The 57,671-nt window shown below is 63.0% G+C and carries 51 protein-coding genes (2 of these 51 only partly in view); 26 read left to right on the forward strand and 25 right to left on the reverse strand.

What is annotated here, in order from left to right:
* On the forward strand, positions 1-1,273 hold the 3' portion of the coding sequence (locus tag ACNO8S_RS17845; protein ID WP_420182898.1) for a 5'-deoxyadenosine deaminase. Its footprint begins 62 nt before the window's first position; the window shows 1,273 of its 1,335 coding nt (coding positions 63-1,335); its start codon lies off the left edge, out of view; its stop codon occupies positions 1,271-1,273.
* A 19-nt stretch (positions 1,274-1,292) separates the two neighbouring features.
* On the opposite strand, the gene ACNO8S_RS17850 is transcribed toward ACNO8S_RS17845, so the two are convergent.
* Genes ACNO8S_RS17850 through yqeC form a run of 3 tightly spaced genes read right to left on the reverse strand, consistent with a single transcriptional unit; the run spans position 1,293 to position 3,149 of the window.
* Positions 1,293-1,673, reverse strand: coding sequence for a Rid family detoxifying hydrolase (locus tag ACNO8S_RS17850; protein WP_008312058.1), 381 nt, complete (start codon positions 1,671-1,673; stop codon positions 1,293-1,295).
* Positions 1,674-1,705: 32 nt separating this feature from the next.
* A complete protein-coding gene (locus ACNO8S_RS17855) occupies positions 1,706-2,323 on the reverse strand; it encodes a nucleotidyltransferase family protein (protein WP_420182899.1) in 618 nt (205 codons plus the stop codon).
* A gap of 46 nt (positions 2,324-2,369) precedes the next feature.
* Positions 2,370-3,149: a selenium cofactor biosynthesis protein YqeC gene (gene yqeC / locus ACNO8S_RS17860; RefSeq protein WP_420182900.1), complete on the reverse strand. Its 780-nt coding sequence runs from the start codon at positions 3,147-3,149 to the stop codon at positions 2,370-2,372.
* Between the two features lie 94 nt (positions 3,150-3,243).
* Between yqeC and ACNO8S_RS17865 the strand changes: the two genes are divergently transcribed.
* The gene (locus ACNO8S_RS17865) at positions 3,244-3,492 is read left to right on the forward strand and encodes a sulfurtransferase TusA family protein (protein ID WP_008312065.1); all 249 of its coding nucleotides are present in this window, start codon (positions 3,244-3,246) and stop codon (positions 3,490-3,492) included.
* 2 nt (positions 3,493-3,494) lie between these two features.
* Entirely contained in the window at positions 3,495-4,535 is a 1,041-nt protein-coding gene (gene selD / locus ACNO8S_RS17870) for a selenide, water dikinase SelD (protein ID WP_420182901.1), read from the forward strand.
* Between the two features lie 17 nt (positions 4,536-4,552).
* Here the strand turns inward: selD and yqeB are convergent, their stop codons facing one another.
* The 9 genes from yqeB to ACNO8S_RS17915 form a co-directional block, all read right to left on the reverse strand.
* Entirely contained in the window at positions 4,553-6,133 is a 1,581-nt protein-coding gene (yqeB, locus tag ACNO8S_RS17875) for a selenium-dependent molybdenum cofactor biosynthesis protein YqeB (RefSeq protein WP_420182902.1), read from the reverse strand.
* Positions 6,130-6,375, reverse strand: a complete 246-nt coding sequence (locus ACNO8S_RS17880; RefSeq protein ID WP_023843018.1) for a hypothetical protein — start codon at positions 6,373-6,375, stop codon at positions 6,130-6,132. The genes yqeB and ACNO8S_RS17880 overlap by 4 nt, the downstream gene beginning before the upstream one ends.
* A 2-nt stretch (positions 6,376-6,377) precedes the next feature.
* A complete protein-coding gene (locus ACNO8S_RS17885) occupies positions 6,378-6,731 on the reverse strand; it encodes a DsrE family protein (RefSeq protein ID WP_014031294.1) in 354 nt (117 codons plus the stop codon).
* Positions 6,728-7,099 (reverse strand): DsrE/DsrF/TusD sulfur relay family protein, encoded by a 372-nt coding sequence (locus ACNO8S_RS17890; protein ID WP_014031293.1) that lies wholly within the window; start codon positions 7,097-7,099, stop codon positions 6,728-6,730. The genes ACNO8S_RS17885 and ACNO8S_RS17890 overlap by 4 nt, the downstream gene beginning before the upstream one ends.
* Before the next feature lie 100 nt (positions 7,100-7,199).
* Entirely contained in the window at positions 7,200-9,680 is a 2,481-nt protein-coding gene (locus ACNO8S_RS17895; protein ID WP_151104078.1) for a xanthine dehydrogenase family protein molybdopterin-binding subunit, read from the reverse strand.
* Positions 9,677-10,246 (reverse strand): (2Fe-2S)-binding protein, encoded by a 570-nt coding sequence (locus ACNO8S_RS17900; RefSeq protein ID WP_050038404.1) that lies wholly within the window; start codon positions 10,244-10,246, stop codon positions 9,677-9,679. The genes ACNO8S_RS17895 and ACNO8S_RS17900 overlap by 4 nt, the downstream gene beginning before the upstream one ends.
* A 126-nt stretch (positions 10,247-10,372) precedes the next feature.
* Positions 10,373-12,823, reverse strand: coding sequence for a xanthine dehydrogenase family protein molybdopterin-binding subunit (locus ACNO8S_RS17905; RefSeq protein WP_420182903.1), 2,451 nt, complete (start codon positions 12,821-12,823; stop codon positions 10,373-10,375).
* A complete protein-coding gene (locus tag ACNO8S_RS17910; protein ID WP_014031287.1) occupies positions 12,816-13,370 on the reverse strand; it encodes a (2Fe-2S)-binding protein in 555 nt (184 codons plus the stop codon). The genes ACNO8S_RS17905 and ACNO8S_RS17910 overlap by 8 nt, the downstream gene beginning before the upstream one ends.
* Positions 13,371-13,603: 233 nt before the next feature.
* Entirely contained in the window at positions 13,604-14,836 is a 1,233-nt protein-coding gene (locus ACNO8S_RS17915) for a Zn-dependent hydrolase (RefSeq protein ID WP_151104081.1), read from the reverse strand.
* Between the two features lie 149 nt (positions 14,837-14,985).
* Between ACNO8S_RS17915 and ACNO8S_RS17920 the strand changes: the two genes are divergently transcribed.
* Positions 14,986-16,701: an N-acyl-D-amino-acid deacylase family protein gene (locus tag ACNO8S_RS17920; RefSeq protein WP_151104082.1), complete on the forward strand. Its 1,716-nt coding sequence runs from the start codon at positions 14,986-14,988 to the stop codon at positions 16,699-16,701.
* A gap of 74 nt (positions 16,702-16,775) precedes the next feature.
* Here the strand turns inward: ACNO8S_RS17920 and ACNO8S_RS17925 are convergent, their stop codons facing one another.
* Together ACNO8S_RS17925 and ACNO8S_RS17930 are read right to left on the reverse strand one after the other, a co-directional pair.
* The gene (locus tag ACNO8S_RS17925; RefSeq protein ID WP_151104083.1) at positions 16,776-17,903 is read right to left on the reverse strand and encodes a BMP family ABC transporter substrate-binding protein; all 1,128 of its coding nucleotides are present in this window, start codon (positions 17,901-17,903) and stop codon (positions 16,776-16,778) included.
* A gap of 195 nt (positions 17,904-18,098) precedes the next feature.
* Positions 18,099-19,250, reverse strand: coding sequence for a BMP family ABC transporter substrate-binding protein (locus ACNO8S_RS17930; protein ID WP_420182904.1), 1,152 nt, complete (start codon positions 19,248-19,250; stop codon positions 18,099-18,101).
* Between the two features lie 307 nt (positions 19,251-19,557).
* Here ACNO8S_RS17930 and ACNO8S_RS17935 point away from each other — a divergent pair, with 307 nt between their 5' ends.
* The 4 genes from ACNO8S_RS17935 (at position 19,558) to ACNO8S_RS17950 (ending at position 24,449) form a co-directional block, all read left to right on the forward strand.
* Complete coding sequence (locus ACNO8S_RS17935; RefSeq protein ID WP_420182905.1) at positions 19,558-21,222, forward strand: ABC transporter ATP-binding protein; 1,665 nt, start codon at positions 19,558-19,560, stop codon at positions 21,220-21,222.
* Positions 21,222-22,322 (forward strand): ABC transporter permease, encoded by a 1,101-nt coding sequence (locus ACNO8S_RS17940; protein WP_014031281.1) that lies wholly within the window; start codon positions 21,222-21,224, stop codon positions 22,320-22,322. The genes ACNO8S_RS17935 and ACNO8S_RS17940 overlap by 1 nt, the downstream gene beginning before the upstream one ends.
* Entirely contained in the window at positions 22,322-23,314 is a 993-nt protein-coding gene (locus ACNO8S_RS17945; protein ID WP_420182906.1) for an ABC transporter permease, read from the forward strand. The genes ACNO8S_RS17940 and ACNO8S_RS17945 overlap by 1 nt, the downstream gene beginning before the upstream one ends.
* Before the next feature lie 100 nt (positions 23,315-23,414).
* Positions 23,415-24,449 (forward strand): LLM class flavin-dependent oxidoreductase, encoded by a 1,035-nt coding sequence (locus ACNO8S_RS17950; RefSeq protein WP_420182907.1) that lies wholly within the window; start codon positions 23,415-23,417, stop codon positions 24,447-24,449.
* A 48-nt stretch (positions 24,450-24,497) separates the two neighbouring features.
* Here ACNO8S_RS17950 and thrC read toward each other — a convergent pair whose 3' ends face one another.
* The gene (thrC, locus tag ACNO8S_RS17955; protein WP_151104088.1) at positions 24,498-25,757 is read right to left on the reverse strand and encodes a threonine synthase; all 1,260 of its coding nucleotides are present in this window, start codon (positions 25,755-25,757) and stop codon (positions 24,498-24,500) included.
* Positions 25,758-25,917: 160 nt separating this feature from the next.
* Positions 25,918-27,261 carry a dihydroorotase gene (locus tag ACNO8S_RS17960; RefSeq protein WP_420182908.1) on the reverse strand — a complete coding sequence of 448 codons (1,344 nt, stop codon included), beginning with the start codon at positions 27,259-27,261 and terminating at the stop codon, positions 25,918-25,920.
* A gap of 142 nt (positions 27,262-27,403) precedes the next feature.
* Between ACNO8S_RS17960 and ACNO8S_RS17965 the strand changes: the two genes are divergently transcribed.
* From ACNO8S_RS17965 to ACNO8S_RS17975, 3 genes are all read left to right on the forward strand, one after another.
* Complete coding sequence (locus tag ACNO8S_RS17965) at positions 27,404-28,702, forward strand: amidohydrolase family protein (RefSeq protein WP_420182909.1); 1,299 nt, start codon at positions 27,404-27,406, stop codon at positions 28,700-28,702.
* Positions 28,703-28,995: 293 nt separating this feature from the next.
* On the forward strand, positions 28,996-29,922 hold the full coding sequence (locus ACNO8S_RS17970; RefSeq protein WP_014031275.1) for a hypothetical protein: 927 nt from the start codon (positions 28,996-28,998) through the stop codon (positions 29,920-29,922).
* Between the two features lie 87 nt (positions 29,923-30,009).
* On the forward strand, positions 30,010-30,858 hold the full coding sequence (locus ACNO8S_RS17975; RefSeq protein WP_014031274.1) for a hypothetical protein: 849 nt from the start codon (positions 30,010-30,012) through the stop codon (positions 30,856-30,858).
* A gap of 214 nt (positions 30,859-31,072) precedes the next feature.
* Here ACNO8S_RS17975 and ACNO8S_RS17980 read toward each other — a convergent pair whose 3' ends face one another.
* Entirely contained in the window at positions 31,073-31,843 is a 771-nt protein-coding gene (locus ACNO8S_RS17980) for a hypothetical protein (RefSeq protein ID WP_146417873.1), read from the reverse strand.
* A gap of 92 nt (positions 31,844-31,935) precedes the next feature.
* Here ACNO8S_RS17980 and ACNO8S_RS17985 point away from each other — a divergent pair, with 92 nt between their 5' ends.
* Positions 31,936-32,166 carry a hypothetical protein gene (locus ACNO8S_RS17985; RefSeq protein WP_014031272.1) on the forward strand — a complete coding sequence of 77 codons (231 nt, stop codon included), beginning with the start codon at positions 31,936-31,938 and terminating at the stop codon, positions 32,164-32,166.
* A 68-nt stretch (positions 32,167-32,234) separates the two neighbouring features.
* Here the strand turns inward: ACNO8S_RS17985 and ACNO8S_RS17990 are convergent, their stop codons facing one another.
* Complete coding sequence (locus tag ACNO8S_RS17990) at positions 32,235-34,070, reverse strand: bacteriohemerythrin (protein ID WP_420182910.1); 1,836 nt, start codon at positions 34,068-34,070, stop codon at positions 32,235-32,237.
* A 102-nt stretch (positions 34,071-34,172) separates the two neighbouring features.
* Here ACNO8S_RS17990 and ACNO8S_RS17995 point away from each other — a divergent pair, with 102 nt between their 5' ends.
* The 10 genes from ACNO8S_RS17995 (at position 34,173) to ACNO8S_RS18040 (ending at position 43,716) form a co-directional block, all read left to right on the forward strand.
* Complete coding sequence (locus ACNO8S_RS17995) at positions 34,173-34,607, forward strand: pyridoxamine 5'-phosphate oxidase family protein (protein ID WP_050038415.1); 435 nt, start codon at positions 34,173-34,175, stop codon at positions 34,605-34,607.
* 154 nt (positions 34,608-34,761) lie between these two features.
* A complete protein-coding gene (locus ACNO8S_RS18000; RefSeq protein WP_225306822.1) occupies positions 34,762-35,040 on the forward strand; it encodes an SHOCT domain-containing protein in 279 nt (92 codons plus the stop codon).
* Between the two features lie 134 nt (positions 35,041-35,174).
* Complete coding sequence (locus ACNO8S_RS18005; RefSeq protein ID WP_014031268.1) at positions 35,175-35,792, forward strand: class I SAM-dependent methyltransferase; 618 nt, start codon at positions 35,175-35,177, stop codon at positions 35,790-35,792.
* A 125-nt stretch (positions 35,793-35,917) separates the two neighbouring features.
* Positions 35,918-36,187 carry a DUF7571 family protein gene (locus ACNO8S_RS18010; RefSeq protein ID WP_005532887.1) on the forward strand — a complete coding sequence of 90 codons (270 nt, stop codon included), beginning with the start codon at positions 35,918-35,920 and terminating at the stop codon, positions 36,185-36,187.
* 276 nt (positions 36,188-36,463) lie between these two features.
* A complete protein-coding gene (locus ACNO8S_RS18015) occupies positions 36,464-37,453 on the forward strand; it encodes a DMT family transporter (RefSeq protein ID WP_014031267.1) in 990 nt (329 codons plus the stop codon).
* Positions 37,454-37,586: 133 nt separating this feature from the next.
* Positions 37,587-39,047 (forward strand): carotenoid oxygenase family protein, encoded by a 1,461-nt coding sequence (locus ACNO8S_RS18020; RefSeq protein ID WP_420182911.1) that lies wholly within the window; start codon positions 37,587-37,589, stop codon positions 39,045-39,047.
* Between the two features lie 267 nt (positions 39,048-39,314).
* A complete protein-coding gene (locus ACNO8S_RS18025) occupies positions 39,315-40,295 on the forward strand; it encodes an NAD(P)/FAD-dependent oxidoreductase (RefSeq protein WP_151104096.1) in 981 nt (326 codons plus the stop codon).
* Positions 40,295-41,410, forward strand: a complete 1,116-nt coding sequence (locus ACNO8S_RS18030; protein WP_420182912.1) for a FecCD family ABC transporter permease — start codon at positions 40,295-40,297, stop codon at positions 41,408-41,410. The genes ACNO8S_RS18025 and ACNO8S_RS18030 overlap by 1 nt, the downstream gene beginning before the upstream one ends.
* Positions 41,410-42,342, forward strand: coding sequence for an ABC transporter ATP-binding protein (locus tag ACNO8S_RS18035; RefSeq protein WP_420182913.1), 933 nt, complete (start codon positions 41,410-41,412; stop codon positions 42,340-42,342). Before ACNO8S_RS18030 ends, ACNO8S_RS18035 begins: the two co-directional genes overlap by 1 nt.
* Positions 42,343-42,504: 162 nt before the next feature.
* The gene (locus tag ACNO8S_RS18040; RefSeq protein WP_420182914.1) at positions 42,505-43,716 is read left to right on the forward strand and encodes an ABC transporter substrate-binding protein; all 1,212 of its coding nucleotides are present in this window, start codon (positions 42,505-42,507) and stop codon (positions 43,714-43,716) included.
* Positions 43,717-44,194: 478 nt separating this feature from the next.
* On the opposite strand, the gene ACNO8S_RS18045 is transcribed toward ACNO8S_RS18040, so the two are convergent.
* On the reverse strand, positions 44,195-45,235 hold the full coding sequence (locus ACNO8S_RS18045) for a zinc-dependent alcohol dehydrogenase family protein (protein ID WP_151104117.1): 1,041 nt from the start codon (positions 45,233-45,235) through the stop codon (positions 44,195-44,197).
* A gap of 113 nt (positions 45,236-45,348) precedes the next feature.
* On the opposite strand from ACNO8S_RS18045, the gene ACNO8S_RS18050 reads away from it, so the two are divergent.
* Complete coding sequence (locus ACNO8S_RS18050; RefSeq protein ID WP_064289022.1) at positions 45,349-45,927, forward strand: FAD-dependent oxidoreductase; 579 nt, start codon at positions 45,349-45,351, stop codon at positions 45,925-45,927.
* 219 nt (positions 45,928-46,146) lie between these two features.
* Complete coding sequence (locus tag ACNO8S_RS18055; RefSeq protein WP_050006951.1) at positions 46,147-46,716, forward strand: hypothetical protein; 570 nt, start codon at positions 46,147-46,149, stop codon at positions 46,714-46,716.
* A 90-nt stretch (positions 46,717-46,806) separates the two neighbouring features.
* Here ACNO8S_RS18055 and ACNO8S_RS18060 read toward each other — a convergent pair whose 3' ends face one another.
* Positions 46,807-47,547, reverse strand: coding sequence for a ThuA domain-containing protein (locus tag ACNO8S_RS18060; protein WP_151104116.1), 741 nt, complete (start codon positions 47,545-47,547; stop codon positions 46,807-46,809).
* A gap of 677 nt (positions 47,548-48,224) precedes the next feature.
* Between ACNO8S_RS18060 and ACNO8S_RS18065 the strand changes: the two genes are divergently transcribed.
* Entirely contained in the window at positions 48,225-50,003 is a 1,779-nt protein-coding gene (locus ACNO8S_RS18065) for an L-lactate permease (RefSeq protein WP_129756301.1), read from the forward strand.
* A 27-nt stretch (positions 50,004-50,030) separates the two neighbouring features.
* On the forward strand, positions 50,031-53,075 hold the full coding sequence (locus ACNO8S_RS18070; RefSeq protein WP_420182915.1) for an FAD-binding and (Fe-S)-binding domain-containing protein: 3,045 nt from the start codon (positions 50,031-50,033) through the stop codon (positions 53,073-53,075).
* Positions 53,076-53,110: 35 nt separating this feature from the next.
* Here ACNO8S_RS18070 and ACNO8S_RS18075 read toward each other — a convergent pair whose 3' ends face one another.
* The 5 genes from ACNO8S_RS18075 to ACNO8S_RS18095 all read right to left on the reverse strand — a co-directional run.
* Entirely contained in the window at positions 53,111-53,557 is a 447-nt protein-coding gene (locus ACNO8S_RS18075; RefSeq protein ID WP_151147416.1) for a hypothetical protein, read from the reverse strand.
* On the reverse strand, positions 53,545-55,299 hold the full coding sequence (locus tag ACNO8S_RS18080; RefSeq protein ID WP_050038426.1) for an Nramp family divalent metal transporter: 1,755 nt from the start codon (positions 55,297-55,299) through the stop codon (positions 53,545-53,547). The genes ACNO8S_RS18075 and ACNO8S_RS18080 overlap by 13 nt, the downstream gene beginning before the upstream one ends.
* Before the next feature lie 8 nt (positions 55,300-55,307).
* A complete protein-coding gene (locus ACNO8S_RS18085) occupies positions 55,308-55,877 on the reverse strand; it encodes a helix-turn-helix transcriptional regulator (protein ID WP_014031253.1) in 570 nt (189 codons plus the stop codon).
* A 215-nt stretch (positions 55,878-56,092) separates the two neighbouring features.
* On the reverse strand, positions 56,093-57,427 hold the full coding sequence (locus tag ACNO8S_RS18090; protein WP_050038427.1) for a metallophosphoesterase: 1,335 nt from the start codon (positions 57,425-57,427) through the stop codon (positions 56,093-56,095).
* A gap of 124 nt (positions 57,428-57,551) precedes the next feature.
* Positions 57,552-57,671, reverse strand: the 3' portion of a protein-coding gene (locus tag ACNO8S_RS18095; protein WP_191907495.1) for an alcohol dehydrogenase. The gene runs 885 nt beyond the window's last position; 120 of the gene's 1,005 nt are visible here — the last part of the coding sequence; its start codon lies beyond the right edge, outside the window; it ends in the stop codon at positions 57,552-57,554.

The raw sequence follows: 57,671 nt of genomic DNA on the forward strand, positions 1-57,671 counted from the left end.
CGTCTCCGGGGACCGTATCGAGGCTGTGGGTTCATGTGCCGAACTCGAATCGCAGTACGCTGACCACGAACACCAGTCCTACGACGTGTTGTTGCCGGGCCTCGTCGGCGGCCATATCCACTCCGTGCAGAGTCTCGGCCGCGGCATCGCCGACGATACGGAACTACTCGATTGGCTGTTCGACTACATTCTGCCGATGGAAGCCTCCCTGACCGCCGAGGAGATGGAAGTCGCGGCGAAACTGGGCTATCTGGAGATGATCGAAAGCGGGACTACGACCTGTATCGACCACCTCTCGGTCGCCCACGCGGACCGCGCCTTCGAAGCGGCGGGCGAGATCGGTATCCGTGGCGTGCTCGGCAAGGTGCTGATGGACCAGCGCTCGCCGGATGGGCTGCTGGAGGATACGCAGGCCGCACTGGAGGAGTCCGAGCGGCTCATTCAGCAGTATCACGGTGCCTACAACGACCGGATTCGGTACGCTGTCACCCCGCGATTCGCCGTCTCCTGTAGCGAGGCCTGTCTCCGGGGAGTGCGCGAACTCGTGGACAAATACGACGGCGTCCGCATCCACACCCACGCCAGTGAGAACCAGAGCGAAATCGAGACGGTCAAAGAGGATACCGGGATGCGCAACATCCACTGGCTCGACGAGGTGGGTCTCACCGGTGAGGACGTCGTCCTTGCGCACTGCGTCTGGACCGACGAGAGCGAGCGCGAAGTCCTCGCAGAAACGGGGACGCACGTCACCCACTGCCCGTCCTCGAACATGAAACTCGCCAGCGGCATCGCGCCGATCTGGGACTACCGTGACCGCGGTATCAACGTCGCCATCGGCAACGACGGACCGCCCTGTAACAACACGCTCGACGCGTTCACCGAGATGCGACAGGCGAGTCTCCTCCAGAAGGTCGATCAGCTAGACCCGACAGTGACGCCCGCGGCCGAGATCTTCGAGATGGCGACGCGCAACGGCGCGAAAGCCGCCGGCTTCGACGAACTCGGCGCGATTCGGGAGGGGTGGCGCGCCGACATCGTCGGTCTGGATACGGACCTTACGCGGGCGACGCCGCTGCACGACGTGCTCTCCCACCTGGTGTTTGCGGCCCACGGCGACGACGTCCGCTTCACGATGGTCGACGGGAACGTGCTTATGGAACACGGCGAGGTAACCACCATCGACGCCGACGCCGTGCGTGAAGAGGCCTCGACTATGGGGCTTGAGATGGACCTCGAAGACGAACGCAAGTCCGCACAGGAACAGAAGCCCTGAGTGGCCCTTGGCGGTGCCCTTACTCGCTCGTCGCGATTGCTTCGATTTCGACTCCCACGCCCTTTGGCAGGCTTGCGACCTCGACCGCGCTCCGGGCCGGCGGCTCGTCGTCGAAAAAGCCGGCGTACGTGTCGTTCATCGACTCGAAATCGTCGATGTCGTCCAGATAGACGGTCACTTTCAACACGTCGCTCATCTCCAGTCCCTCCGAAGCTAGCACCGCTTCGACGTTCGATAGCGCCTGTTCCGCCTGCGTCGCTATCGGTTCGTCGTCCAGCAGGTCGCCGTCTGGCGTCATCGGAATCTGGCCCGCGGTGAACACGAGCGAGCCGTTTGTCGTCGCCTGGCTGTACGCGCCGACCGCATCGGGTGCATCGGCCGTGCTGATTGTCCGTTTCATCAGTCGAGTCTTCCACCATCAGTGTCTTAAATTTACAGGCTGTCGCGGCGGTCCGCGAACTCGGCGAGGTCAGCATCGGTATCGATATCCCAGTGGATGCCGGGGTCCTCGACCTCGATGAACGCTGTCCGCTCGGTGGTCTCGATGATATCCCGACCGCCGCGGTCGCCGGAGACTGAGGCGAGCGCATCGAAGTGGCAGCCGTCGAATAGCACGGGGTTGCCCCGCGTCCCCTCGTGTTCGGGAACGACGACGGTTGCCGTCCCTGTACGGTACGCTTCGATAAGCACCTCGATAGTTTCGGCCCGGACGAAGGGCATATCGCCCAGTAGGAACAGGGCGGCGTCCCAGCCGGATTTCTGTGCATAGTCGACTCCATGTCGAACCGACGCGCTCTGGCCGGCCGCGTAATCGTCGTTATGACGAAGCGAAACTGAGAGCGCCTCTAGCGCCTCAGCGACAGCCACGCCCTCGTATCCGAGGACGGCGACAACGTCCGACAGCGGTGACTCACATGCGGTTTCGGCTACCTGTCGGACGACTGCCCTTCCGCCGATGGTTGCCAGTAGTTTGTTACCCGGCTCGTACCGTGAACTCCGCCCAGCGGCGAGGACGACGCCACCGACTTCGGTCCGGTGCTGCCCGCTCATCGTGGCCCTCGTTTCACAACGATACTGAGTAGTTCACCGACGTTCGTCACCGCTGGGCCTCCTGCACATCCGTCACAGCGACGACCTCACAGATATCCGACGCGAACGACGTAATCACGCCCCGAGAACACCGGCCTGTCTGCGACAGTGCGTGGCTGAGAACGTCTCTGGCGGTACACTGCTGTGATTCGGTATCCGCTTTGTTGACCAGCGGTATCACAGACGCCTCGGTTGGCGCGTTTCGGAGCCCACCCTCAGGATGTGTGAGCACTGTCCCGACAGCCTCCGCCGTAATGGTGTCGCCCACATCGAGGCCTGTGATGTCCGCTACCCGCTCCGGCCGGTGGACCACGTCCGTCGTCAGCACTTCACCGACGGCGGCGACTGAGGCGACCGGAACGACGTGGCTCGCTGTCCTCGGTACGACCGGCTCCCTAGCACCGGGCGCTTTGAACTCGCGCTTGCGTGCGCCGTCAGCCTTGACGAGCAGCCAGTCGAACAGTCCAGCCTCGGATAGCTGTTCCACCACACTCGCGTCGAATCCGCGAACCTTCCAGTCGACTCGCGCCGGATCGGCTACCCTCTCGCGAGCGAAGGCAACTGGCGGTTCGTGTTCGTCGAGGTCGTCGCACCACTCGTCCGGGCCAGTGAGCGTCAGCGGCAGGTCAGGCGGCGGTGGCATCGCTGTCGTTGTCGTGTAGCCCACGTCGTACCCTTCGTCGGTCCCTTCAATCGTCAGTTGTCCCATCGCGGTTTTCTTCCCACCAGCCCCGACAAAGGCGACAGCAGCGCTGGAACCCAGGTCCAGCGCAGCAGCCAGATGCATACAGTCGCTCCGCGGGACACACAAAAATAGCTTGCCGAGGCAACGAGGTGTGTCGCCGACAGCGTTTTTGTGACTTAGTAACACACGTACCCGTATGCCCCGCGTAGACGTTCGTGGTGAAATCTGTCCCCGGCCGGCGCTTATTGTCCGGCAGGCGCTTTCAGACCTCGACCCTGGGGAGACGCTCGTCGTTCGAGGTGATTACCCACCGGCCGAAGAGAACCTGCGGCGGATGTGTACGACCCACGGCATCGACGTGACGACCGCGGAGACCGCCGGCGAGTCCGACGAGTTCGAACTCGAACTTCAGGTGACCGAGATGGCATCACTATCGGAGGCCTGAGTGTGGGAACCGACGCGGCGACTGACGGTGACGACGAGACGACGCGCCTGACGGAGTACACGGAACTCCACGGCTGTTCCTGCAAAGTCGGCCAGAGCGACCTCGATTCGCTGCTCGCCGATGCCGGCCTCACAGGTGACAGCGACGCGCTGCTGTTCGGTGTCGGCGAGGACGCCGCTGCCCGGAAACTCACCGACGAGCTCGCGCTGGTCTCGACGGTGGATTTCTTCACGCCTATCGTCGACGATCCGTACGACTTCGGCCGTGTCGCGGCCTGTAACGCCGCCAGCGACGCGTTCGCCACGGGGGCCGTCGAGAACGTCGACTGCCTGGTCGTCCTCGGCCTCCCACGAGAACTAACCGACAGCGCGGCCTCAATCCTCGCCGGCATGGCCGACGCACTGGACGCGATGGACGGCGTCATCGCCGGCGGCCACACAATCATGAGTCCGTGGCCTTTCGCCGGTGGCGCCATCTCGGCGACAGCACGGCCAGACGCCCTGCTCACTTCGCAGGGGGCCAGCCCGGGCGACCGGCTCTACCTGACCAAACCGCTCGGGACACAGCCGGCTATGGGGGCGACCCGCGTGACCGACGCGCAGTTCGTTGAGACAGTCACCGACGCCGCTGACCGCCCGCTCGACAGTATTGCTTCGGAGGCCATCGCGTGGATGACGACCCCGAACCGGGACGCAACGCTGGCGTGCCGTGAATACGCGACCGCGGCGACCGATATCACCGGATTCGGCCTCGCCGGCCAGAGCCGCGTGATGGCCGACCGCTCGAACGTCGGTATCGAACTGACACACCTCCCGGTCATCGCAGGAACGCCCGCCCTTTCCACGCTTTTCGGATACGGGCTAACTGACGGGGAGAGCGCGGAGACCAGCGGCGGACTGTTCGTCTCTGTCCCGCCGGCCGCGACCGACGCCGTCGAAGCAGCGTTCGACGACGCCAGCGTGTTCTACCGAGCTGTCGGGCGTGTCACGGGCGGCAGCGGCGTTACGCTGGATGACCTGACCCTCGAAGAAGTCCGTTCCTAACGTCTAGTAGGAGCCTTCTACCGCAACCGAAGCGTCGCCTCCAGCACGCCACCGCCGAGGCACAGCGCCTTGTCGGAGATCTTCGCTGGGTCGACGGACTCGCCGCGGGGGTCGACGTCGCCGAGCTTTGTGCCCTCGCTGACGCCGAGGCCGCCGTGGACCAGACCGCGAACCAGCCCGTCTATCTCGGTCTCGACCGGCCGGTCGTCGACGGTGCCGACCACGTCGCCGGCTGTGACACTGTCGCCGATGGCGACCGTCGGAGTCCAATTACCGTCGGCCGGGGAACGAAGCACCCGCTCGTGAGTGTAGCCGCGCCGTTCGCCGGGCTCGCCGTCGTATTCGCTCGCAGTCCCCTCGTAGAACACGCGGCCGAGTTCGTGCCCGCGGTCCGTTTCGACGACCGCGTCCACGTCCTCACCGGCCTCGAAATCCGGCCCCATCCCGACAACTACGTCGGCGTCCCCTCGACGCGTGCCGGTGTCGAACTTCCCTTTCGCCATGATAGCGTCGACGAGCACCGCGGCATCGAGTTCGTCGGCGACGGTTGCCTCTGGGTCGACGAGTACCGGGACGACATCGCCGGCGAGCAGTTCGAGCGCCTCGTCGACATCAGAAGCTGCCTGGCCGGTGACCCCCTCAACAGTCACCTCGTCCTCGTACAGCGCCGCACCGAAGGCGACCGCCCGCCGGACGACTGTCGGCTGTTCGACTTCGGTGACGATGACCGGGAAGCCGGCCTGCTGGAGCCGGTAGACCACGCCGCTCCCGAGGTCGCCACCGCCGCGGACAACGACGAGGTCGTCGAGGTTCAGGCGCGTCGCCCGCTCACCGGCGGCGTCGTGGCGGTCCATGGTGACCTCGGCGAGAATCGAGAGCGCGACGGCGGCCGGCCCGCTCCCGCCGAGGTCGAGCCCCACCGGCGTTCGGACCCGGCTGAGGTCCCGTCGGGCGTACCCCGACTCGGCGAGCGAGTCGAGGACGTGGTTGGCCTTCGCCTCGCTGGCGACGAGGCCGACGTAGCCAGCTTCGTCGTCCAGCGCCGTAGCGACGGCGTCCTGGTCGAACGTCCCGCTCCGCGTCGCAACGGCCACGGCTGTCTCGGTCCCCATCGACAGGTCGCCGAGCGCCTCGCCGTAGTCGCCGTGAATCACGTCGGTAGCGTCGGGAAACTGCCCCGGGTCGGCGTAGGCCTCGCGGTCGTCGACCACGGTGACGGCGTAGCCAAGTCGCTCCGCCAACGGAGCCAGCTCCGTGCTGATGTGGCCGCCGCCGGCGATGTAGAGCCGTGCCTGCCCGCGAACGCGGTCGATGAACACCTCCATCTCGCCGCCACAGACCATTCCCGTGTTGCCGCCGCGTTCAAGTTCGTACGTCCGGACGCCGGGGTCGTCGGTTCCCGAGAGTACTGACCGAGCGTCTTGGACGGCGAGGTGCTCGACTGTCCCGCCGCCGATGGTCCCGTACTCCTCGTCGTCGGTGACGACCATCTTGTCCCCCACGTCCCGCGGTGCACTGCCGTCCTTGCGGACGATGGTCAGCAAGGCCGCCGGCACCCCTTGTCCGGCCAGTTCGTCGATACGTTCGAACAGGCTCATACGAAGCTCTTCACCTCCTGTTCGACGATGGCAGCGACTACGTCGTCGTAGGGTATGGGGTCGATGTCCGGCGTGAGGTCGACCCCCCGTACGTCCACGTCCCTCGCGACCGCCGAGACTGGCGCGTCGATATCCGGCGAGAGGTAGACGCCGTCCTGAATGAGGACGACGTGCGCCTCTGGGTCCCCGGCGGCGGTTCGCAGTCCGATTTCGGCCATCGGCTTGTCGATGAGATACAACATTATCAGAAATCCAGTGTGTGGTCGGCGTCACGGATGCGGGCGGTGACGCGGTCGTCCGACCAGACTGTTACGTCGTCGGCGATTTCACCCTCGTCGACGCCGCGTTCGGCCATCGCCGCGCGGTCCGCGATCATCTGTCCGCCCTGTTCCGCTAAGTCGGCGACGTGCCCGCTCATGTTGAGCGCCTCGCGGCCGACAGCGTCCCGAGCGCCGTACACGCCGTCCTGGGTGAATATCACCGTCACGTCGTGCATATCGAAGCCAGCTGCGACGCCGCGGGCGGCACGCAGCCCCTCCGGGATGTGGACTCGGCCGCACGGAGCGCGGGTGAGCAACACGACGACATCTCGTTTCATAGCGAGACCACCCGGTCAGCCTCACCGATGATGTCCGCCAGGTCCGGAAGCAGCCCGACTTCGACGCCCTCGGGGTAGTCGGCCGGCGCATCGATTCCCCGCGCGTCGACACAGAGCCCGCAGCAGATGACGTCCGCGCCGTCCGCGATAAGCTCCTGAAACTTCTCTGTCGGCATCTCGTCGTACAGTCCGCTGTCCGAACAGCCGGGCAACGTCTGGTCGGCGACGGGGACAAGCGCGCCGTCGAGGTAGTGGAAGTAGCTCACCTCGTGGCCTTGGTCCAGCGCCGCCCGGCCCAGCTCGTAGGCGGTACGCCATCGCTCGCTGTCGAAGGGACCGCCTGTCAGCAGAAACCCGATGTACGCCATACTGTCGAGATTTCGCCGACCTGATCTTAATAGTTTGCTCGACACAACAAAAAACACTCCGTGTGTGATATTAATCGGAAGAAAGCTGTTCGAAACCAACTCACTCATCGCCAGCAGACTGCTCATCGAGTGCCGCCGTCACGTCTTCCGCAGTGAACGGTAGCTCGGTCAGCCGAACGCCGACAGCGTCGCAGATGGCGTTCGAGAGCGCCGGCGGGACGCCGTTCGTCGGGAGTTCCGCGATAGATTTCGCGCCGAAGGGGCCCGTGGGTTCGTGTGTCTCGACGAGGATGGTCTCCATCTCGGGGTGGTCGGTCGTCCGTGGCATCCCGTACTGGCGGAACCCGAGCACTTCGGGGTTGCCCTCCTCGTCGAAGGTGAGGTCGCCGCTGGTGGCGTATTCGAGACTCATGTGCTCGCCGCCCTCGATCTGCCCCTCGACCAGCGCGGGGTTGATCGCGACGCCGCAGTCGGCTGCAAACACCAGCTTGTTGAGTTCGTACTCGCCGGTCTCCGTATCGACGGTCACGTCGACGAACTGCGCGCCGTAGGGCGGCGGGCTCTCGTCGGTCGAGTGGTTCCCGTCCCCGAGGATGTGTTCACGCTCGTCATCGCCGTAAGTGGCCTCGTAGCCGATCTCCTCCAGCGACACGCGGTTTCCGGTCCGTTCGCTGAACACGCCGCCGTCGCCGGTGTCGAGCACGTCCGGCGGCTCGTCGAGCAGTTTCGACCCCCACTCTAGCAGCCGCTCTTTGGCGTCCTCGGCGGCGTTCTTGACCGCGCGACCGCTGATGTATGTCGTCGAGGAGGCGTACGCGCCGTAGTCGAACGGCGTCAGGTCGGTGTCGGCAGCGATGACGACGACGTCCTCGGGAGTGCAGCCCAGCACCTCGGCGGCGATCTGGGAGAACATCGTGTCCGCGCCCGTGCCGGTGTCGACGCCGCCGACCTGCAGGTGGAAGCTCCCGTCCTCGTTCATCTGCACCTGCGCCGCGCCGAGTTCCTTGCCTGCGACACCGCTCCCTTGTGCGATGAGCGCCATTCCGACGCCGCGCTTGCGGTGGTCTTCGTCGGGCTGTTCGAGGTCGTCGTAGCCGATAGCCGCCTTTCCGCGGTCGACACATTCGCGGATGCCACACGAGCGAATCCGTCGAGTGAACCGGTCACCGTCTTTCAGGATGGCAACGCTCCGGTCGAGGTCGCCCTCCCGGACCGCGTTTTGAAGTCTGAACTCGATGGGGTCGAAGTCGAGGCGGCGGGCCACCTCGTCCATGTGCGCTTCGACGGCGAAGTGGCCCTGTGGCGCGCCGTAGCCCCGCATCGCCGCGCCCATGGGGAGGTTCGTGTGTACCACGTCCCCTGCAAAGCGGACGTTCGGGACCCGGGGATAGAGGGGAAGCGGCTTCGTTCCGACGTTGTTCGCGACAGTCATGCCGTGGGTGCCGTATGCCCCCGAGTTCGACAGCGTGTAGAGGTCCATCGCCTCGATATCGCCGTCGTCCGTCACCGCGGTCCGCATCCGCATCCGCATCGGGTGTCGAAAGCGGAGCGCGGTGAACTCCTCCTGACGACTCATCTCCAGTTTGACCGGTCGGCCCGCCGCCAGGTGGAGCGCGAAGGCGATGGGTTCTATCGCCATCTCCTGTTTCGATCCGAACCCCGCGCCGATGCGCGGCTTCGTCACCCGTACGTCACGGATGGGCACGTCGAACAGGTGCGCTATCTGGCGGCGGGTGTGAAAGGGGACCTGCGTCGCTGTGATGAACGTGTGCCGGTCATCCTCGTCCGTGTAGGCGATGGTCGTGTGCGGTTCCGGGACGCAGTGGGACTGGTACGGCGTTTCCCATTCCGTCTCGATGACGTGCCGGTCGTCGTCGTTGCTGGCCCGCTCAAACGCCGCCTCCACGTCACCGAGTTCCCCCTCGAAGTGTGATTCGAGGTTTCTACTGTAGTCCGCGCCCGACTGCTTGTTCTCCACGTCGTCGGTCTCGAACAGTTGCGGGGCGTCTTCATCCAAGGCCTCCTCTGGGTCGAACACGGCGTCCAGTTCCCGGTATTCGACTTCGATTTTCCGTGCGGCGCGGTCGGCCGCTTCCGGGTCGTCGGCCGCCACGGCCGCGACCGGGTCGCCGACGAAGCGGACGTGCTCGCGCAACACTTTCAGGTCCCACGGGCTCGGCTCGGGATAGGACTGGCCCGAACTGGAGTACAGTTTGTCCGGGACTACGTCGTCGAACGGCGTGATGACGGCGTCGACGCCGTCCATCGCCTCGGCAGCGCTCGTGTCGACCGATTCGACGTAGCCGTGGGCGATGTCGCTGCGAACCACTTTCCCGTGGGCGAGGTCTGGAAACCGGTCGCGGTAGTCCGCCGTGTAACGGGCCTCCCCGGTCACAATCTTCCGCGCGTCGTCTTTCTCCTCGTCCGCCGTGATGGTGTCGCGTTCGGATTTGGGCTTCCGGTCAGGTTCCCGTGCCACGTCCGCCTCTGACTCCTTCTCAGCTCCGGCAGGGGCCGCGTCTTCCACCCCTGTCCTGTCGGGCTGCTCGCTCGTCTCCCGAGCCCGGTCGAAATCGCTCACTGACCGCCCTCCATGCAGTCGCAGTCGTTGACTGTACACTCGGTCGAATTTGCGACCCTCTCGTTGCCTTCGACTGCCTTCCCACCGTCGGCGGCGACGGCTGTCCCGCCGTCCATCCGCTCGGCGGCGTCCAGCACCGCTTCGACGATTTTCTTGTAGCCGGTGCATCGACAGAGATTGTCCGACAGCGCTTCCCGGACCTCCTGCTCTGTCGGGTCCGTGTTCGCCTCTAGCAGCGCCGTCGAGCGCATTATCATCCCCGGAATGCAAAAGCCACATTGCAACGCGGTGTTAACGACGAAGGCCTGCTGGACCGGATGCAGGTCGTCCTGTTCGCCCAGGCCTTCGATTGTCTCGACGGATGTGTCCCGTACTTTCGTCACCGGCTCGACGCAGGATTTCACCGGTTCGCCGTCGACGTGGACCGTACAGAAGCCGCACGCGCCGGTGTCACACCCCCGTTTCGATCCGGTGTACCCGTTCCGCCGAAGGACATCGAGAAGCGAATCGGACTTCGATGCTTCGACAGTCCGTTCCACACCGTTAATTTCTAGTTCGATTTCCATATGACTCATCAGCTCGCTGGCTATGTCAGCAACGTGACGAACAGAGCGGTAAATAGCTATCGCGGATTTGCGATATGCCACGCCGACACACCGGGTCTGTTGGCGTGACTGTCACCGCGATCGGAGCTAGGCTTTGCGCTCGTCCAGTTTTGCCTTGATTTTCTCGGCGGAAATGGGCATTTCCCGGATACGGACGCCGACGGCGTCCCGGACGGCGTTGGACAGCGCCGGCGGGACTGTGTTTGTCGGGACCTCCGCAACCGATTTCGCGCCAAACGGACCGGTCGGCTCGTGGGTCTCGACCAGAATCGATTCGATCGGCGGCGTCTCGGTCGCCGACGGCAGTCCGTACTCGTCGAAGTCAGTCACTTCCGCCCGTCCCTCGTCGTCGAGCGTGATACCCTCGCTGACGGCCATCTCGTAGCTCATGTGGTTCGCGCCCTCGATCTGGCCCTCGGCCATGCCGGGGTTGATCGCGACGCCACAATCGACCGCGACGACCAGTTTGTGCACCTCGAACTCGCCGGTTGTCTCATCGACGGTCACGTCGGCGAACTGGGCGGCGAAGGGCGGGGGACTCTCCTCGGTGCAATGGGTCCCCTTCCCCAGGATGTGTTCCCGCTCGTCGTCGCCGTAGGCGGCCTCGTAGCCAATGTCTTCGAGTGTGACCGAATCACCGCTGGTCTCGCTGTACACCGTTCCGTCGCCGGTTTCCAGAACATCGACTGGCTCCTCAAGCAGTTTCGCCCCCCAGTCGAGAATCCTTTCTTTTGCGTCCTCGGCGGCCTTCTTGACGGCCATCCCACTGATGTACGTCGTCGAGGAGGCGTACGCGCCGTAGTCGAAGGGCGTCACGTCAGTATCGGCGGACTTGACGACTATGTCGGCCTCATCACAGCCCAGCACTTCGGCGGCGATCTGGAGGAACGCCGTGTCAGCGCCCGTCCCGATGTCGACGCCGCCGACCTGCAGGTGGAAGCTCCCGTCCTCGTTCATCATTATCTGGGCGGCCCCGAGTTCGTCGCCGGCGACGCCGGTCCCCTGCGCGGACAGCGCCATCCCGATGCCGCGGTGCAGATGGTCTGCGGCGGGCTGTTCGAGGTCGTCGTAGCCGATAGCGTCCTTCCCGCGTTCGATGCACTCGTCGAGGCCACACGACCGGATACGGCGCTCCGCGCCTTCGCCGCCCATCATCCCCGCGATCTCGTCGAGGTCGCCGACTTCCATGTGGTGTCGGCGTCGGAACTCGACGGGATCGAGACCGAGGTCGCGGGCGACCTCGTCGAGATGGCCTTCCAGCGCAAGCGTGCCCTGTGGCGCGCCGTACCCCCGCATCGCCCCGGTCTGGGGCGTGTTCGTGTGAACGATATCGGCCTCGAAGTGGACGTTCGGGACCTTCGAGTACAGCGGCAGCGGCTTGCTCCCGACGTTGCCCGCGACGGTCATGCCGTGGCTGCCGTACGCGCCGGTGTTCGAAAGCGCGTAGATGTCGATGGCTTCGATGTCGCCGTCGTCGGTGACGGCCGTCTTCGCTTTGACCTTCATTGGGTGCCGCGAGCGCATCGCGTAGAACTCCTCCTCACGGCTGGCTTCGTACAGGACCGGGCGATCGGTGGCAAGCGACAGCGCGAGCGGAATCGGCTCGACGACCATCGCCTGTTTCCCGCCGAACCCGCCGCCGACCCGCGGCTTCGTCACGCGGATATCACGGATCGGGATGTCGAACAGGTGGGCGAGCTGGCGGCGCGTGTGGTTCGGCACCTGCGTGCTGGTGATGAGGACGTGGCGGTCGTCCTCGTTCGTGTAGGCCAAGGAGGTGTGTTTCTCGACGTTCGCGTGAGACTGTCGGATCGTCTCCCATTCGGTCTCGTGGACGTGGGTCTCGCCGTCGAGCGCCGCGTCCACGTCTCCGAGTTCGCCCTCGATGTGGGCCATCCGGTTGCGGTCGTAGTCGTGGCCGACAATCTCGTTCTCGACCTCGCCGCCCTCGAACAACTGCGGCGCGTCCTCGCCGAAGGCGTCCTCCGGGTCGGTGACGTAGTCGTACTCCTCGTACGACACCTCGATAGCCTCGACGGCGGCGCTCGCGGTTGTCCGGTCGTCGGCTGCGACGGCGGCAATCGGGTCGCCGATGTAGCGGACGTGCTCGTTCAGCACGCGCATGTCCCACGGGCTCGGTTCGGGATAGGACTGCCCGGCGCTGGTGTATTTCGCGTCCGGCACCGCGTCGGATTCCGGTGTCAGGACCGCTTCGACGCCGTCCATCGCCTCGGCCGCGCTCGTGTCGATATCGGTCACGCGGCCGTGTGGGATTTCGCTTCGGACGACCGCTGCGTATGCGAGGTCCGGATACCGCTCCTCGTAGTCGGCGGTGTACTTCGCCTGCCCGGTGACGAGCTTTCGGTCGTCGTACTTCTCCGTCCGGTGGGAGACACTGTCGCGCTCGTCCGGAGCCTTGTCGTTGTTCTCGGGTTCGTCCCATTCGAGAGGGTGCTCCTCGAACCGTTCGTCTTCGACAGTCTCTGACTGTGAGGCCGTGCCGCCGTCGGCCCTGGCTGTCTCGTCGTCGTCACTCATCGCAGCCACCTCCACAGCAGCCGGTCGACTCGGCTCTGCGCGGGGGCCCATCGACCGACCGGCCGCCGTCCGCGGCAACCGACTGCTCCCCCTGCATTCGTTCTGCTGCGTCCAGAACGGCTTCGACCGGCTTCTGATAGCCGGTACAGCGACAGATGTTGTCGTCCAGTGCCTCCCGGACTTCCCGCTCGGTTGGGTCTGGGTTCGAATCCAGCAGTGCCACCGCCTGAATTATCATCCCTGGGATACAGAACCCGCACTGGACGGCGAAGTTGTCGACGAACGCCTGCTGCACCGGGTGCAGGTCGTCCTGTGTTCCGAGCGCTGCGACGGTCTGTATCTCACTCCCGTCGGCGTCCGCCGCGGCCATTCCGCAGGCCATGCGCACCTCGCCGTCGACGAACACCTTCGATGCGCCGCAGGCTCCGCCGTCGCAGCCACATTTCACGCCGATGTAGCCGTGTTGTCTCAAAACCGTCGCCAGGTCCTCCGCCGACCCGGCTTCGACTCTCGTTCGCTCGCCGTTGATTGTGAGTTCAATATCCACAGCGTACCCTCCGGTTTTCGGTATGTGCTACGTACACACGCCTGTCAGTGAACAGGTGTGCAACACTCTCTCATATATGTATGCTTCACAGGTGTCTGAACGCAATGTTGCCAGACGATTTCACGGGCACGGCCCACTACACGACACTAGGTTGACACAGTCGCGGCAGATGCGCTAGTCAATGTGTGACGTGTGGCAAATCTGTGACACGTATTCTCCGAGAACGGAACTAATCACTCGGCGGCCTTCGCCTGCACGGCGTTCAGCAGTACCTCTGTCCCGGTGACGATGTCGTCCCACTCGGTGAACTCGCTCTCGCGGTGGCTGATCCCGTCGACGCTCGGGACGAAAATCATGCTCGTCGGGGTTATCTTGTTGAGGTAGTTCGCGTCGTGGCCCGCGCCGCTAACCAGTCGCATGTACTCACAGCCGACCGTTTCGGCGGCCTCGACGACCGTGTCGATGCAGTCCTGGTCGAACGGGTCCGCGTCGACTCGCATTATCTCCTCGATCTCGTATTCGAGCCCTTCGCGCTCGGCCGCGTGGGCGACTTCCTCCCTTATCTGGTTGACGGCCGCGTCGACCACGGCATCGTCGTACGAGCGGAAATCGAGCGTGAACTCTACGCGTTCGGGGATGACGTTGATGGCGTTCGGCCAGACGTCGACGCTGCCGACCGTGCCGACGAGGTCCGTTCCCTCGGTCGCCGTGATCCGTCGGACCGCGCGGGTTACGTCCGCCGTCGCCACGAAGGCATCGTGGCGCATATCCATCGGCGTCGGTCCGGCGTGGTTGGCCTGCCCCTCGAAGGTGACGTTCAGCCAGGCAAAGCCGAACACGCCCTCGACAGCGGCGACGGGGATGTCCTGCTGTTCGAGAAACGGCCCCTGCTCGACGTGCATCTCAAAGTAGCAGTGGATATCATCGGCTTCACAGGGTGTTTCGCCCTTGTAGCCGATGCGTTCGAGCTCCTCTCCGAACCGCTTTCCGTCCTTGTCTTCGCGCGCGTAGGCGTAGTCGAGGTCGAACACGTCGCAGTAGACGCCGCTGCCGAGCATGTCCGGCTGGAAGCGCACGCCCTCCTCGTTGCTCCAGGCAACGACCTCCAGTGGACGTTCGGTCGTCACGCCGGCGTCGTTGAACGCCTCGATGACTTCCAATCCACCGAGGACGCCGATAACGCCGTCGTACCGCCCGCCGTTGTACTGGCTGTCGATGTGTGACCCGAACAGGACCGGTGCGGCGTCCTCCTCCGTCCCCTCTCGCCGACCGAAGATGTTGCCCATCGTGTCGATACGGACTTCCAGTCCGGCCTCGCGGAACCACTCGACAAGCGTGTCGCGGGCCGTCTTGTTCGCGTCGGACAGGCTCGGTCTGTTCACGCCGCCCCGTTCTGTCGCGCCGATTTTGTTGAACGTATCGAAGCGCTGTCTGAACCGCTCGCTGTCGAGACTGACGGATGGCATTGCGTAGCTGTTCCGCGGTGTCGTCTTGAAGATTGTGTCGGGGTGGCCCCACACAGATCGACAGACACGGTGTGGCACGCGCTCGCCCCCTGTCACACACGGTTGAGACCACCGAAAGAGCCAAACGACCGTTCCGCGAGTCAGCAGACATGACCGAGCTGAGTGCCGCGTCCATCGCGTTCAGAGACGCGCGGGTGCTGGACGGGAGCGGTCGCCCCTCGTTCACTGCGAGCGTGCGTGTCGCCGACGGCCGAATCGAAACAATCAGCGAGGCCCCCCTCGACGCCGACCGCGTGGTCGACCTCGACGGGTCGTATCTCGCGCCGGGGTTCATCGATATGCACGCGCATTCCGAGCTCCGACTGTTCGAGCATCCCGATGCGGAGGAGAAACTGACGCAGGGTATCACGACGGAAGTCCTCGGCCAGGACGGGGTCAGCGTCGCCCCGGTGCCACCGAACCTCACCGACGAATGGGCACAACGGGTCAAATCACTCGACGGCACGCTCGGCGAAACGTGGCCCTGGCACACCGTTGACGGCTACCTCGCGGCGCTCGAATCCGTCGAGCCCGCTGTCAACTGCGCGTACTACGCCCCCCATGGCAACATCAGGTCGATGTTGGCCGGGTTCGAGGACCGCCCGCTCGGCGGTGAACACGTCGTCGCCGCCGGGCCAGTCACCAGTCGACGGCTGGACAGACCAACGTCCGACCACGACACAGCGCCCGGTGAACTCGATGCGATTCGACAGGAACTCGAAGTAGCGCTTGAAGAAGGCGCGTTCGGCATGTCCAAAGGGATGATATACCCCCCGAGTTCGTACGCCCGCGACGACGAACTGGTGGCGCTTGCGGATACCCTCGCCAAGCGCGACTCGTTCATGATCTCCCACGTCTGGAACGAGACGGACCGCGTGGTCGAATCTATCGACCGATATCTCGACATCTGTCGGCGCGGCGGCTGTCACGCCCACGTCTCACATCTCAAGGTCGGCGGCCAGCAGAACTGGGGGGATTCCGAGGCCGTGCTCGACCTGTTCGACGATGCCGCCGCCCGGGGCCAGCGGGTCACCTTCGACCAGTACCCCTACACGGCCGGGTCGACGATGCTCACCGCGCTGTTGCCGCCGTGGGCACGGCAGGGCGATTCGGAGGCCATCCGTCACCGTCTCAACTCCGCGGCAGTCCGGGACCGTATCGCCGCTGACATCTCCCAGCCGGGTGACTGGGAGAATCTCGCGTACGCCGCTGGATCGTGGGACAATATCCTCGTGACGCGGACTGGGAGCGGCCGCTATCAGGGTGATACTATCGGGGATATCGCCGCCGAAACCGGGCGCGACCCGGTCGACGCGATGTGTGACCTGCTCGTCGCCGAAGAACTGGACGTGACGATGGCCGACTTCGTGATGGCCGAGGAAGACATCGAGCGGTTCCTCGCGGACGACCGCGGCACGTTCTGTACGGACGGTATCTTTGGCGGGAAACCCCACCCGCGGGCTATCGGGGCGTTCAGTCGCATTCTCGAACGGTACGTTCGTGAGCGGGACGTGCTCTCGCCGGAACTGATGGCGTACAAGGCCGCGGGACATCCGGCCGATATCCTCGGTCTCAGGGACCGCGGGTACGTCCGCGAGGGGTACGTCGCGGACCTCGTGGCCTTCGACCTCGACTCGGTGTCGGCGAACGCGACCTACGAGGACCCGTTTCAGTTCTCCGATGGAATGGCGTACGTCCTCGTCGGCGGCCAGGTTGCGGTCCGGGACGGCGAACTGACCGGGGAGCGAAACGGCGACGTGCTTCGCTCCTATGAGGAGTGGGGTGGTGCGACCCGTCCCGAACTCGACCGCACTGGCGACGACTAACCGGTGACTGACCGGCTCGACTGCTCGCTATCGGTGCGGCGGTGTCGAGCTGAAAAACGCCGAACCGGGCTTCCTTACTCCGGCACTTCGGCGTCGACGGCGTCGACGAAACTGTTCATCTCCTGGAACAGGAATTCGTCGCTCTCACCCTCGAACTCGGAGCCGGCCCAGACGTCGAGTTCGCCGTTGACGATCTCTTCTTCCGTTTCCGCCACGGTGTCTTTGACTTCCTGTGGAACCTCCGGCCCCCACTCGTCGAGTGCGGGGAGGTTCGTCTCCATGCCGCCCCAGAAGGCATCGGATTCCCAGGTTCCGTCCCGGACCGCGGAGATGGTCGGGTCGTACACCTCTTCCCAGTTCCACACCGGGGAGATGAGGTAGTTGTCGCCGCCGAACTCGCCCATCGGCGCGTTGTAGCCGGAGGCCCACACGTCCGCCTCGTTGGCGGCCCTGACCGGAGCAGGGGAGTCCTGCTCTTGCGAGATGACGTCACACCCTTCATCGATAAGCGAGTTGGCCGCCTGCTTTGAGGTCTGGGGGTCGAACCACGCGTTGACCCACCGGATTTTGAATGTCGCGTCCGGGTTCACCGACCGCGCGCCGAGCGCCATCGCGTTGATCGAGCGGATGACTTCGGGAATCGGGAAGGCGGCGACGTAGCCGATAGTGTTGTTCTCGGTCACCATTCCGGCTGCCTGACCGGCCAGATACCGGGGCTGGTAAATCCGGCCCATGTACCGCCCCATGTTCTCTCGGGTGCGATAGCCGGTCGCGTGCTCGAAGTACGTGTCGGGGTACTGTTCCGCGATGGTGAACATCGGGTCCTGGTAGCCAAACGTCGTCCCGAAGACGATGTCGGCGTCACCCTGCGCGTACTGCTCGAAAACGCGCTCCGAGTCTTCAGGCGCGACAGCCTCCGTGTACTCGGTTTCCAGCCAGTCGTATTTCTCGTCGACCGCCTTCCGCCCCTCGTCGTGTGCATGGGACCAGCCGAGGTCGCCGACCTCCGAGATGTACACCCAAGCAGCAGTCACCGAGTCTGACCCGGAGCCTTCGTCGCTACCGGTCGTAGTGCCATCAGTCGAATCACCGTCGTCGCTCCCGCTGTCGCCACCACTACAGCCGGCTAGCGCGGTTACCCCTGACGCCCCGAGGGCACCCAGCATCTCCCGCCGCGATATCGTTCGGTTGGTATTCACCATTACTGAACTGAGTAGACGTAGCGAAAACTCCTACTTAAGAGATACCATCTTTGATCTTACAGCGAACAAATATATTTGCGTGAACGTGACCGAAAATCGTCTTCGTGGCTCGATACTACTACGACCGTGGTCACAGCCGTCTGAAAGGCCCCAGCAACTGCAGATGAGTACGTCAGCTGTGTGCCGGTGGCAGAATCAGTTCGGGACCTCCCCCTCGACAGCGTCGACGTAACTGCTCATCTGCTGGAAGAGGAATTCGTCGCTCTCGCCTTCGAACGCCGAGTCGGCCCAGACATCCAGATCCCCGTCGAGTATCGCCGACCGTGACTCCGAGACGGTGTCTTTCGCTTCCTGGGGCACGTCCGGCCCCCAGTCGTCAAGACTACAGATGCCTGAATCGATTCCCTCCCAGTACGCGTCGGACTCCCAGGTTCCGTCCCTGACAGACTCGATTGTCGGGCCGTAGAACTCTTCCCAGTGCCAGATCGGGGAGGTGAGATAGTTCTCGCCGGCGATGTCGCCCATGGGAGCGTCGTAGCCAGTCGCCCAGATACCCGCATCGGAGGCCGCTCGGAGCGCGGCGGGGGAGTCCTGGTGCTGGGCCATCACGTCGACGTCCTCGTCCAGCAGGGCGTTCGCCGCCTCGCTTTCGGTCGGCGGGTCGAACCAGGAGTTCGTCCATCTGACCTTCAGCGTCGCGCTGTCGTTGACAGACGCGGCCCCGAGCGCGTAGGCGTTGATGCCACGGATGACCTCGGGAATCGGGAACGCCGCCACGTATCCCAGCGTATCTGTCTCCGTGACGGTACCGGCGGCCTGTCCGGCGAGATATCGAGGCTGATAGATCCGGCCCATGTACCGGCCCATGTTCTCCATCGTCAGGTAGCCGGTGTTGTGTTCGAAGTACGTGTCGGGGTACTGCTCCGCCACGGCCGCCATCGGGTCCTGGTACTCGAACGTACAGCCGAAGATGATGTCGGCGTCACCCTGTGCGTACTGTTCGAACACCCGCTCGGAATCAGCGGGGGCGACAGCCTCGGTGTACTCCGTCTTCAGCCAGTCGTATTCTTCTGCGACCGCCTCCCGACCCTCGTTGTGGGCCCAGGACCAGCCGAGGTCCCCGACCTCCGAGTTGTACACCCAGGCGGCCGTGACCGAATCCGTTCCGGACCCGCCGTCACTACCGGTTGTGGTCCCGTCAGCAGCCCCGCCATCGGCGGTGTCGGTGGCTGCTTCGCCATCGCCTCCGTCATCACCACCGCTACAACCGGCGAGTCCGGTAATTCCTGCTGCCCCAAGTGCTGTCAGTAGCTCCCGTCTCGATTTGGCGTGTTTCTTGTCAACCATTCACTATCCGGATTCCCATTGCAGAAACAATCACTTAAATTGTCCCGTTCGTGCAGCTTTTTCTACCCTATTATCAATATATGTGCCACAAAACCAAATCTATCATACGTATATGGTGATTATCTGCAGCATATGTCTATCCTACTGGCTGTCACGACAGACTGGATGGACGTCGACAACGGACGCTAACACATAACAACTGATACTTGGCAAATGTCCGGCATTTCCCGTTCTGGACGGCGAATATGGCTACCTTTGGAAACAATTATGCCACTACATTGTTGATACCCGGCCAAGATCAGAGAGCATGTCCGAACACACCACGCTCAGGATGGAGGGGATTCTGAAGGAGTTCCCTGGGGTCGTCGCCAACGACCACGTCAACCTCTCCGTCGAGCGCGGGGAAATCCACGGCCTCCTCGGTGAAAACGGCGCGGGAAAAAGCACGCTGATGAAGATTCTGTACGGGCTCTACTCTCAGGACCACGGCGATATCTATCTCGACGGCGAGCGGCTCGACCTGGAGTCGCCACAGGACGCTATCGACGCCGGGATCGGGATGGTCCACCAGCACTTCATGCTGATACCACGCCTGACCGTCGCCGAGAACGTCGTGCTCGGTGAACGTGAACCGGCCACAGCGTTTCGCAGCGATGCCGAGGACAGCTGGCTCCCGGCGGCGGTCCGGAACAACAGTCTCGTCCAGTCGCTCGCCGGCCAGTTCTCGCTCGGTCTCGACGTCCCCGAGCAGCGGATTCAGGACCTGGCGGATCAGTACGGGTTCGACATCGACGTGAGCGCAAAGATCTGGGAACTCGATGTCGGCCAGCAACAGCGCGTCGAGATACTCAAGGCGCTGTACCGGGATGTCGACCTCCTGATTCTCGATGAACCCACAGCAGTCCTTACGCCGACCGAGGCCGAGCGGCTCTTCGACTCGCTCGAACGGCTGACTGACGAGGGACTCTCGATAATCTTCATTACGCACAAGCTCACCGAGGTCGACGCCATCGTCGACCGCGTAACGGTTCTCCGGGAGGGAGAAAACGTCGGCACCGCCGAGGTGTCGTCAGTCTCCCGGGCAGACCTCGCGGAGATGATGGTCGGCCGCGAAGTGCTGTTCGAAATCGACAGGGACGCTGTCGACCTCGGTGAGCCGGTTCTGCGCGCACGCGGGGTTGAGGCCACCGATAACCGAGATATCGAAGCTCTCTCCGGTATCGACCTGACGGTTCGGCAGGGCGAAATCGTCGGTATTGCGGGCGTAAGCGGTAACGGCCAGAAGGAACTGGCCGAGGTCCTGGCCGGCATCCGTGACGTGACAGCCGGCGAGTTAGTGGTCAACGGCGAGGACATCACTGGCGCGAAACCGAAGACGTTCGTCGACAGCGGCGTCTCGTTCGTCCCCGAGGACCGACTCCAGTACGGCTGTGCCGAGGAACTCTCGGTGATGCACAACGCCACGATGAAAGACTTCAGGGACGGCCGGTTCGGCGACCGGCCGTTTTTGGACTACGGGGAACTCCGGAAGTACGCCGAGACGCTGGTCGAGGAGTTCGATGTCCGCGGTGTCAGCGACGTCACCGAGACCAACGCCGGCGACCTCTCCGGTGGGAACCTCCAGAAGCTCATCCTGGCCAGGGAAATCTACCGCGACCCCGATCTGCTCATCGCGAACCAACCGACCCGTGGCGTCGACGTCGGGGCAATCGAGTTCATCAGGGAGACACTGCTCGAACAGCGCAAGGCGGGCACGGGTATTATCCTGCTCTCTGAAGACCTGGACGAGATTTTCGACTTGAGCGACAGAATTCTCGTCGTGTACGAGGGCGAGTTCGTCTACGAAACGACACCGGCCGAGGCCGACCGGGAACGGATCGGTCTGGAGATGACCGGCGGAGGTGGGGACGACGCCAGTGAGACGGCTTCGTCGCCGCCTCAGTCCGTGGCCACACAGGAGAGTGAGAGCTGATGAATGTCGCAGTCAACGTCGACGCACGCGAGGAGATTCCCGCCTGGCTTGCCTACGGGACGCCCGTGTTCACCGTACTGGCCGCGCTGGCGGTGAGCGCCGTCGCGCTGGTCGTCCTCGATGTAAATCCCGTCGCGGCGTACGCGACGATGTTCGTCGACACGCTCTTTACCGAGTTCGGCCTCACCGAGACGCTGACGAAAGCGGTGCCGCTGATTCTCACGGGACTGGCGGTGTATCTCCCGCTGAAAGCGGGACTGTTCAACATCGGTGCCGAGGGACAGCTCGTCGCCGGTGCACTCGCCGGGACCTGGATCGGGCTGAACGTCTCGCTTCCGGGGCTCGCACTGGTCCCGCTGATGTTCGTCGCCGCAGCCGTGGCCGGCGGTATCTGGGCGGGCATCCCGGCGTACCTGCGTGCGAAGTGGGACGTCAACGAGATCATCACCTCGCTACTGCTGACGTTCGTCGCCCTCGAAATCCAGAGCTACTTGCTCCGGGGACCGATGCAGGGCGGGACCGGGAACTTCCCGCAGTCCGAGCGGTTCTCCGAGGCCGCGACGATTCCGGAACTGGTCAGCGGGGTCCACGCCGGCTTACTGGTCGCCGTCTGTATGGTCGTGGTGACCTACGTCCTGATGACGCGAACGCGACTCGGGTTCGAAATCACGTTCGTCGGCTCGAACGATGCGGCCGCACAGCAGGCGGGGATGAGCAAGTTCTACGTCTACCTCCTGGTGTTCGTCGTTGGCGGTGCGTTCGCGGCCATGGGCGGCATCAGTGAAATCGCCGGCGCACAGGGTCGCTACCGCGCCGGGTTCGAACCCGGATACGGCTTCACCGCCATTCCGATCGCGCTGCTCGGCCGCAACAGCGCGCTCAAAGTGCTGCTCGCGGGGCTGTTCTTCGCCGTGCTGTTCGTCGGCGGGTCGAGCATGGAAGTGGCCTTTGGCGTGCCCGCGGCGCTGGTCGAGATCATCCAAGCGCTTGTCATCCTCTTTCTGATCACTGCGGAGTTCTTCAAGAGCTACCGTGTCGGTATCGACGTAAAACGCGGGCCAGCGGAGACGCCGGCCCAGCCACAGCGGGGTGACGACTGATGGTGAGCTTCATCGCCGGGCTGCTCGATGCCACCGTTCAGGCGGCGACCGTGCTCCTGCTGGCCGGGACGGGGGAACTCCTCAGCGAGCGGGCGGGCGTCCTCAACCTCGGCGTCGAGGGCATGATGCTCGTCGGCGCGCTCGGCGGGTTCATCACTACCGTCGTGACGGGGAGCCATTGGCTCGGATTCGGCGTCGGCATCCTCCTCGGGATGGTGCTTGCGCTGGTCCACGCGTTCCTCTGTATCACGCTGAAGTCGAACCAGGTCATCAGCGGCGTCATGCTGACGCTGCTGGGGGGCGGTCTGACGACGTTCTTCGGCTCTGGCTGGGTCGAGGAATCAATCGACGGCTTCCCACAAATGACGCTCCCGCTCGTCGGACAGTACCTCGTCGATATCCCGGTCATCGGTGAGGCCTTTTTCCGGAGCACGGCGACGGACTACCTCGCACTCGGCCTGCTGGTCGTGGTTTGGTACTTCCTGCACCATTCGAATCTCGGGCTGGAAATGATAGCCGTCGGCGAAGACCCCGAGATGGCGGACACGATGGGCGTGTCCGTGTTCAGACTGCGGTATCTCGCGGTACTCATCGGCGGCGGGTTCGCCGGCGCGGCTGGGGCACACCTCTCGCTGGCGTTCTCACAGCTCTGGGTGCCCGGCATGACCGCGGGCCGGGGCTGGATCGCCGTCGCGCTGGTTATCTTCGCACAGTGGCGGCCCCGCCGGATGCTCGTGGGAGCGTATCTGTTCGGCCTGCTCGACGCGCTCCGCATTCGCTCGCAGTCCATCTCGCTGACGGTGGGTCCTGACGCGCCGCTCGCCGGGGTCATCAACCCCGTCGTCGAGTTCCTCATGAACCCACAGATCATGGGGACGTACCCGTATCTGGCGACGATTCTCGTACTGGTTTACGCCGTCATCCGGACCAAGAGCGACCAGCTCGCGGTTCCCTCGGCGCTGTTGCAGTCCTACAGCCGCGAGACGGATTAACGGATAGTCGGGTACGGGCCGAAACGAGCGGCCACACCTGCCACAGACCGTGTGTGTTGCCAAATCTATTTATCGGCATTCGAAGAATTCAGGATGTCTCATGAGCGCCAATCAGGTCTTCGAGAGAGGCGACCGTGTCGGGATCTACTTGCAGGACAAACACTCGCTGGAAGCGAACGTGGAACTCGTGCAGTACGCGGAGGAGCAGGGGATCGACGAGATCTGGCAAGCCGAATCGCGGCTGGCACGCGACGCCGTGTCCCCGCTCGGCGCGTACGCCGCGGTCACCGACGATATCAAACTTGGGACGGGTGTCATCAACAACTGGACGCGCAACGCGGCGCTGATCGCGCAGTCGATGAGCACGCTCGAAGAACTCGCCGGTCCGGACCGCATCATGTGCGGTATCGGGGCCTGGTGGGACCCACTGGCTGAGAAAGTCGGCATCGACCGCAGCGGCGCACTGCGGGCGATGCGGGAGTGCGTCGAGGTGACACAGGATTTGCTGGACATGGAGAACGTCACCTACGACGGGGAGTTCGTCCAGATGCGGGACGTGGAACTGGACGTGGTCCACGGCGACGACGGGCCGCGGACCGTCCCGGTCTACGTCGGCGGAACCGGGTTCAAGATGCTGGAACTCACTGGTCACTTCGCCGACGGCGCGCTGCTGAACTACCTCGTCAGCCCGGAGTACAACGAGAAGGCCCTCGACGCGCTGGAGACCGGGGCAGAACGAGGCGACCGCTCGCTCGACGACATCGACCGGCCCCAGTTAGTCGTCTGCTCGATGGACCATGACCAGGAGAAGGCCCTGGACAACGCCCGCGAACTCATCACGCAGTATCTCGGACAACAGCCCCACATTATGAAAGCCAGCGGTGTCAGCCAGGACCTCATCGACGAGGTGGGCGAAACTATCGGCGGGTGGCCGGCCGACAAGGACGACATCAAAGAGGGGATGCACCTCATTCCGGACGACGTAGTTCACAAACTCACCGCCAGCGGGACGCCCGAACAGTGCCGAGAAAAAGTCCGGGAGTACGCGGAAACTGGCTGCCAGTGCCCGATTCTCTATCCGCTTGGCGAGGACCGGCGGTTGATGATCGACGAGTTCGCGGACGGCTACCTGTAGGTCGCTGGCCGCCGACTCGATAGGTGACGATATCCCTTTTCGGCCTGCTCAATCGTCGGCCGCGGCTTCCTCGGCCGTGCCGTACAGGCCTTCGACCTCCGCGATGTCGGGGTCGATTCGATCCACTTCACCGGTCGCCTTCTCGGCGCTTTTCGTGTCTTTTAGTCCGAAGCCAGTGGACACCACGACGACGGTTTCGTCCTGTTCGATGATCCCACGGTCGAGTGCGGTTCGGACGCCGGCGACGGGCGTCGCGCCCGCTGGCTCGGAGTAGATTCCCTCGGTGCTGCCAAGCAGTTTCTCTGCCGCCAGAATCTCGTCGTCGGAGACCAGCACGCTCGTTCCGCCGCTCTGTTCCAGCGCGCGGCAGGCCTTGAGCGTGTTCCGCGGCCGCCCGACCGCGATTGAGTCGGCCAGCGTTTCGGCGATATCGTCGATATCGTCGTGGTCGTGGAAGGCGTCGTGGATGGCCGACGCACCGTCGGCCTGGACGCCCAGCATCTGGGGGTGGTCGTCGACGTAGCCGAGGTCGTAGAACTCCTTGAACCCCTTCCAGGCCCCGGCGATCGTACAGCCGTCGCCCATCGAGAACACGACCCAGTCCGGGACGTGTCCGCGAGCAATCGACTGGTCGGCGAGTTCGTGACCAACCGTCCGCTTGCCCTCGACCTGGAACGGATTGATGGCCGCGTTGCGGTTGTACCAGCCGTACTTCTCGGTCACTTCGACGCTGAGGTCGTAGGCTTCGTCGTAGCTGCCGTTGACAGCGAGGACGTCCGCACCGTAGACGAGCGGCTGTGCGAGCTTGCCTGTCGGAGCGTCACCGGGGACGAAGATTCGACAGTCCATCCCCCCGCGGGCGGCATAGCCCGACAGCGACGCGGCGGCGTTCCCGGTCGAGGCGCAGGTGATGATGTCTCGACCGGCGTGTTTGGCCTTCGTGACAGCGATAGCGCTGGCGCGGTCCTTGAAACACCCCGTCGGGTTCCGTCCGTCGTCTTTGACAAGCGTTTCGACCCCCAGGGCATCGCTGAGGTTCGGTGCGTCGAAGAGGTCGGTCCCGCCCTCGTTGAGCGTCACGACATCGGCGTCCGCTGCGACTGGCAGAAACGCCTCGTACTTCCACTGGCTCGATATCGGCCCGCCGAGGTCGCCATCGAACGCGTCGTCGATAGCATCGTAGTCGTATGTCACTTCGAGAATTCCCTTTACGCCCTCGTGTTCGGGACAGGTGTAGATGATCTGGTTCGGGTCGTACTCCACCCCGCAGAGTGTACACTCGAGGGTTGTGACTTGCGTCATGCCCATACTACTCCCTGAGTACAACTGGGTATAAAACCGTACTGCGGCTTTAACTCGATTGTGAGGTGAACCTCCTCTGTCGTGGCTGACACATGTTCACACACGGCCAGCACACGCCACACATCCATTTGTGAACCATCTATCAGGTCAATGGAGACCAAAACCGCTACAGCGGGCGGTCCAAGAACTGGCCACGGCCCGCCGTTGACTGGACCTCGTGGTCCTTCGCGACGACCTCACCGCCGGCGACGACCGTATCTACGCGCGCGCTCCACTGCTGTCCCTCGTACGGCGTCCAGCCACCGACGAACGTGAGGCCGTCGGCGGTGACCTCGTACTCCTCGGTCCGGACGAGCATCACGTCCGCGTCCGTTCCGACTTGCAGTGAGCCTTTCTTGGGATAGATGCCAGCGTTCTGGGCCGGTGCCGCACACACGAGTTCACGTAGTCGCGGCCACGAAATCCGATCCTCGTGGACGCCCTCGCTGACGAGGAACTCGACCATCGTCTCGACGCCCGGGAGGCCGGCGTATGGCTCCCAGATGTCATCCCAGCCGACATCCCGAGTTTCGCGGTACGTCGGGAAGTGGTCCGTGCCGATGAGGTCGATCGTCCCGTCCTGAACCGCATCCCAGAGCCGCTCCCGCTCGGCGTCGGATTTGAGGCTAGGGTTGACTTTCAGGAACGGCCCGTGTTCAGCAACGTCTCCCTTCGAGAAGGCGAGATACTGCGGACAGGTTTCGAGCGTGACCGGAACGTTCGCTCGCGATTTGAAGCGGTCGCCCTCCCGCGCGCCGCTCCCGCTGGAGATGTGGACGACGTGCAGTGGACAATCGGCGTACTCCGCGAAGTAGCCCGCCCGAGAAATCGCGTCTAGCTCGGCTTCGAGCGGCCGTGAGTCCATGTACACCTCGGGCTCGTCGCCGTCGATAGCCGACCGCGCGTCGTCGAGCAGTCCCTGCGTCTCACAGTGGACGCGAACTGTTCCCCCGGCATCGCCGACGCGCCGCATGAGCCGGGCGATGGACGCGTCGCTCGCCAGATACGGGTCGGCGGTGAACGTCTTGAAATCCGCCGTTCCGGCGTCCACGATGCCGGCCACGTCGATATCGGGGTCCTGAACATTGCCCGCGACAAGGCCGAAATCGACGTGTGCGAGCGCCGAGCACGCCGCTGCTTTCTCCTGCATTGCTTCGGGAGTCGTGACGGGTGTCTGCGTCGGCAACTCGATGACCGTCGTCACTCCGCCGGCGACCGCACTCGCAGTCTGAGACGCGAAGTCGATTCCATCCGGAAACAGTTCGTCGTCGTGCATGTGGGTGTGCACGTCGATAGCGCCCGGGAGCGCGACCATGCCGTCCGCGTCGATGACGGTATCCGGGTCACTGGGAGTCGGGACCGACGACGCCGGACCAGCGGCGTCTATCGTTCCGTCGGAAATCGCAATCTCACCGTGCTGGATGCCCGACGCCGTCACCACCTGTGCGTCTTTGATGTGAACATCTGTCATGCCAGTACGGGCAGGGCGAACGACCAAAACAGTTAGTGTGTGAGACGCCACATCCGGCCCACACACGGCTTGTGAGAGAATGGCCGCTAAGGCCGTTCTGGGGCGGAGTAGCTTTTAGTCGGTTGCCGGTATCGCCCAACCTGTGATACTGAACGCAGGGACGCTCATCACGATGGACGGTGGGCGCACGGTCCGGTCGGAGGTACACGTCGTTGTCGAGGACGATGAGATCGTCGCTATCGAGGACGGCTACGTGTCCGGTGCTGACGTGGTCGACGCCACTGACGAGGTCGTCATCCCGGGACTGGTGAACTGCCACACTCACATGTACGCGCTCCCGATTCGCGGTGCGCCGCTCGCTGCCTCACCAGAGAGTTTCTACGAAGCGCTCGTCGATATCTGGTGGAACGTCGACGAGGCGTTTACCGAGCGTGACGCTCGCCTGTCCGCACTGGGGTCCTGTGCCGAGATGCTTCAGAGCGGCGTCACAACCTTCTGTGACAACTACTCCGGGCCAAACACGCTGCCGGGCAGCCTCGACGCCGTCGCAGCGGGCGTCGCACAGACGCCGATCCGCGGGATGATCGCCTTCGAGACGACGGCCCGAAACTCCGAGTCCCAGGCCAGAGACGGCATCGCGGAGAATCAGCGATTCATCGACGAAGCGGAAGACGAGTACGACTCCGTCTCCGGTCACTACTGCCTCCACACGCTGTTTACCAACACTGCGGACATCGTCGAGGAGTGTGTCGACCGGGCTACCGACCACGACCGCCCGATCCAGATACACCTCGAAGAGGGGCTGGTCGACGTTCACGAATCCATCGCCGACTACGGGAAACGACCGGTGCCAGCGCTCGAAGACATGGGCTTTTTCGACGCCGAAATCATCGCCGCCCACTGCGTCCATTCCACCGAGTCCGAAATCGAAATCCTCGCCGAAAACGACGTCAACGTCGCACACAACCCATATTCCAACATCAACAACGCCGTCGGTATCGCTGACGTCGAAACGATGCAAGCCAACGAGATGACAATCGGACTCGGTGACGACGGGTGGGACCCGGATATGTTCGAGACTATGCGTTCGGCCGTCGGTATCCACAAACTCAAGCAGCGCAACCCGAGCGGCTTCGACATGGCAACTGCCCTCGCATGGGCGACAATCGGCAGCGCGGCAGTGCTGGGGATGGACGACGCTGTCGGCAGTATCGAGGTCGGTAAACGCGGTGATTTCGTGACACTGGACTTGGGTCCGAATCCAGTGTTAGACGGGAGTGCACCCTACTACGTCGTCAGCGCTGCAAGCCGTGCGGACGTTACCCGGACGATTATCGATGGGGAGACTGTGTACGACCAGCAATCGGGCGTCACTGGAGTCGATGATTCGGACATGACCGCCGTCGGCGATGCGAGTGCAGAACTCTGGGAACGGTTGTAGGAGTTACCGGCTGTGAATGACACCTGTTCGACTGCCGCAAATATATACACTCTAAGGGTGTATATCCACTTCTTCTGCGAATTGCGGAGAGCCACCTTTTCGGGCACGAAAGAATAACACTCTTAGGGTGTAAAAACGGACGATATCTCGATTTCACCGTAGATGTGCACATTCTGTACACACGGTATTTTGACTGTAGCATCGTTGATGGGCCGAATCTGTCTATTTCGTGTGCCATCGCAATTTTTTCCGGTTCCCGTATGTAATAGTGGGTCTGTGAGCGTGAATGTCACATGGTAGTTAGTGACGCCTTTGAGACTTTCACGCAGGTACTCGAATGCCTAGATTCGTCTGATACTGAGGTCAAATCGGTCTCAGTCAGGGGCCAGACGACAGCGGATAACGACGAAATCAGTGCTGACCTGACACTCGCGACGCCGGTATTCGGTGGCGTATCGATACACGACGACGTATCTGTCGAGGCTGAGGGCTTCGATTTGACCGATAAGCGGGTTGAGATTGACGTGACGGTTACCGTCCCTGTCGGAACTGACATACCAGTACCATCAGACGATCAAGGGGGCACGTCCAATGAACTGGCAGAGACCCTCTCGCAGTCGGATTCCGTGCCAGCATACAAGGACCCCGAGGCACTTCAGGCGGCTTACGAGGCCTGCGATACGTTCCCGGAGATGACCGAAGCGCTTGACGCCGACGTGACTTCCGAAACTGTGCGCCGATATATGGTGGAGTATGATATCCACGACCCGACCGACACGACGCCACAGGCAGGCGGACTCAGCCTTGCGGACATGCAGACAGATTCGGATACCGACACCGACGCCAGCTCCCCGGTCGAGTCGGACCCTTCTGAGGACAGGGTGGCCGACAACAGCCAACCCGAAGAACCGGACGGACTGGGGGCCAGATCTGTCGCCGACCTGCTCGCTGAGGCGGACTCACAGGACAGCGACGACAATCTCGTCGCGGATGGAATCGGTATCTCTCAGGACGTGACTGTGGCCGACCTCGCACAGACTGTTACCCAGTCCACCTCACTGGACGAGGTGACCCAGCGTCTCGATTTGAGCCAGACACACGCCCGGAGATTACTGTCGGAACTGGACCTCCTCGACCTCGTCACCCATCGGCTGGCAGCTACCCAGATACGTGTCTCGAACGCCGAAATCAAGCGGCGTATCACTGCTGCCAGTCGGTAACTGATCTCTACGTGGTGGTTGTGCGCGAAGATTAACCTTCATTATAAAAGGAAAATGTTTTTGTAGCCCGGTTTGAATGTGTGATAAATGGCAACTATACGCGTACGAGATTGGACGAAAGAACAGATAGAGAAGATACGTGATACGGAGTCTCACTCCTCGCACGATTCGGTTATCAAGTCGCTGCTGAAAGACCGAAAGCTGGCCAAATACGCGGACGATGCCGCAGAGGCCGTTCCGGAGTCGGAGTCCGACTCCCTGACGAACGATCCCGACACCGCGTTTGATGACCTGACTGTGCTCGGCGAGTTGTCCGGTGCAGACAACGGGGTGTTGTTTCTCTGGTGTCCCAGTTGCGGGAACGAACTGGCGCACTTGACTGCGGATAACCCACTCGGCCTGTCCGTGTTCGAGATCGAATGCCAGCGCTGTCTCACCCATCTCGACCGACACGCCATCGTTGCCATCGAAATCGGCTATCCCATCGAGCAGAAGCTGGTCGAGGACTGTCTGCAAGACGATCTCAAGGACTGCGTCGTCGACTACTGGGACCGGACACTCGACTCGGCCGCCGTGGGAGCGCTCGACGACGATCTCGACCCGGCGCACCTCGTCTGGCAGTTCGACCAGTATCTCCGGCAGTTCTCGTGGGAGTGGCCTGTGGATGTCCCTGTTGTCGGTTTTGCCACGGGAGAGACCTATCGTAACACCACCACCGACGAGTACCTCGAAGTTATCGAACCAGTCTCGGAGAACCGGAACGCGATGGACTCGTTCAAGATACGGCGGTACGCCGGCGACCCGGATACCCACGACGGTGAGACGGAAATTCTCGACAGCACTGCTGTCGTCGATCACATCGTTAATCGGCGACTACTGCTCGAAGCACGCACCGACTCGGCGTCACTGCCCGAGTCGACCGAACCGACAACGTGACCAGTGGGCTCAGCCTGTCTGGACCTCTTCTCTCTAATCCTCTATTCTTACTAGACTGAGTAACTCCGGATCTGCCTGTGATAGGGGTGCTGCTGTCAAATCGGATAACACAGACTCCAGATGGCTTTTTATAGGGCGCTTTTAATATTGAAAAGTCGAAATACGGATACACAATACCGACATTTTGACCTATTCTGGAAACAGATGCTGTGTATTAGTTTGTCTCGGCCGTCGGACGGGAACACCGTAGACAGACGACACTCTCTGCGACCCAGTTCACATCTGTCGAGCCACAGTGCGGGCAGCGGTGGTGGTCAGTGTCGTACTCTGTCGTCCCGCGAGGGGCGGCAAGGAATCCGTCGGTAATCACTTGCTGGACGAGGCTGGGGAACCGTTGCCGTTTGACGACGGCCCGCTGTGCGAGGAACCTGCCGGGCTCGTCCGGGTCCGTGCCGTGGAGGTCTTCCCAGGGAAGAGCGATTTCGCCGTTGGCAGGGCCACGAGCGACTTGCTGGATGAGGGTCGCAGCGGCCTCGAACAGCGGCGTCGTCCCCCACGCTTGCGGGTTGTCGACAGCACTGCCAGCGTCCTTGTAGGCCGATTCAGCTTCGCGGTACGCCGCCTCGACATCGTCGAGTCCTGCGACTGTTCGGAAGTCTCCGACGAACTCCTTGAGGCAGGCGTGCTGAACGGGGTGTTCGAGCCCGTTGGTCAAATCCTTGGCCACGGCGACTCCCTCAACGCCGCGGCGGGTGGCGCGCGTGTCCGCTCCGGCGACGCGGTAGCAGACCGCGCTCGTCGCGAGGTACTGGAGACCGTCACCGACCCATCCCTTCTCGTCGGCACTGAACGGCTCGATGCCTTCCCTCGGGTCCGAAAGAACACGCCACCCGGCCCGCGTGTACTCGTCACCAGCGCGACGGTAATCCCGGTCAGCGATGGCGGCGACTGCTGCCGCTCGGTGTCCCGCGTCCTGTGTGCGCATAGCGTCACTACGGCGTACGGCCTCACAGGCTTTCGCACCCAACAAATCGGTATCACATCGCTGGCTGGCTGACTGGTCCGCTGTTCGTCTGGATGCTTCTCACCAGCGAAGGGCTCGTGGGCGGGCAGTCGATACTGGCAACAGTGGTCGCCGCTGCTGTCCTCTATATCCTGATGGTCGGCTTCTTCGTTTTCGTCGTGCTCCCGCGGTCCCGACTGCCGTCGGCTCGAATAGCGGCTATCCGACGCGACTGGGCGATTTCGGCGGCCGCGTACCTAGTCGTTCTCGTGCCACTCGTCGCACTCGGGTCTCGGCTCGTCTGACCCGACTCGAACTACGACCTCGATCGACTGTACGGTAAACAGGGCTGTTCACCGCTCACCCGATATGCTCACTCGGCGAGCGACAGTTCCCCGTCTGGCCCCACCTCACCGACTTCGCCGGTGTGATACCAGTCGTCCCGGAGCGTCTGTGCGCCAGTCTGGTCGCCGTCGAGGAACCCACCGAGGACAGTCGGGCCACGGACCAGTATCTCCCTGCTTTCCGAGACAGCGATTTCCACGCCCGGCATTGGGTCGCCGATTGACTCCTCAACGAAGGACGCAGCCGGATTCAGCGCGCCGACACCGGTTGTTCCGACGGAGCCGTATAGTTCGCATATCGGAACGCCCAGCCCCCGGAAGAAGTACAGCAGATGATCGTCCAGCCGGCCTGTCCCGGAGAGGGCGTAGGTGAGGTTTGATAACCCTGTCTCTCGTCGCAACGGCTTGTAGACGAGTCGCTTGGCGGCCCTGTACTTCAGCGGTGTTCCCCGCCCCTCGACGATACCCTGCCCGTAGGATGCCACTCGACCGCCGACCTTCCGCTTCATCCAGCCCATGTCGCCGAGACGGTCCTGTATCGTCCCGTAGAGCTGCTGGTACATCTTCGGGACACCGACGAGCACGTCCGGCTTGACGGCCGCGAGTTGGTCGACGAACTCCTCGGCCCCGAGGTAGGCGACGGCGCTCCCGGTCGCCCAGAGGTAGTACGTCGAGACGCGCTGATAGATGTGTGCCAGCGGGAGCGAACACGTCCCGGTCGCGCCGGGGCCGGTGGGAAGCTCCTCCCGGAGACTCTCTGCTGCCGCCAGTAGATTCCGGTGTGTCAGCGCGCAGCCGGCCTTCTCCGCAGGGGATGCCACGTCGAACGCGACTGTCGCAACCTCGTCACCGTCAGTCTGCAGGCCGGGGAGCACTCTCGCCTCAGCAGTCGGTAGCGCCTCGAAGTCGAGCACGGTTTCGACGGCCATCGAGAGGTCCCCGGCCTCGTCTCCCGCTGCCACGAGTCCGGTCGCGCCGGTCCGCTCGATGATCTGGGCTGCTCGGTCGTTGCTCGCAGACGGGTAGAGTGCGACCGGGACGAGTCCGGCGAAATGACAGGCCAGGTCGAGCACGGACCACTCGTACTGGGACTGGGCTCTGATGGCCAGTCGATCCCCGGGACGCAGTTCCGTCGAGAGGAGTCCGCCCGCGACCGCCTTCGCCCGCTCGGCCATCTCCTCGAAACTCCGTTCGACGAACTCGCCGTCGTCCCGGACGAGCGCCGCGGTCCGGTCCCCGTGGTCCGAAACGATGTCTTCGAACCAGGCCGCGACCGACCCCTCCGGAACCGAAAGCGAGCCACCGTCGTAGACGTCGCTGTCGAGGCGCACGCCGGCGTCTTCGGGCTGCCGGTCAACTGGCACGTGGTCCTCCGACGTTGTTCGGTCCTGATACAGCTGTCCGGGTTCGTACTCGTAGTCGTCGCTGACTTCGCTCTGGAAGTAGTCAGCGTAGTTCTGGTCCTCGTCGCCGGCGGCGATATGCGCATCGAGCCAGTCCCGGGCGACTGTCAGGACCTCCATCGTGACGTACTCCCCGTTCTCGTGTTTCTCGCGGAGCTCTTGTACTTTTCCAGCGAACTCCTCGTGCATTTCGCGGTGATTGTAGAAACAGTCGCTGCAGTCCATGGCGTAGCCACAGTTCTGCATGAACTCCTCTTCGTCACCGAAATGGTACTCCGTGTAGCGTTCGAGTTCCCGGAGGATGTCACCGACTTCCTCCTCGGAGTGGCCCTCGTTCATCGCCGTATGGAGGTCGTTCAGCAGCCCGAACAGGCGCTTGTGCTGCTCATCGAACCGTTCGATATTTGTGCTGTACCGTTCTTCGTCCCACTCGGCAAACTCCCCCGTCGAGTCTGTGCCCATACCTGTTCTGTTACCCATTATTTGAAAAGTAACTCTCACGTTCCCATCGAGTGAAAATGCGGTCTGCATCCCAAGTAGTTTCCAGTTAACATCGCAGTCGGGATGCGAGAATTACGTGACGAAACGGTTGTCGACGTCCTCACTGACAACGGAATCGGCGTGCTGGCACTGTCCAGCCCGACGGAGGCGGCTCCGTATCCGGTCCCGGTCGCCTTCGGGTACGACCCGGCGACCGATAGCCTGGCGTTTCACCTTTCAGAGAGCGACGAGAGCCAGAAACACCGCTATCTGACGGCTGACGCCACCGTCGGGTTCACCGTGTACGAAGAGACAGAACCCAAATCCGTGTGGCGAAGCGTCGTGGTTACGGGTGAGCTGGTAGAGGCGACATATGACGAGGTAGAGCCAGCCCTCGCCTCGCTGGCCAGCAACACACAGTTCGCCCCGAATCCAGTCAGCTGGGACGACACATCGACGACGACGCCGTACGAACTCCGAATCGACGACTGGTACGGACGAGAATTCCGAGTCGGGTGAAACTGGTGTCGCGACCCACGGACACCACCGGTTACAGACCTCCCTCTCAGCGCTGTATTCACCGCTGTTCGGCCCGCTTCGTGTTCTCAGCCTGTGGGAACTAACGCACGTAATTATGGCTTGAACCCCGTAGATACAAACAGAGGTGTACCAGATGCTACCGCCAACAACTGCGCTACTCCAGCACGGACCGATGGGACCCCACGGTGGGGCGACGGGCATGGGCATGGCCCCAGGCGGCTGGTGGCTGCTGCTCGCAGCGTTCATCATCGCTGTTGTGGCGATCGGTGTCCTGCTGTACGTGCAGTTACAGCGCGAGGCGACCGCTGAACCGGATTCACTCGAGACCCTCAAACAGCAGTACGCGTCGGGCGAGATCGACGAGGCGGAGCTTGAAACACGGGCCGACCGGTTGCTCCAGCACGAGTCATAGGCCACGACACTGGCAGTTTCATCATCTGTCCGTCTGGTGGGACACTCATCCGTGACTTATGACTCCCTGACTGCGTCCGCGGCCCGCCTGACACACTTCGTGGTACATTTATTCCGCAACGGTGTACGGTGGGTATGGACCCGGACGACGTTCGCGACGACTGGGCCTCCCGCTCCGGGAAGTTCTCGCCGGCGTACTACGCTGAACTCGGACCGAACGAAGTGAGTGAGACGCTGGTCAACGTGCTCGACCACTACGTCCACGATGACGCCCGGATCATCGAACTGGGGTGTGGCTCGGGCCGCCATCTGGCACACCTCCAGACCAACGGGTACGGGAACCTCACTGGTATCGACATCAACGACGAATCCTTCGACGTGATGGCCGAACACTACCCTCGGCTCGCGGATTCGGGGACATTCCACACCGGAGCGCTTGAGGACATCGTTACCGAGTTCGAGGATGACGCCTTCGATGTCGTCTACTCGGTCGAGACGCTCCAGCACATTCACCCCGACGACGCGTGGGTGTTCGAGGAGATCGCTCGCATCGCAGGGGACCTCCTCGTAATCGCCGAAAACGAGGGCAACAGTCCCCAACGTGGACGCGAAGACACTGACGTGAGCTACGTCGACGACGACTTCCCGCTGTATCACCGCAACTGGAAGCAAGTATTTTCAGAACTAGGGTTCGCACAACTCATTCGGGAACCGACGTCTCGGGACACCATTCGCGTGTTCCGTGCGCCGTAGCCCGCACCGCTATGTATCACTTTTCGCCGGTTCTGTCGTCGGATCGCCACCCGCCGGTAACTTCAGGATCGATAACCGGGCAGCAACTATTTGTGTCACGGTATCATGCGTCAAGTTGGATCGCTATGCAACTGTGCCAAAACTGTCAGGCGGCTATCGACGAGTACCTCTTGGACAAACAACTCGAACCCCTGCGAGACCTCACAGTCGACGACTTCAATCTCTGTGCGGACTGCGTGACCGTCGTCGCGGACGCCTGTGTGGAGTGTGACGGCGCGGTGTACGTCCCCCGGTCCGAAACCGCTGTCCCCGACTGCTGTCCGGCGTGCCGGTCCGAGCACATCGACGAAACCGGGACTGACCCGGGCTGGCACTTCGACACGATGTCGACCTGACCTGGGTCATCAGCCGGGCTGCCGATGTGGGCATCAGCCTTTTTTGACACACCTGACCGCGAACTGAGGACACGGTCGCACCTGAATACGACTTCTGTGTTCCGTACCCGAGTAGAACAATACGTCTCGGTACAAGTGACCGCAATTGTACTGTGGACACGCACTATCTGCCATAATTTCTGAACGTCGGATTCGCCGACAGAAGCCGTGTGTGTGCGTCACAGTGGCGATAGAAGCTTCATACTCCTCCAGCACATACGGTAGGTCTCTACTGGAATGACACGCTCGACACGACATATTGGCTTGCTGTTTGCTGCGCTCGCACTCATCTGGGGACTTTCCTTTGTGGCGATCAAGACTGGTCTCGAAGGCGTTCCGCCGGTGCTGCTGGCAGCTGTCCGACACGACATCGCTGCGGTTGTACTGCTCGGTTATGCTCTCTGGCGCGGCCGGTCACTGCGCCCACAGACCCGCGATGACTGGTCACTGATTCTCATCGGCGGCACCGTCCTCATCGGCGCACACTTCGCGCTCCTGTTTCTCGGACAGCAGTACGTCCCGAGTTCCTTCGGCGCGATCCTGCTTAGTCTCACGCCGGTTGTGACGCCGGCGTTCGCATCGACGCTGATACCGAGCTACAGGGCCCGTCCGCACGAACTCATCGGTACCGTCTGTGGATTCATCGGCGTGGTTATCATCGCAAATCCCACGCCGGGAGCGGTCGGCGGCCGACTGCTCGGCGTTGCCCTGCTCATCAGTTCGGCTGTGGCCTTCGCCGTCGGGGCAGTCCTGACCGAACGCTACACCAGTTCGCTCCCGCTTGTGAGTCTGCAGGCCTGGATGACCCTGCTCGGGGCGGGCATCCTGCACGCCGTCAGCGCGGGGCTGCCCTCGGAACGGCTCGGAACAGTCACAGTCGGGCTCGAACAGCTAGCGGCAATCGCGTACCTCGGCATCGTCGCCAGCGCGATTGGGTTCCTCCTTTACTTCCGGCTGATCAGCACAGTCGGGGCCGCTGAAACCAGCCTGGTCTCCTACGTGGTTCCGGCAGTGACGGCCATCAGCGGCTGGCTCCTGCTCGGTGAAACACTCGGCCCGGTTACCGTCACCGGCTTCGCCGTCATCGTGGTCGGCTTCGCGTGGGTGAAAGCCGACGTGCTTCGGTCGTTACGCCGCCGTCACACTGGTTCGCCGCCCCATCGAACACAGGCTCCACGGGACGACTGCGTCGTCGTCAGCGGAAACGCGTACTCGACGCAGGACTGATACGGATTGTTGGGGCGATGTTCCGGTATGCGCCGACCCCGAGATCAGCGCTACCCGGACATAATCTACAACAATCCGTATGTACTCCAGTCAGGGGCATCAGGACTTAGCCGCTGCCACCCGTTGCAACGGTATGGCTCCCCATCCCGGGTTCCACTCGCTACACGACGAAACAACGGCATCGATCCCCGTGACCGGTGGCCTCCCGGACTGGCTCCGTGGCAGTCTCATCCGGAACGGCCCCGGCGCGTTTTCCTTCCCAAATGGAAGCAGTGTCGACCACTGGTTCGACGGGTTCGCGATGCTGTACCGGTTCACCTTCGACCCGGATGGTGACGCCGTTCACTATCGGAACCGCTTCCTCCGAACGGATGCGTACGAAGCGGCGACGAGTGGCGAGTTCGAGGGCGGCTTCGCGACCGGCGAGACGACGCTTCGCTCGCGGCTGGCGACGTTTCTGACAGACCCCTACGACAACACGAACATCATCGCTGAGCGGTTCGGCCGCGAGTACGTCGCACTGACTGAATCGCCCCGGAAGGTGCGCTTCGACCCGAATACGCTCGAAACGATGGGTCACGTTGAACACGACGACGGCGTCCCGACTGGGCAACTCTCCTGTGCCCACCTCAAACGCGACCCGACGAGCGGCGTCCTCGTCAACGTCGACACGGCGTTCGGACGGACCAGCCAGTACCACGTCACTGCCATGACGCCGGACGGGACCCGGCGACACGTCGGGAGCGTCGACACCGACCAGCCGTCGTACATGCACAGCTTCGCGCTCACGCCCCGGTACGTCGTATTGACGGAATTTCCGCTTCGGCTCGACCCCCGACGGTTTCTCAAGCCCGGCCGACAGGCACCCTTCATCGAGCAGTTCGAGTGGAACCCCGACCGCGGGACCCGAATCGTCGTCATGGACAGGACTACCGGGACGGTCGTGGCGGAGCCGGTCATCGATGCCGTGTTCGGCTTCCACCACGTCAACGCGTTCGAACGATCCGGCGGGAGAGAACTCGTGTTCGACCTCGAAACAGTACCCGACGCGACGACTATCGACTCGCTGTATCTGGACACCCTCCGTGCGGGCGAGATGGGCGCTATCGTCGGCCGCATCGAGCGGTTCACTGTGGACCTCGGTACCGGAAGCGACGTGACCCGATACGGCGACGTCGACGCGACGGTGTCGCGCGAGATGGTGTACCCCGACGGCAGCGCGCTGCCGACCGTCTCACCGGCTCGGTGGTGTCGCCCGCATCGCTACGTGTACGCGATGGGGATGGATACGCCCGTCACCGAGTGGGCCCGTCGCGTCCTGAAACTCGACACGGACACGGGCGCTGTCGAGACGTTCGACGATGGCGGGGACTACTTCGGTGAGCCGGTGTTCGTCCCTGCACCGAACGGCGACGCCGAGGATGACGGTGTGGTGGTAGTCGTTGCGCTCGATGGGGACGCCGACCGGTCCCGGCTACTCGTCCTCGACGGTCAGACGTTTACGGAGCGCGTCCGGGCAACGCTCCCCCACGCCGCCCCGTTCGATTTCCACGGTCGATACTTCCCCGAACTCAGGGTGGCGGCCGACGACTGATACGGACGGTTGGAGATTATGTCTGGATAGCTTCGACCACTGGGTAGGAACGCACCGGTACATCGCTCCACCAATCCGTGTCAGGCTGCATCCATCTTATCCCGGCAACGAATACGAACTGTTGACATGATGTTCGGTCTGCCTAAAATCCGAAAACGCTTTATCCATTTAGGCTGGCCTAAACAGTATGTTGAACGAATCGATTGACACCTCCGAACCGTCACACCGGCTGTCGGTGTCACGGACACTGGACGGAGCGTCGTGAACATGGTGGCAGTGGGGAACCGGACGGAGACGACGTTCGACCACGATGTCATCATCGTCGGGGGCGGTCCAGCCGGTTGTTCGGCGGGGGTGTTCACGGCCAGAGCGGGCCTCGATACGGTCATCTACGACCGCGGCCGGTCGTCGCTCAAGCGCTGTGCCTACCTCGAAAACTACCTCGGTTTCCCGGCCGGTATCGACGTCGAGACGCTGTACGACCGCATTCAGGACCATGCCGAAACTGCCGGTTGTACCGTCGTCTCCCAGCTAGTCGAATCGCTCGACAGAACTGACGACGGGGAGGGCTTCGTCGTCGAAACGCAGGACGGGGAAACGGCCACGACTCGCCGTGTCATCGCGGCGACCCGCTATGACGGCGAGTATATGCGCGGTCTTGACGACGACGCGGCGATGTTCGAGACGTACGAACACGACGGCGAGGAACACGAAGCCTTCGACAACACGTACGCCGACGCCGACGGCACGACACCGATCCCGGGTCTCTACGTTGCGTCACCGTCCGAGGCGGCGGATATGCAGGCGATCATTGCGGCCGGCCGGGGCGCACGGGTCGCACGTCGGGTGATCGCGGATGCGAGAACCGACGACGGCTGGTGGGAGTCTGTCGCTGATGGAGTGGACTGGGTCCGACGGAGGGCTGAACTCGACGACGAATGGACCGAACGAGCGACCTGGGTCGAACACTTCGACGACCGGTACGCCGAGGACGCCCCCGTCGAACCGGGGTCGGACCGCTTCCAGCGGGTCCGTGAGGCGGTCATCGACGAACGACGGTCGTCGTATATCTCGCCCGAGGAAATAGCCGACCGGACCGAAGCGGGGCAGGAAACACTGGCGGGCTACTTGAGCCCCGAAGCGGTCGTTTCGGGGCTCGACCAGACCGCCGTTCTCGATGCAATAGATGACGAAACGATCCGGGACTACCTCGGCGCGAGCGACGGACTCGCGGAGGTGGGCGAGTAATGGTCAGCGAGACACGGGGGGCCACCGACGTGTTGTCACGGGCCAGGACCTGGCTCGACACTCTCGATGGGTCCCTGTTCGGGCTATGTGTCGCGAGCGTTGCCGTCGCCTTCGGGGCTGGTCTCCTGCAGGTGAGTTTCGGAGCGTACTCAATGACGATCCTTCAGGCGTGGCAAGCCGTGTTCGACCCGAAGGTGTGGTTCAGCGTTCAGGCATGGCAGTCGTTTTTCTTCGGGGCAGAGCTTCCCGAACTGCCGAAACGGACGCTCATCGTGTGGAACATTCGGATGCCGCGGGTAATCGTCGCCGTGCTTGCGGGGATGTGTCTCGCCGTTTCCGGGGCGATATTCCAGGCCGTCACGAGAAACGAACTGGCGAGCCCGTTCATACTGGGCGTGAGTTCCGGGGCGGGGCTCACCGTACTGCTGACCCTCGTTCTGTTCAGCAGTCTCGCTCCGTTCCTCCCGCTGTTTGCCGCGGTCGGTGGCTCCATCGCGTTCCTGCTCGTGTACATGATCGCGTGGCAGGGCGGAACGAGCCCGGTCAGACTGGTCCTTGCTGGTGTCATCGTCAACATGGTGTTTACCTCCCTCCAGCGGGGGCTGTTCTTCTTCGCCGACGACCTGGGCGTTGTCCAGTCGGCGCTGGCCTGGATTACCGGGTCGCTAACGGGCGTCGGCTGGGAGGAGTTTCGCATCGCTGTCATCCCGACGCTGGCCGCGACGCTCCTCGCGCTGGCGGGCGCACGACAGCTGAACCTCCTCCTGCTCGGAGAAGAGACCGCGAGTTCGCTCGGGATGAGTGTCGAGCGGGTCCGGTTCATGCTGTCCGCGGTTGCCATTCTGGCGGCCAGTACGGCAATCTCCGTTGCGGGGATCATCGGGTTCTTCGGCCTCGTGGTCCCCCACATCGTCAGACTCATCGTCGGGAGCGACTACCGCCGGCTCCTCATCGGCTGCGTGTTCGTCGGTCCGGCGCTGATGGTCGTCGCGGACGTCGGTGCACGGCTGGCCCTGAGCCCCGCACAGGTTCCAGTCGGCGTCGTCACTGGCGTCGTCGGCGGGCCGTACTTCCTCTACCTGATGCGGCGACAGGAACAGATGGGTGAGATCTAATGTCACAGGACAACTCCAACTCGGACGGTATCGCTACGGTCAATGACACCGCTGCTGGGTCCCAGTCCAGTCACCGGGACCGGCCGCTGGTCGGCGACGATGTGGTGCTTTCGTACTCCGGGACGGATGAACCGGTCATCGACGGTGAATCGATCACCGCCGAACCCGGGGCCGTGACTGCGCTCGTCGGCCCGAACGGGTCGGGCAAGAGCACGCTGCTGAAAGGCCTCGCAAATCAGCTCGAACCGGAAGCCGGATCGGTACTGCTGGACGGGCAAGACATCCAGACACTGGAGACCAAAGCGATCGCCCGGAAGCTCGGCCTGCTCTCTCAGGAGAGTACGTCGCCAAACAGCATCTCGGTCGAGGATCTGGTGTACCACGGTCGGTACCCACACCGGGGGTTCTTCGACAGTGTCACCGAGGAAGACGAGGCCGCCGTCGAGCGGGCGATTGACCTGGCCGGCTGCGGCCATCTCCGTGAACGTGAAGTCGGTAGCCTCAGTGGTGGCCAGAAACAGCTCGCCTGGATCGCGATGGTCCTCGCACAGGACACCGACGTGCTGTTGCTCGATGAACCGACGACGTTCCTCGATCTCCACCACCAGCTCGAGGTGATGGAGATCATCGAGACGCTCCGGGACGAGAGCGACATCACCATCGTGGTCGTCCTGCACGACATCGAGCAGGCCGCACGCCTCGCCGACCGGATGGTCGCACTCAAAGACGGCGAGATACAGGCCCGGGGACGGCCCGAAGCTGTCGTCACGGAGCAACTCCTCGCGGACGTTTTCGAAATCGAGGCAGAGGTCTCAGCCACGCCACACGGGCCGCGCGTGAATCCAATCCGTGCCCGCCACGACGGCGACGAACACACTGCTGGTGACGATAGTGCCGAACCGGACCGCGCCGAGGAGCTCGTGGCCGAATAGGGCCAGGAAGACCACCACGAAATCGCACTCTGGCCCACGGACGCTGGGCTCTGCGCTTGATACTGGACTCTTCCCACGGACGCCGGACTCGGCGCTTGATACTGGATTGTTCCGGGTCGGTGAACCGGAACATCTATATAATTTTTAGGCTAGCCTAAAATAATGGCTGACGACACCACTGACATCGAGTCACCGACGCGAAGAGAGTACGTCAAGTATGGGGGCACGGTTCTCAGTGCCGGGCTGCTTGCGGGATGCACCGGTAATGCCGAGCGGGGAACCGGCTCCGCGTCGACGGAGGCCGTGACGGAGACGGACACGACAACTGCAGACGGGTCGTACTCCGTGTCGATGTCCCCGATGGGAGCGGTGACCTTCGACTCGCCACCGGAGACCGTCTTCACGCGGCTCACGCACCACGCAGACATGGCGCTCGCCCTGGGTCGCGGGGACACTGTCACGGCAATGCACGCGCCGGACTATTACAGTGGGCTGTGGAACCAGTTCGTCGAACGATTGCCGGGCGTGTCGCTGGACTGGACCGGGCTGTACTCTTCGTGGAAACCGAGCAAAGAGAAACTGTACGAACTGGACAGCGATATCCACCTGGCAGACCCGGCCTGGATCGCCAAACAGGACAACTGGGACCGTGAGGACTTCGAAGAGATCGCCACCAACGTCTCGCCGTGGTTCGGCAACTCGCTGAGTGACCGACACGCCGAACCCCCGTCCGGATGGGGGGACTACGAGTACTACACTCTCTGGGAGCAGTTCGAACTCGTGGCTGAGGCGTTCCAAGAACAGGCCCGATACGAGGCGCTTGCGGCGGTTCACGACGAGATGCGCTCGACCATCGACGCGAACCTGCCGCCCGAGTCGGAGCGCCCGTCGGCGGTACTGCTCGCCGCGGCTGATCTCGACGAGATCTACGCCTATACCCTTGACAACCCCGGATTCCTGACCGCACACACCCGCCCGTTCGGAGCGCGGGATGCCTTCGAGGGCTCGGTCGAGACGAACTCCGTGGTCGACTTCGAGACGCTGCTTGCGGCGGACCCGGACGTCATCCTGCACCTCGGCGGGTTCGAGCCGAACACGAGCCTTCCGGAGCGACGGGAGGCGTTTAAATCCGACCCGGTCGGATCGGAAATCACGGCCGTACAGAACGACCGGATCTACCCCCAGGGAGCGAGATATCAGGGTCCGATACTGCATCTCTTCCAACTGGAGATGACCGCAAAGCAACTGTATCCCGAGCAGTTCGGCGAATGGCCGACGTACACTGAGGGGCCGTATCCCGAAATCCCGGCCGAGGAACAGTTATTCGACCGCAAGCGGGTCGCGGATATCATCAACGGTGGGTTCGAGGCCTGAGCGACAACGATACGGCAGCCGACGCACGGACACTCGGAGCATACTATCGAATAGGCCCATTGTGACAGAGACATCCCAGATATGGATGAATAGTCTACTATCGTAGTAACTATTGGCAGTATATATTGAATATAAGGGTATAGTGGCCTGTTTGTCCAGAAAGAATTTATACCTCCCTGTCATCATCTCACATATGTTAGTTCACGAAGGAAACACGCACTCTTACACCACCGGCTCCGACCGATACTGCCGTCACTGCAACGACGTTGCGTTAGCCTACGACCCGTCGGCTGACCGCCCTCGCTGTCGGTCGTGCGGAAAGCTAGTGTAGCAGCGTCTCTAGCCTTTAGCTGAACCGCCGCTGACCGCCAGTATCGGCCGATCCGAAGCCTGGTCCGTGGGAATTCTCCGAAACTAGTCGCGGAACGCGTAACGAGCTACCGGGTGGGTTGCCTGGCTGACTGCCAGTGCAGACCGACTACAGCTTGACGAGAACTTTGATCGCTTCGCGCTCGTCCATCGCCCGATACCCCTCGGGAACGCCGTCGAGGTCGACGGTTTTCGTGAAGATCGGTGACGGGTCGAGTGTGCCCTGCAGCACATCGGCCAGCAGTTCGTCGGCGTAGGCACGAACCGGTGCCACGCCGCCGTTGAGCGCGATGTTGTCGCCGAACAGTGAGAACACGTCCAGTCCGGAGTCGTCGACCCCATGCGGGACACCGACGTAGCCGACGGTCCCGCCCGGCCGACAGACGTCGATGGCGGTCTCCATCGCTGAGGCCGCACCGACACATTCCAGGACGTGGTTCGCACCGCCGTTGGTCAGATCGTCTGCCGCGTCCACGGCGTCCTGACCACGGGCGGCGATGGTCTCGGTCGCGCCGAACGACTCCGCGAGTTCGAGCCGGTCCTCGTGGTGGCCCATCGCGATGATACGTTCCGCGCCGAGACGGCGGGCCGCGAGTACGCCACACAGTCCGACAGCGCCGTCGCCGACCACGATACAGGAGTCTCCCTCGCTGACGCCGGCGCTGACTGCCGCGTGGTGCCCGGTCCCCATCACGTCCGTCAGCGGGAGAATCGCCTCTAGTGTGTCCTCGTCGTCGGCGTGGCGGTCGGGAACGCGGACGAGCGTCCCGTCGGCTTCCGTCGCTCTGACGTACTCGCCCTGGCCGCCGCCGTTGTCGCCGCCCCAGGAGTCGCCGTTGACACAGGACGTGTGCAGTCCCTTCCGGCAGAACTCACACCGCCCACAGCTGATGACGAACGGGGCGAACACCCGGTCGCCGGGCTCGACTGAGCGCACGTCGTCGCCGACTTCCTCGACGATACCCATCGGTTCGTGGCCGACGCGGGACCCTTCCTCTCGGTCGCTCTGACCGCGATAGAACCACAGGTCGGAGCCACAGACGGCGGTATGGGTCACGCGGACAATCGCGTCGGTTGGCGATTCGATCTCCGGCCGGGGAACTTCTTCGACGGTGATCTCGCCGGGGCCACGGTAGATGGCTGCGCGCATGCGTTTGCTTCGGCTCGGCTGTGGAAAACCGTTCTCATGCCACTTCGGTACGTCACCTTCGCTGCTCGTATTGGATGACAACAATTACCAGTGGTGAGACAGAACTAGGCGGCATGACGGACGTTCTCGTCGTCGGCGGCGGCCCCGCCGGCCTGAGTGCGGCACTGTTCACACAGAAAAACGGCCTAGAAACGACAGTCTTCGACACTGACGGGACCTGGATGCACAAAGCACACCTGTTCAACTATCTCGGAGTAGGCTCTCAGGACGGGTCCGCGTTCATGGAGACTGCTCGTACACAAGTCGACAGCTTCGGCGTCGACCGAAAGCAGGGAACAGAGGTGACCGATGTGGGCCAAACCGACGCCGGATTCGAGGTCGCAACCGAGGATGACACGTACGAAGCATCCTATCTCATCCTCGCGACCGGGGCTAACCGCGACCTCGCTGAGACGCTGGGCTGTGACATGACTGCTGAAGACGTCGTCGACGTGGACGTGACGATGGAGACGAGTGTCGACGACGCCTACGCGACAGGTGGTATGGTCCGAGCCGAGGAGTGGCAGGCAGTCATCTCCGCCGGCGACGGCGCGGCGGCGGCCCTGAATATTCTCACGAAGGAGAAAGGGGAACACTTCCACGACTTCGATACGCCCGCCGACGCGGACGCGCTGTTCGGCCCCGAGGAATAGATTCCGAAACGGCTCCGGACGTGTCTATCTCATTGCTAACCGCTGAATACCGTGTTACTGATCACTGGCCAGCGAGTACGGACTGCATTCGGCGGTAAGCAAACTCGGACTGGATGAGGCTAAGCAAGTGCGTAATTTGTGGCACTGCCGCCTTTACTACGTCACTGCAGTCGGTTTGGGGTTCTGAAACCGACCGACAGCATTATCGACTGATTCACTATGGCATCACAGAGCCATGTGTTCTCTGTGAAGGAGTTCGAGTTCAACATCAGGTTCACTGCGGGTGCCGACCCGGTAATGGACCTGTTTCACGAGTACCCGACGCTACGACTCCGGAACGCCACATGTACCGTGACCGAAAACGCCATGTGGCGTATCGACCACGTAGACGGTCCCGCTGACGCCATCTCCACGTTCGATGAGGTGTTTCTCGACGACGAAGGCTGTAACGAGTGTCTCGACGAGCACCGCTGTTCCGGGACGCGGGAGTACCAGGTTCTCGACCGCCGACCGACTGCCAGAACGGTATATACGTACCACGCAGACACTGACCGGTGTCGTGCAGTACCCACTATCGTCACCGACCACATCGGGGATGGTGTCGTCTTCGAATCGGAACGCACTGGCAGTACGTATCGGTGGCGGGTGTTGTCACCGGTCGAGACGTCGCTCGATCCGCTGTTTGATCATCTCGAATCAACACTTCGAACTGGGGTACAGCTCGATGTCGACCACCTAGGAGGCGCTGAACCATGGCGAGACAAAACACAGCCCGTGTTCCCACAGTGACTGTACAAGGTCCACGGCTGTGCGTATTCGTTGTAATAGGGTGTAAACACGGCTCGATTAAATACGACGCCACTAAACCTGACGCCGAAATCAGTGGACCGACCGCTCGTCGCTTTCGTCGATGGCTTCAATCGGATCGGCGTTGCCAAACGATGGCTCCGGACCGTCCCCGGCCGCGGCCCACTCGCAAGCATTGGCGAGGACTTGTTGGATCGCTTCGTTGTGGTAAATCGGATAGGTCTCGTGGCCCGGCCGGAAATAGAAGATTCGGCCCGCCCCGCGGCGGTAGCAACACCCTGAACGGAACACCTCACCGCCCTCGAACCAGGAGTTGAACACGAGCGTATCCGGTGCCGGAATGTCGAACCGTTCCCCGTACATCTCGGTCTCCGGGAGTTCGATGTACTCGTCGACGCCGTCGGCGATGGAGTGACCGGGCTCGACGACCCACAATCGCTCGGTTTCGGCGGCTTCGCGCCATTTCAGACTGCAGGTCGTCCCCATCAGTTCGCGGAAGATCTTCGAGTAATGGCCCGAGTGGAGGACGATGAGCCCCATGCCGTCGAGGACCCGCTCTTTCACTCGGGAAACCACCTCGTCGTCGACCTGGTCGTGCGCGGCGTGGCCCCACCAGGTCAGAACGTCCGTTTCTGCCAGTACGTCCTCGGTAAGCCCGTGTTCGGGCTCCTGCAGCGTCGCGGTCTCCGTGTCGAATCCGCGCTCTTCCAGTGCCGAGGCGATAGTGCCGTGAATCCCGTCGGGGTACAGGTCCGCGACCGCTTCGTGTTCCTGCTCGTGGACGTATTCGTTCCAGACTGTAACGCGTGTCATACTCGTGGTTTCCACCTCCGCCGTAACGGCGTTGGCCAAGCGGCAATCCGTACGACAGGCGGACGCGATACGTTTTCGTCTCCGCTGGGTATTCGCCGGGAGACCCTCCAACACATCCATCTGCCTCAGAGACCGTCTTGTGTCGCTCAGCGCCGAGTGTCCGGTTCACGTTCTATCGCGCGCCAGCGCCGTTCCAGCGAGGGGACGACAGCCTCGATCTTGAACCCCGGTACGGCCCGTTTTCCAACTGCGTCCACAGGACTGTGAATAACGCCCTGAAACCACCAGATACAGACGACTGTAAGGGGCTCGCGTGAGAGTACAGTCGAGTGAAATCGGGGCGTAAAGCACTGTTATACCGGATACACACGACTGTACTGCACTCCGGACGTTCGTACAGAATACGGCCTGTTTTTTCGGCTATCAGCGCTTCTCGCTTCTGTTCCGGCGCTATTCTGGGTAGACGATAATGTAAACAGTAGATAGGTATAAATACTCCCTGCCAGACGACGTGACTGATGCACCCTACCAGAAACCGCTGTATCGGAAGGTTTCGAGCGATAGAGGCCCGTACCGAGGTGGTTCAGAAATGAGAGCGCGATACTGTTTCCCAGGGCACGTAGCTGGTGACAGTGGCGGCACGTCTCCGGACGAACGGATTCCGGTGGTGAGAACCCATGTCTGAGCACACGCTGGTGCTCCTGGCACTGCTGCCGCTGGCGACGATTGCGGTGTTGATGGTCGGGCTGTACCAGCCTGCGACACGGACAATGCCCATCGCATGGGCGGTTGCGGCTATCGCTGCCTTTGTCGGCTGGCAGATGTCGCCCACGCTGATCGCTGCCGCGTCGATACGCGGCGCGCTGACAGCGACCAGAATCTTGGTCATTGTCTTCGGGGCCATACTCCTGCTGTACACGCTGAAACAGTCCGGCGCGTTCGAAGTCATCAACGCGGGGTTCTCCTCGATCAGCGACGACCGGCGCGTGCAGGTCATCCTGCTCGTTTTCCTCATGGGCTCGTTCATCGAGGGCGCGGCCGGCTTCGGGACGCCCGCGGCCATCGTCGGCCCGCTGCTGGTCGGCCTGGGCTTCCCGCCACTGGCCGCGGTGGTCGTCGCGCTTACGGGGAATATCCTCGCAATCACGTTCGGCGCGGTCGGAACGCCGCTGATAATCGGACTGCGTGACGTGGTGTTCGCAGAGGGTACGGGCGCATCACAGCAGGTGCTCCAGCAGGGCGGCTTCGAGAGCGTCGGCGCGTACGTCGCTCAGATCGGTGTGTGGGCGGCGCTCATCCACGCTATCGTCGGCATCGCCATCCCGTTCATCGGCGTAGCGATGATGACGCGTTTCTTCGGAGAAGAGCGGTCGATCAAACCGGCGCTCGAAGTCCTGCCGCTGTGCCTCTTCGCGTGGGCTTCCTTTGCAATACCCTACGTCGCGACCGCGTACTTCCTCGGTCCGACGTTCCCGGCCCTGCTCGGTGCGATGGTTGGCCTGCTCGTGGTCACGACCACGCTACGGGCCGGCTACTTCCTCCCAGACGACGAATGGGACTTCGGCCCGCAGGAGCAGTGGCCGGACCACTGGATCGGCAGTATCGAGCCCGGCGAGGGCGTCGGCACCACGACGGGTGACAGCCGAGAGGGAACCGTCGCGGCCGACGGCGGCACGGCAACGTTTGAAGAATCCCACTCGCAGGACATGTCGCTGGGTATGGCCTGGCTGCCGTACCTCCTCGTCGCCGCACTGCTGGTCGTGACCCGCGTCGTCAGTCCGATTCAGGAGTTCTTGTCGACGAACGGCGTTCTCCTGTGGAGTAACATCCTCGGTACGCCGTTCTCGGAGGGCGTCGAGCTGTTCTACCTCCCCGGGAGCCTCTTCGTCCTCGTCGCCGTGATCACGTACGCGCTCCACGGAATGGACACTGATGGAATCAAGGCCTCGTGGAGCGAGGCGCTTCGGAACATCGCTCCGGCCGTCGTCGCACTGTGGTTCGCGGTCGCCACGGTCATGATCATGCAGCGGACCGGCAGCGCCGTCGTGCTGGAGGCCGCGCCGATCAACTCCGGAATGCTCGGCCTGCTGTCGGAAATCACGGCAAACGGGACCGGCCAGATGTTCCCGTTCTTCTCGGGCTTCATCGGTGCGTTCGGCGCGTTCATCGCCGGTTCGAACACGGTCAGCGACATCCTGTTCGGACTGTTCCAGTTCCAGGCCGCACAGCAGATCGGTGCGCCGACCCAGATCGTGGTCGCCGCGCAGGCGGTCGGTGGCGCAATCGGCAACCTCATCGCGATTCACAACGTGGTCGCCGCCCTCACCGTGGTCGGCCTCATCGGTGAGGAGGGACGCGTCATCCGTCTCGAACTGATACCGGTGCTGTACTACGGCGTGTTCACGGGCATATTGACGCTCATCCTGGCATACGTCGTGGCACCGGCCGCGTTCTAACTCCTCCCACTCTCTCACTTCCTACTTATGGCATACGACTCCCGACCCCCCGAGAAGCGTGACCCGGCGACAGACCCGAGCGCGAACTACGATTACCAGGGCGACAGCGTCCACCGACCGGACCTCGTGGCGGCCCTGAAGCGCCGCGTGGATGGCGACGTACGCTTCGATACGTACACCCGTGAGCTATTTGCGACTGATGCGAGCGCGTACGAACAGCGCCCAATCGGCGTTGTCTCACCGGTTTCGACCGACGATGTGGTCGCGGTGATGGAGTACTGCGACAAGCAGGATATTCCGGTGCTCCCACGGGGTGGCGGGACCAGTCTCGCCGGGCAGGCCGTCAACGAGGCCGTCGTCCTCGATTTCAAGCGGCACATGGACGAGACGCTGTCGGTCGATCCCGAGGCCAAGCAGGCCCGCGCACAGGCGGGCATCACCATCGCCCGTCTCAACGACCGGCTCGAACCCCACGGCCTGAAGTTCGCGCCGGACCCCGCCTGGGGCGACAAGAGCGTCCTCGGCGGTGCAATCGGGAACAACACGACCGGTGCACACTCGCTGAAATACGGCAAGACAGACGCCTACATCGAGGAGTGCGAGGTCGTTCTCGCTGACGGCACTCAGACAACGTTTGGCTGGGTCGATGTCGACGACCTCGAATCGCGAGCGGCCGAGGCCGGCCCGAACGCCGACCTCGAAACCCGGATCTACGCCGAAGTCGCGAAGATCCTCTCGAAGGACGCGGCGGAGATAGACGCCAGATATCCGGAGCTCAAGCGCAACGTCTCGGGATATAATCTGGATGAACTGGTCGACAGCGCCAGGGAACGCGGCGAAGTCAACCTTGCCCGCTTGCTCGCCGGGAGCGAAGGGACACTGGCTGTTGTCACTGAGGCGACAGTCTCGCTCGAACCCGTTCCCGACGCTACGGCCATCGCCATGCTGACCTACGACGATATCCTGTCGGCGATGCGGGACGTCGCCCCGATTCTCGATCACGACCCCTCGGCCGTCGAGGTGATGGACGACGTGCTCCTCGACCTCGCTGCGGAGACCCCGGAGTTCGCTGACGTCGTCGGCATGCTCCCCGAGGAGACGGACTCGACGCTGCTCGTCGAGTTCTACGCGGATTCGGCCGAGGACGGCGCGCAGAAGGTCGCCGACCTGCTCGCCGACCGACTGCCTGACTACGACGCTCGGGAATCGCCGCGTGACGGGGGGGCTTCCGTCACTGATGCCCCCGTCAACGCTGTCGATGCACTGGAGGCATACGACGCGGACCGGCAGGCGAAGTTCTGGAAGATGCGCAAGGCCGGTCTGCCGATCCTCCTGTCGCGGACTGGCGACGACAAGCACTGGCCGTTCGTCGAAGACACGGCTATCCCGGCCGAGAACCTCCCGGAATACGTCGCCGATATCCGGGAGCTGTTCGACGAACACGACACGTTCGCCTCCTACTACGCCCACGCCGGCCCCGGCGTGTTGCACATCCGGCCGCTGTTGAACCTGAAATCCGAGGACGGTATCGAAACGATGGAAGCCATCTCCGACGCTATCACGGACCTCGTCGTCCAGTACGACGGGTCGGTGTCGGGTGAACACGGTGACGGCCGTGCCCGGACCCAGTGGAATCGCAAACTCTACGGGGACGACCTCTGGGAGACGTTTCGTGACCTGAAGACGGCCTTCGACCCGGACTGGCGGCTGAATCCGGGCAACATCTGCGGCGACCACGACCCGGCCGAGAACCTCCGGTACGACCCGGACTACGAGTTCGACGCGGGCTTCGAACCCACGCTCGACTGGGACAACGAGAACGGGTTTCAGGGGATGGTCGAACTCTGTCACGGCTGTGCGGGCTGTACCGGCCACCAGGAAACCACCGGCGGCGTCATGTGTCCGACCTACCGCGCCGCCGAGGAGGAAATCACCAGCACTCGTGGTCGGGCCAACATGCTCCGGTCGGCGATGGACGGTGACCTCCCCGAGGACCCCACCGACGAGGAGTTCGTCACGGAAGTCCTCGACCTCTGTATCGGCTGTAAAGGCTGCAAAAAGGACTGCCCGAGCGGCGTCGACATGGCGAAGCTCAAAGCCGAGGTGGTCCACGAACACCACCAGCGTGAAGGTATCTCGCTGCGGGACCGGCTGTTCGCCAACGTCGAGACGGTGCTCTCGCTTGGGAGCGCGTTCGCCCCGGTGTCGAACTGGCTGCTGGATTTGCCGGGCTCGGGGTTCCTTATGGAGAAAACGGTCGGTATCACCGAGGAACGGACGCTGCCCGCCTTCCACCGGACTACGTTCCGGGACTGGTGGGCTGACCGCGGCGGGGCACTGATTGCTGCGAACAAAGCCGAGCGGAAGGCGCTCGTGATCGCCGACCCGTACACGAACTACAGCCATCCCGATGTCGGGAAAGCGGCCGTAGAAGTGTTGGAGGCGGCGGGCGTCCACGTAGTTGTGCCTGACGGTGTGACCGATAGCGGCCGTCCCGCATTCTCCAAGAGTATGCTGGACCACGCTCGCGAGACGGCACGAGCGAACGTCGACGTGCTCGCACCGCGAATCCGCGACGGCTGGGACGTGGTCACCATCGAACCGTCCGACGCGGTGATGTATCAGGTCGACTACCGGGACCTCCTCTCGGGCGACGACGTCGACACCGTCGCGGCGAACACGTACGGCGTCTGCGAGTATCTCGACACGTACCGGCTGGGAGAGGCTATCTCCTTCGACGAACCGGGCGGCTCGCTGGCGTACCACGGCCACTGCCACCAGAAGGCGACGAAGAAAGACCACCACGCCGTCGGCGTTCTGCGCCGGGCCGGATATGCTGTCGACCCGCTTGATTCGGGCTGTTGCGGGATGGCAGGGAGCTTCGGCTACGAGGCCGAACACTACTCGATGAGCGAGGGCATCGCGGACCTCCTCCTGGGCCAGATTGACGATTCGCCTGCCGAGCGAGTCGTCGCGCCCGGCGCGTCCTGCCGGTCCCAGATCGACGACTTCGGCGACGGTGACGCGGAGCCGCCACATCCCATCGAGATGGTCGCGGCCGCGCTCCAGTAGCACGGCCCGCATCGCTGGCTCCACGAGCTACGAGGTCAGAACCCGATACCGTCTCGCTGTCGGACTGTCACGTCGTGTCCGTCGACTGTCGACCGAAGCGCCTGCGTGAAGGGCTCAGCGTCGAACTGCCCGTGGACTCTGACTGTTGTGGCGGAGCCCGTTCGGGGTCGCGCTGTGATCTTTGGCCGACCGACCCGGCCGCCAGAGTGGACCTCGATTTTGTCGAGTGTGTCGTACGACTGTGTCTCGACCGTTTCGGCGGTTTCGAGAGCCGCGTGGACGCCCTCTTCGACCACCCGTGATGCGAACGCCGCGGCCCGCTGGTCCGGCGACCCGAACAGCAGGTCGACGGGTGTCAAATAGTCGTACTCGACGAAGTAGGCCCGCTCCGTACAGAACAACACGTCGACCATCCGGAGCGGGTACGACCCCCGCATCGTGTAATGCAAGTGGACGCGGAGTTCGTCGGTCACGAGAACCACCCTTGCGCGGTGGCGGCGTCAGTGACTGTCCCGTTTGCCGTGACTTTCGCGCGTCCCACTCGATACATCGTATACGCCTGGACGAGCAGGCAGATCGCCCAGAGGGCGTACCCTCCCAGTGCGCTGCCGAGCACCGTCGTCTGGACGGCAAACGCCTGCAACCCCAGCTGTGTCGCTAGCCCGGTCCCGATCAGGAGGACGCTGAAGTAGCCGAAAAACGCCGCGGCGACCCACATTGCGACAATGCGACCCCAGCCCGGCATCGTGTGCTCCGGCAGCCGGACCGTGTTGACGAGCTGGACGATGACGATGTACGGCCACATCAACAGCCCGGACATCGCCGCGCCGACGACCAGGAGCCCGAAGGGATCGGATATCGATATCGGGAGGGTGAGGATGAAGATGCCCCAGCCACAGAAGACGGTCAGCAGTCCCCAGAACAGCCGGGGCAGGCTCCAGCCCGCGTCCCGACCGTACAGCTCGTAGATGATGTCGGAGCTGTTCCGGACGAACGACTCGATGATCGCGTATTCGGTCGTGAACAGGGCGAGAAACAGCGTGACGTAGATGACGCTCGTCGTGAACCCGCCGACCGACGGCGCGATCTCGATGAGCCACATATCGACCGCGTCGCTCGTCGCTCCCGGTGCCTGTGACACCGCGATGACGACCAGCATCGTCGTGACGAGGAGGAGGCCCAGCAGGAAGGTCAACAGGTGTTCGAGCTGTGTCACGCGCCACCAGCCGCGCCACCGTTTGAGGTTTTGCGTGTCCGGGGTGAACGTGAACCCGTCCTCGTGGACCGTCTCGGGGTCGTCGCCGGCGAAGGGGTTCTTGATCCGGCCCTGATACCGCCCCATCCCGTAGCCCTTCTCGCGTATCCAGAGGCTCTGTGAGAGGTTGAGGTAGCCGCCCGCGCCGGCGTAGGCCAGCGCCCCGACCAGCACGGCGATGGTCCCGACCGGCGAGTAGTCGCCGACCTCCGTCAGGCTCCCCGGAACACCGACCAGCACGTCCACTGACCCGATGAGAACGAACAGCAGCAGGGTGAACGCAATAGACAGCGCCACCAGAACAAGCTGGAGGCTCTCGACGACGTTGTACATCAGCGGCGTCACCTGGTAGGTAATCCAGATGAACACCATGAGCGCGATGCCGAACAGTCGCCAGCCGACGATGTCGACGCCAGCAACGTCGTACGTGCCGAGTCCAAGGCCCTGTGCGCCGATCTGCGCGGCGCTCGCGGCCCACCCCGGCCAGCCGAGACTGATGAACCCGCCGACCAGCATGGCCAGCGGGAGAACCGGATGGACCCGTTCGAACGCCCGAAACACGCTCTCACCGGTCGCCAGTGTCCACCGCTGTATCTCCGTATTGATGACAAAGTGGAGACAGACCGCCACGAGGAACAGCCAGTACAGTCCCCAGCCGTAACTGGCGACCAGATGCGGCCAGAACAGCGTCTCACCGCTGCCGAGCGACGCCCCCAGCATGATCGCGCTGGGACCGACGACGTGGCGGAGCTTCGGCACTTTCGGCAAGGAGAGTTCTCTGAACCGCCCGCCCGTCCCCGTGTCCGGATGGGCATCGCTCTCCGGTGCCGCCTCGAGGTTGTCGTACGCGACCGGCGTGTACGATGAGATGGGATACCGCTGCTCTTTGCGAGAGGCGTACACTTCCGATGTCTCTGACTCCGCGTCTTCCGTTACGTCCGACTGTTCCGTCGGCTTTTCCTCTGGCATCGGTGAACTCACCCACCGACGTAGTGCCAGACGTGCTCGTGGTCGGCGGCCAGGTCGACCTGTGGGAGGTCTTCGAGCGCGGGTCCGATAGCGTCCCACCACTCGTCAGCGGTCTTGTAGCCCGCCGGATGCTCCTGAAACACCTCGGTAATGAGCTTCCCGGCATCCGTGTTGGGGTTTTCACGGAGGTAGTCGTACGCGGCCCTCAGCGCTGCACGCCGGTCGTCGAGTACGTCCCCCGTCCCCGGCAGGTCCGCGTCGGCGATACTGTGTTCGACCGGCGGCTCTCGTTGCTGCTGTTGCGCGTCCGAGCCGACGAGCTGGGAGAACGGGATCCACCAGACCCGGCTCCGTGCGCCGACCTTCCGCGTTTCCAGCTCACCCCGCTCGACGAGTACTTCGAGCTTGTTGTGTGCCGTTTTCCGGGAACAACCGAGTGCGTCCATCACATCGGTTGCCGTCAACGGCTTCGCCTGGTCCGTTCGGTCTCGAAACACCGAGAGCACTCGCTCCGGTGTGAACTCTGCCGTGGACGGTGGCGACCCGTCAGCCCGACCATCGTCCGCGGTATTGCTCATACGTAGCCATTACAGTCGTATGTAATAGACTTTTCTGCAGAGAACTCCGATCCGGGAGCAAACGACCTCCTTCCGTCTGACGCTCGATGGGTCTCAATTTCACACGAAGGTAGGAAATCACTTCCCGGTCGACGCACCGACAACGGCTGTTGCAGATATCCCAAATCCGGTCCACTTCCGACAGCAACCACGTTGCCGTCGGACCGGTCCACCCCTTACTCGGCCGGTTCCCGCGGCGGCACCGACTGCTCGGTTTCCACGACCGCACGGTCGGGGAGTTCGGGGTTGGGTGTCCGACCGACCGTCAGCAGGCGTTCGGTGAGTGTCAGCTCCTCCGGACTGGGGCTCGGTTTCTGGACTTCCTCGTAGTCGACGACCACCTGCCCGTCTTCGGCCGTAATGCGCACCGCACAGAGCTGGTAGGAGGGGTAAAACACCGGCGGAAGGAGCCCGATGATGCCGTCCCGACGGTGGAGGCGTTTGAGCCAGGTCCCGCTGTTGACGACCAGCCCGCCGTCTACCGACTGCACGCTCGGCCGGTGCGTGTGACCGTAACAGAAGACGACCACGTCTTCCTTTTCGTCGAACACTTCCCGGGCGGCTTCCTTGTACGGTGTCTGGGTATCGACCGTGAGGTCGGTCTCGAAGACTCCGAACCGGTTGATGGTTTTCTTGATGTCCTGTCGCAGAAGGTACAACGGGATGCCCACGAGCAACAGCAGCCCGGCCAGCGACGCGTTCACGACAAGCAGCATCCAGATGGCGGTGCCGACCGTGCCGAACTGGCCAAGAAACGACGTCGTCGTTTCGACCGGCGCGGACCAGACGCCCAGCAGGTTCAGCGCCGCCAGAATCGCCAGGATGGCGCTGATGTTGAACAGCAACAGGAACGGGACCAGCGCGTACCGCAACAGCGGGTTCATCTCCCGATAGAAGTACTTCGAGAGCATCCACACCGGGACCCGCTCGGTCGGCGTTACGGCCTGGACGTCCTTGAGCCAGTTGTACCGACCCCGGTCCGACAGCTGGCCGGCCCGACTTGTCACGAGCGTGTTGTAGTAGTAGCCAAGCGGCGTCACGTTGGTGTCCCCCCAGTCTTCGATGCGGTTGTTGGGGTCCTGCTGATTGCCGTGTTCGAGGTGGATGGCCTGGTCCCCCACCGGACGGGTAATCGACTTCGACTGGACAAGGTCTACGTTGTACGCCGCGAACCGCTCCACGTACTCGTCGTAGGCCGCGAGTTCGTGGTCGTGGTTGCCCGGTATCAGCGTGATCTGGATGTTCTCGCCGGTCTTTCGCAACTGCTCGAACAGCGACGGATAGGTCTCTTCGAGGGCGTCGAACTTCTCCAGTCCCGACATGCCGGTGAACTCCCACAGCCCGAACGCGTCGCCGTTGATGAGTAGTTCGGCGTGCTCGTCGGTGGTCTCTAACCGCCCCAGAAAATCGAGTAGTTCGTCGAGAAATTCCACGTCCTCTAGCTGCTCGTCGCCGCCGATGTGGAGGTCGCTGATGACGTAGTAGACGCGGTCGTCGGCGGTGCCGTCCATTGAATACGGGTTCTTGATCCACAGACAAAGGCGTTGCTCTCCGGGAAATCACGACGGGAAATTGTGGTCTCAGCCGGGACTGTGGCGTATAGACGCGCTTCAACCGATATCGAGACCTGCTCGATTACAGTTCCAGCACGGCCCGGAACCGCGCTTCGTTGTCGATCATCCGCCCGTATGCTTCGTTGACGTCTTCGAGCGGGTAGGTCTCTATCTCCGGCGCGATGTCACGGAGCGAACTGAA

The organism is Haloarcula sp. KBTZ06 (assembly GCF_048595605.1).
Classification (GTDB): domain Archaea; phylum Halobacteriota; class Halobacteria; order Halobacteriales; family Haloarculaceae; genus Haloarcula; species Haloarcula hispanica.

Excerpts from the sequence above, each read along its gene's own strand:
- ACNO8S_RS17850 (WP_008312058.1), bottom strand. The coding sequence starts at position 1,673 with ATGAAACGGACAATCAGCACGGCCGATGCACCCGATGCGGTCGGCGCG.
- ACNO8S_RS17855 (WP_420182899.1), bottom strand. The coding sequence starts at position 2,323 with ATGAGCGGGCAGCACCGGACCGAAGTCGGTGGCGTCGTCCTCGCCGCT.
- yqeC (WP_420182900.1), bottom strand. The coding sequence starts at position 3,149 with ATGCATCTGGCTGCTGCGCTGGACCTGGGTTCCAGCGCTGCTGTCGCC.
- ACNO8S_RS17865 (WP_008312065.1), top strand. The coding sequence starts at position 3,244 with ATGCCCCGCGTAGACGTTCGTGGTGAAATCTGTCCCCGGCCGGCGCTT.
- yqeB (WP_420182902.1), bottom strand. The coding sequence starts at position 6,133 with ATGAGCCTGTTCGAACGTATCGACGAACTGGCCGGACAAGGGGTGCCG.
- ACNO8S_RS17880 (WP_023843018.1), bottom strand. The coding sequence starts at position 6,375 with ATGTTGTATCTCATCGACAAGCCGATGGCCGAAATCGGACTGCGAACC.
- ACNO8S_RS17885 (WP_014031294.1), bottom strand. The coding sequence starts at position 6,731 with ATGAAACGAGATGTCGTCGTGTTGCTCACCCGCGCTCCGTGCGGCCGA.
- ACNO8S_RS17890 (WP_014031293.1), bottom strand. The coding sequence starts at position 7,099 with ATGGCGTACATCGGGTTTCTGCTGACAGGCGGTCCCTTCGACAGCGAG.
- ACNO8S_RS17900 (WP_050038404.1), bottom strand. The coding sequence starts at position 10,246 with ATGGAAATCGAACTAGAAATTAACGGTGTGGAACGGACTGTCGAAGCA.
- ACNO8S_RS17905 (WP_420182903.1), bottom strand. The coding sequence starts at position 12,823 with ATGAGTGACGACGACGAGACAGCCAGGGCCGACGGCGGCACGGCCTCA.
- ACNO8S_RS17915 (WP_151104081.1), bottom strand. The coding sequence starts at position 14,836 with ATGCCATCCGTCAGTCTCGACAGCGAGCGGTTCAGACAGCGCTTCGAT.
- ACNO8S_RS17920 (WP_151104082.1), top strand. The coding sequence starts at position 14,986 with ATGACCGAGCTGAGTGCCGCGTCCATCGCGTTCAGAGACGCGCGGGTG.
- ACNO8S_RS17925 (WP_151104083.1), bottom strand. The coding sequence starts at position 17,903 with ATGGTGAATACCAACCGAACGATATCGCGGCGGGAGATGCTGGGTGCC.
- ACNO8S_RS17930 (WP_420182904.1), bottom strand. The coding sequence starts at position 19,250 with ATGGTTGACAAGAAACACGCCAAATCGAGACGGGAGCTACTGACAGCA.
- ACNO8S_RS17935 (WP_420182905.1), top strand. The coding sequence starts at position 19,558 with ATGTCCGAACACACCACGCTCAGGATGGAGGGGATTCTGAAGGAGTTC.
- ACNO8S_RS17940 (WP_014031281.1), top strand. The coding sequence starts at position 21,222 with ATGAATGTCGCAGTCAACGTCGACGCACGCGAGGAGATTCCCGCCTGG.
- ACNO8S_RS17945 (WP_420182906.1), top strand. The coding sequence starts at position 22,322 with ATGGTGAGCTTCATCGCCGGGCTGCTCGATGCCACCGTTCAGGCGGCG.
- ACNO8S_RS17950 (WP_420182907.1), top strand. The coding sequence starts at position 23,415 with ATGAGCGCCAATCAGGTCTTCGAGAGAGGCGACCGTGTCGGGATCTAC.
- thrC (WP_151104088.1), bottom strand. The coding sequence starts at position 25,757 with ATGGGCATGACGCAAGTCACAACCCTCGAGTGTACACTCTGCGGGGTG.
- ACNO8S_RS17960 (WP_420182908.1), bottom strand. The coding sequence starts at position 27,261 with ATGACAGATGTTCACATCAAAGACGCACAGGTGGTGACGGCGTCGGGC.
- ACNO8S_RS17970 (WP_014031275.1), top strand. The coding sequence starts at position 28,996 with ATGGTAGTTAGTGACGCCTTTGAGACTTTCACGCAGGTACTCGAATGC.
- ACNO8S_RS17975 (WP_014031274.1), top strand. The coding sequence starts at position 30,010 with ATGGCAACTATACGCGTACGAGATTGGACGAAAGAACAGATAGAGAAG.
- ACNO8S_RS17980 (WP_146417873.1), bottom strand. The coding sequence starts at position 31,843 with ATGCGCACACAGGACGCGGGACACCGAGCGGCAGCAGTCGCCGCCATC.
- ACNO8S_RS17985 (WP_014031272.1), top strand. The coding sequence starts at position 31,936 with ATGCTTCTCACCAGCGAAGGGCTCGTGGGCGGGCAGTCGATACTGGCA.
- ACNO8S_RS17990 (WP_420182910.1), bottom strand. The coding sequence starts at position 34,070 with ATGGGCACAGACTCGACGGGGGAGTTTGCCGAGTGGGACGAAGAACGG.
- ACNO8S_RS17995 (WP_050038415.1), top strand. The coding sequence starts at position 34,173 with ATGCGAGAATTACGTGACGAAACGGTTGTCGACGTCCTCACTGACAAC.
- ACNO8S_RS18000 (WP_225306822.1), top strand. The coding sequence starts at position 34,762 with ATGCTACCGCCAACAACTGCGCTACTCCAGCACGGACCGATGGGACCC.
- ACNO8S_RS18005 (WP_014031268.1), top strand. The coding sequence starts at position 35,175 with ATGGACCCGGACGACGTTCGCGACGACTGGGCCTCCCGCTCCGGGAAG.
- ACNO8S_RS18010 (WP_005532887.1), top strand. The coding sequence starts at position 35,918 with ATGCAACTGTGCCAAAACTGTCAGGCGGCTATCGACGAGTACCTCTTG.
- ACNO8S_RS18015 (WP_014031267.1), top strand. The coding sequence starts at position 36,464 with ATGACACGCTCGACACGACATATTGGCTTGCTGTTTGCTGCGCTCGCA.
- ACNO8S_RS18020 (WP_420182911.1), top strand. The coding sequence starts at position 37,587 with ATGGCTCCCCATCCCGGGTTCCACTCGCTACACGACGAAACAACGGCA.
- ACNO8S_RS18025 (WP_151104096.1), top strand. The coding sequence starts at position 39,315 with ATGGTGGCAGTGGGGAACCGGACGGAGACGACGTTCGACCACGATGTC.
- ACNO8S_RS18030 (WP_420182912.1), top strand. The coding sequence starts at position 40,295 with ATGGTCAGCGAGACACGGGGGGCCACCGACGTGTTGTCACGGGCCAGG.
- ACNO8S_RS18035 (WP_420182913.1), top strand. The coding sequence starts at position 41,410 with ATGTCACAGGACAACTCCAACTCGGACGGTATCGCTACGGTCAATGAC.
- ACNO8S_RS18040 (WP_420182914.1), top strand. The coding sequence starts at position 42,505 with ATGGCTGACGACACCACTGACATCGAGTCACCGACGCGAAGAGAGTAC.
- ACNO8S_RS18045 (WP_151104117.1), bottom strand. The coding sequence starts at position 45,235 with ATGCGCGCAGCCATCTACCGTGGCCCCGGCGAGATCACCGTCGAAGAA.
- ACNO8S_RS18050 (WP_064289022.1), top strand. The coding sequence starts at position 45,349 with ATGACGGACGTTCTCGTCGTCGGCGGCGGCCCCGCCGGCCTGAGTGCG.
- ACNO8S_RS18055 (WP_050006951.1), top strand. The coding sequence starts at position 46,147 with ATGGCATCACAGAGCCATGTGTTCTCTGTGAAGGAGTTCGAGTTCAAC.
- ACNO8S_RS18060 (WP_151104116.1), bottom strand. The coding sequence starts at position 47,547 with ATGACACGCGTTACAGTCTGGAACGAATACGTCCACGAGCAGGAACAC.
- ACNO8S_RS18065 (WP_129756301.1), top strand. The coding sequence starts at position 48,225 with ATGTCTGAGCACACGCTGGTGCTCCTGGCACTGCTGCCGCTGGCGACG.
- ACNO8S_RS18070 (WP_420182915.1), top strand. The coding sequence starts at position 50,031 with ATGGCATACGACTCCCGACCCCCCGAGAAGCGTGACCCGGCGACAGAC.
- ACNO8S_RS18080 (WP_050038426.1), bottom strand. The coding sequence starts at position 55,299 with ATGCCAGAGGAAAAGCCGACGGAACAGTCGGACGTAACGGAAGACGCG.
- ACNO8S_RS18085 (WP_014031253.1), bottom strand. The coding sequence starts at position 55,877 with ATGAGCAATACCGCGGACGATGGTCGGGCTGACGGGTCGCCACCGTCC.
- ACNO8S_RS18090 (WP_050038427.1), bottom strand. The coding sequence starts at position 57,427 with ATGGACGGCACCGCCGACGACCGCGTCTACTACGTCATCAGCGACCTC.